Raw genomic sequence first — 57,671 nt, forward strand, 5'->3', positions numbered from 1 at the left:
GGCGGACCCCGAGTGGATGGCCGCGATCAGCGACCCGCGCGCTCGGACCCTGACCCCGTGCATCGCCTGCAACCAGGCCTGCCTCGACCACGTGTTCACCGGGGCCAAGGTCTCGTGCCTGATGAACCCCCGCGCCGGGCGGGAGACGGAGCCGGAGTACGCCGCGCCCGTCCCGGTGGCCCTCGGTCGCCGGCGCCGGATCGCCGTGGTCGGTGCCGGGCCGGCGGGCCTGACGGCCGCGGAGCGTGCGGCCCGGTTCGGGCACGAGGTCACCCTGTTCGACCGGCACGCCGAGCCCGGTGGGCAGTTCCGGCTCGCCCGCCGCATTCCCGGCAAGGAGGAGTTCGGTCCGGCGCTGGAGCACCTGGCGGCCCGCGCTGAGGCATCCGGGGTGACGCTCGTGACCGGGGAGGAGGTCTCCGCACAGGCACTCCTGACGGACGATGGGCGGCCGGGCTACGACGAGGTGCTCCTCACCACCGGCGTGCGGCCGCGGCCCGTCGATCTGCCCGGGGCGGGGGAGCCGGGCGCGCCCGCCGTCCACGCGTACGACGACGTGGTCCTGGGACACGTCGACGTCGGCCCGCGCGTCGCGGTGATCGGCGCCGGCGGCGTGGGCGTGGATGTCGCCGAGGCCCTGGCAGCCGGCACCGAACGGCCGGACGGGACACCCGAGACGCAGGCGCACTGGCGGGCCCGCTGGGGCGTGGCCCTGACCTCGGAGACGCCGGGCCAGCTCGCGAAGCCGGCCGCGGCCCGCCCCGGACGCGAGGTCCATCTGCTCCAGCGCAGCCCCGGACCCATCGGCGCCCGACTGCGCCCCACCACCGGCTGGGTGCACCGCGCCGAGCTGCGGCAGCACGGGGTCCAGCTGCACTCCGGTGTGACCTACGAGGGCGTCGGCCCCGACGGTCTGCGCGTGACCGCGCCGTCGCCGGAGGACCCCGAGGCCCGCGTGGCGCTGACCCTGGACGTGACGGACGTCGTCGTGTGCGCCGGGCAGGTGTCCGAGACGGATCTCGTCGAGGACCTCGTGGCCGCGGGCTACGCGCCGGAGGCGGTGCGCCTGATCGGCGGGGCGGCCGAAGCCCGCGAGCTCGACGCCTACCGGGCCATGGACCACGCCGTGCGGGCCGTGCAGGGCTGAGCCGCGCCGCCGGCCGGCGGGCCCTCGCGGGCGAGCGACGTCGGGGCTACGGTCGGGGCATGGCTCTCATCTACACCGCACGCCTGGACCCGGACAAGCCCGAATGGATCCGCCGCCGCCTGGTGGCGCACGGACTGCCCGAGGACGTGGCCGCCGAGAAGGTCGGCTCGTACCGGTTCGACGATCCCGCCGGTGAGATCGGCGTCGAGTCGATGGTCGTGCGCGTGGGGGACCGGCTCTATCAGACCGCGTTCGCCTACCGAGGCGAGGCACCCGCCGAAGGGGACGTCGTGGCCGAGACGGAGCACTCCGTCCTGGGACACCGCTGGGTCGTGGACGCCGCCACCGACCCGGACGCGCGCCGCATCCTCGCGGCCGCCGTGCGGGGCGAGATCCCGCAGGCCCGACTCGAGATGCACGACGAGTCCGGGACCTACCTCGAGACGCGCGCCCCGGATCTCACCCTCCGCGTGATCGGCGCCGATGCGACGGGGGAGCTCGAGGTGCCGGTCGAGCTGTCCGAGACGGACGAGGCGGACGTCGACGGCCCGCGATGCCTGGTCGCCGAGGGAGACGGTGTGCGGGCCGTCGTCGCGCGCCTGTCCTGAGGGGCGGTCCGCGCGGTCAGAGGCCGCGCGGACCCCAGGGCCGCAGCCGGCGATGGCTGGTGAGTGACATGTACAGCGCGATGCACCAGCCGAGGACGGTCCACCCCGTGAGCAGGTTCACCCAGAACACCGCCCACACGTTGGAACGGCCGCGGACGGCGGCAATGGCCCACGGAGCCAGGTAGCCCGCCGTGGCGATGGCCAGGACGACGGCGATCGTCGCGTGCAGGGGGCGGTCGCGCTGGTCGGTCATGATCGTCATGGGTCCAGGCTACGCGCGAGACCCGCCGCGCGGGCGTCCCTGTCCGCCGTTCTGCGTTGCGCCGATAATGTACATTATGTCAACTAGCCCGTTCTTCGCCTCCCCTTCGGAGGCCGCCTGCACGGCACGCGCCACATCGGGACCTGGCCCAGGAGGTCGCGCCGGCTGACGCCGGCGCCGCGTGCCGGGGATTCACTCCCCCGGGTCTGTGGACAGCCGGTCCAGCAACGGCAGGACGGCCGCCACCGCCGTCCGGCTCTCGTGCCAGAGCCCGTGTCGCAACCGGGAATGGACGGCCTGCTGACTGATCCCGAGCTCGGCCGCCGCCTCTCGCTGACTGGCGCCGGCTTCGACCAGCCGTCCCGCCGCGTGCTGATCAGCGGACCGGCGCCGTTCCACCGTGGCGACCAGCTGCAGGGTGGCCTCCGCACAGCGTAGATCGGCCTCTCGGCCGGCATCCGAGGCGCGGTCCGCGCGACCTCCGCCCGGCAGCACGAGTCGGCCCGGTGCCCGCCGGGCCCGCCGCCGCTCGGCCGTTGTCAGGTACGACAATAATGAGTCCTTGTCGAGGGCATCCTCGGGATCCAACAGCACCGCCCAGGACCCGGTCCGCACAGCCCACAACGCCAGGCCCACCGCAGCCGCCATGCTTTCGACGACGACGGCCAGCTCGCCGTCGTGCGACGCCGCATCGGCGACCGGGCCGGATTCGTCGAGAAGCCACGCCGCCGCGATCACAGCCGCGTCCGGGTGAGGATCATCGAGCAGCACCGCTGCCAGACGTCGGGCGTCGTCGGCCGTGGCAGCGGTCGGTCGGATGGGCACCAGATGCACGAACACCATACAGAGAGCCTACCTCTGACAACATTGGCATCTTGTCATAGGCCCCGTCCACCGAGTCACCTGTGGCTGGACGCGCCGCCTCGACCTTGCGGTGGGCCAGACTGGATGCATGACGTCCTCCCCCACCGCCCGTCGTGCCGTGCCCGCCGAGCACCGTGACCCGCGCGGCGCCCAGCCGGCACTTGCCGTCGACCTCCTCCTCACCCTCCTCTTCGTGGCTCTGGGCCAGGGGCAGCACGCGACAGAGCGCGGGCCGCTGGGGCTGCTGGTCACGGCGGCGCCGTTCCTGGCGGGCCTCCTCCTCATGACCGGGCTGACCGCCGGACACCGGACCTGGGCCCGCGTGTGGCCCCACGGCGTGATCGTGTGGCTGGGGACCGTCGCCGTCGGGATGGTCCTACGCGTGGCCTTCGGCCTCGGTGGCGCACCCGTGTCCTTCGTGCTCGTGGCGCTCGGGGTGCTGGGCGTCCTGCTCCTGGGCCGCCGGGCCGTGACCGCCTGGCTGGTGCGCCGCACCCGGAGGTGAGGGCCCGGCGCGCAGCTAGGATCATCCCGGACACCGGACCCACAGCATCGAGGAAATGAGGACCGCCCGTGGTCACCGCCATCGTCTTGATCAAGACCGACAAATCCAGCATCCCGGAGACCGCCGAGACCCTCGCCGCGCTCGAGGGGGTCGGGTCGGTCTACTCCGTGACCGGCGCGTGGGACCTGGTGGCGATGGTCAAGGTGCGCCGCTACGAGGACCTCGCCGACGTGATCGCCGACCACCTCTCCAAGGTCGACGGGATCCAGGACACCGAGACCATGCTGGCCTTCCGGACCTACTCGTCCGAGGACCTCGGCGAGGGATGGGCGCTCGGCTTCGACTCCTGAGCGTCCTCCCCACGACGGGCCCCACCTCGCTGGCGAGGGCCCGTCGTCGCACCATCAGGACCGGGAGAAGGCGACCCAGCGGTCCAGGACGTCACGCGCGGCGCCGGAGTCGATCGACTCGGCGGCCCGCGCCACGTTGGCCGCCAGCCGCTCCATCAGCGGCGCGTCCGCGTCACGGTCCCAGGCCGTCAGGCCCGCGGCCGCGTTGAGGAGGACGGCGTCGCGGATCGGACCCTTCTCCCCCGCCAGCAGAGCGCGGACGAGGGTCGCATTGTAGGCACCGTCCCGCCCGGCCAGGGCCTGAACGGGGGCCAGGTCGATGCCCAGCTCCCGGGGATCGAGCTCGTGGGTGCGCACACCGTCCCGGACCTCCATGACGGTCGACGGCCCCGACGTCGTGATCTTGTCCCGGCCGTCCGCCCCGCGGAAGACGAAGCCGCGCACCCCCCGGTCCGCGAGCACCTGCGCGAGCAGCGGGACCATGGCCTCACTCGAGCAGCCCAGGGCCTGGGCGGTGACCTGGGCCGGATTGCTCAGGGGGCCGAGGAAGTTGAACACGGTGGGCACGCCGAGCTGCTTGCGCACCGGGGCCACATACTTCATGGACGGGTGGTAGTTCTGGGCGAACAGGAACGTGATGCCCACGGCCTCGGCGCACTCCTCGGCCTTCCGGGTCGGCATGGACAAGTCCACGCCGAGGGCCTCGATCACGTCGGCCGCGCCGGCGGTGGACGAGGCGCCGCGGTTCCCGTGCTTGACGATCCGCGCGCCCGCACCGGCGGCCACGAGCGAGGACATCGTGGAGAGGTTCACGGTGCCCAGGCGGTCGCCACCCGTGCCCACGACGTCGAGGGTCTCCCCCGGCACGTGCACCGGGTTCGCCGCCTGGACCATCGCCTCGGTCAGGCCGCGCAGCTCCGGCACCGTCACCCCCTTGGCGGCCAGGGCGAGGAGGAATCCGCCCACCTGCCCCTCGGTGGCATCGCCGGCCATCATCTCCCCCATGGCCCACGCGGCGACGTCGTCGCTGAGGTCCTCACCGACGGTGAGGGCGCGGAAGACCTCCGGCCAGGAGGTCCCAAGGACTGCTGCGGTGTTCTCGGGGGTGCTCACGCACTGAGCCTAGCGGCCCGGCCGCACCCGGCACCGCGTCGTGTCATGCGCCGCCCGCCGTGAACCTGGACATCCCCTGGACGCCAGCCCCCGACTGACACTGAAACCCCCCGACGGTGCTGACGACCTGTCCTGCGACACGGTAGGTTCGATTTACCGCCCGGGCGGTGTTTGGGGCCATAATGGCTGGGTGACCACAGCTAACCCCACTCTCCATCAGCCCACCACGGGGCTCCCGAGCCGGCCGAACATGGTGCAGGTCGGGACCATGGTGTGGCTTGCCAGCGAGCTCATGTTCTTCGGTGGGCTCTTCGCCATGTACTTCACCCTTCGCTCCACGTCTCCGGAGCTCTGGGCCGAGCACACCGCGATCCTCAACGTCCCGCTCGCCGCGGTGAACACGACGATCCTGGTGCTCTCCTCCGTCACCGCCCAGTTCGGCGTCCTCGCCGCCGAGCGCCTTCAGCCCCGCCGCACCGGCGGCTTCCTGCAGTTCGGGAAGTGGGGCATGGTCGAGTGGTTCATCCTGACCTTCATCATGGGCTCGATCTTCGTGGCGGTGCAGTCCTACGAGTACGCGGTCCTCGTCTCCGAGGGTGTGACCGTCGCGGCGAACGCGTACGGCTCGGCGTTCTACATCACCACCGGCTTCCACGCCATCCACGTGACCGGTGGCCTGATCGCGTTCCTCTTCATCATCGGCCGCGCCTACATGGCCCGCCGCTTCGGCCACCACGAGGCCACGTCGGCGATCGTCGTGTCCTACTACTGGCACTTCGTGGACGTCGTCTGGATCGCCCTGTTCTTCATCGTCTACTTCCTGAAGTAAGACGACCCTCACTCACCGCACCGACGTCAGGTACGGGCCGGGGGCACGCAGCGGTCCGGCCCGTAAGAGAACGATAGGAAACCCCCGTGAAGGCACTTTCGCAGAACCGACGCCATCCCCTGATGGGGCTGGCGCTCCTCCTGCTGGGACTCCTGGTGACCGGCGGACTGTACTCCGTCGCGAGCACCGTGAACCAGGCACAGGCGGCCACGCAGGTCACCGCGGCCGCCTCGGCTGATGACATCACCGAGGGCGAGAAGCTCTTCAACGCCAACTGCGCCTCCTGCCACGGCATGGGCGCCGCGGGGGGCCCCTCCGGCCCGTCCCTGATCGGCGTCGGCGCCGCGTCCGTCGACTTCCAGGTCGGCACCGGCCGCATGCCCATGCAGATGAACGGCCCGCAGGCCCCGGCCAAGCCGAACCAGTTCAACGAGGAGCAGACCGCTCAGCTCGCCGCCTACGTCGCCTCCCTCGGCGCCGGCCCGGCCATCCCCGAGGACGAGTACCTGGATGTGAACCACGAGGACGTGGACATCACCCGTGGCGGCGACCTGTTCCGCATCAACTGCGCCATGTGCCACAACGCGGCTGCGGCCGGCGGTGCGCTCACCCGCGGCAAGTACGCCCCGTCTCTGCAGGGCGTGGACGAGAAGCACATCTACGAGGCCATGGAGACCGGCCCGCAGAACATGCCGGTGTTCTCCGACTCGAACATCAAGCCCGAGGACAAGCGCGACATCATCGCCTACCTCAAGACCATCGAGAACCAGGGCTCCCCCGGCGGCCTCACCCTCGGCTCGCTCGGCCCCGTCTCCGAGGGCCTGTTCATCTGGACCGCGGGCCTGGCGCTGATCATCGGCTTCATGGTCTGGCTCACCAGCCGATCCTCCTGATCCCATCGGCGCAGGCGCGCCGACCACCCGTCATCGACATTCATCACTCGAGTAAAGGAAACAGGACATATGGGCGAGAAAGGCTTTGAAGGGACCGAGCACCGCTCGGGTTCCCTCGAGCACGCCGGCGAGGACGCGCCCCGGTACGCGATCGACAACCCGGGCCTGCCTCCGCACCGTCCGCGCCTGGCCGATGAGGATCCGAAGGCCGCGAAGCGCGCCGAGCGTCAGGTCTCGGTCATGTTCCTCATCTCCATCGTGGGCACGGTGCTCTTCTTCATCGGCTACTTCGGTGTGGGGCAGATCGGCAACGGTGAGGCGTTCAGCAAGATCTACCTGCAGAACCTGCTGCTCGGCCTGGGCACCGCCCTCGCCATGTTCGGCATCGGCATCGGCGTGGTGCACTGGGCCAAGACCCTGATGCCGGACCACGAGACCGTGGAGGACCGTCACGAGATCCGCTCGGAGGACGACCGCGTGGCCGCCACCGGGATGATCTCCGAGATCCTGGACGAGTCGCAGATCAAGCGCCGCCCCCTGCTGCGCAACACCCTGATCGGCGCCGCCCTGCTGGCCCCCCTGCCGTTCATCGCCGTGTTCCGCGATCTGGACGACTCGGACAATTTCTCGGACCAGGAGGCTCACAACTTCGGCCCTGAGCGTCTGCGCCACACCATGTGGGCCGAGGGCGTGCGCCTCGTGCGCGACCCCACCGGCTCCCCCATCAAGGCCTCGGACGTCACGCTCGGCTCGGCCGTGCACGTCATCCCCGACGGCCTGAACGATCTGGGCCCCGACAAGCTCAACCAGAAGGCCAAGGCCGTCGTCCTGCTCATGCGCCTGGACCCCGCCAAGGTGAAGATCACCCCGGGTCGCGAGGACTGGAACGTGGACGGCATCTTCGCCTACTCCAAGGTCTGCACGCACGTGGGCTGCCCGATCGCCCTGTACGAGCAGCACACCCACCACCTGCTCTGCCCCTGCCACCAGTCGACCTTCGACCTGACGCAGGAGTGCAAGGTCATCTTCGGCCCGGCCAGCCACGCGCTGCCGCAGCTGCCGATCACCGTGGACGACGAGGGCTTCCTCGTGGCCCAGAGCGATTTCCATGAGCCCGTCGGGCCTGTCTACTGGGAGCGTGGCTGACACCTATGAGCACCACCGTGAATGAGTTCCAGCCGGCGACCTCGACCGGCCGCATCGCGAACTTCGTCGACACCCGCACGGGGATGTCGCCGATCGTGAAGTTCTTCGCCCGCAAGATCTTCCCGGACCACTGGACGTTCATGTTCGGCGAGGTCGCCCTGTACAGCTTCGTCATCCTGCTGCTGTCCGGCGCGTTCCTCACGTTCTTCTTCGACCCCTCCATGTCGGAGGTCGTCTACAACGGGGCCTATGCCCCGCTGCGCGGCATCGAGATGTCCGCGGCCTACGCCTCCACCCTCGACATCTCGTTCGACGTGCGCGGCGGTCTGTTCATGCGGCAGCTGCACCACTGGGCGGCGCTGATGTTCGTGGCGGCCATGTCCGTCCACATGCTGCGCGTGTTCTTCACCGGCGCGTTCCGTCGCCCGCGTGAGCTGAACTGGGTGGTCGGATGCTTCCTGCTGATGGCCGGCTGGGCCGCCGGCTTCACCGGCTACTCCCTGCCCGACGAGGTGCTCTCCGGCAACGGCCTGCGCATCATCGACGGCATCCTGAAGTCGCTGCCGATCGTGGGCACCTACCTCTCCGCCTTCTTCTTCGGCGGCGAGTTCCCCGGCCACTCGATCATCGGCCGCCTGTACGCTCTGCACATCATGGTCGTGCCGGCCGCCATCCTGCTGCTGATCGGCATCCACCTGTTCATGGTGGTCGTGCACAAGCACACTCAGTACCCGGGCCCGGGCCGCACCGAGAACAACGTGGTCGGCTACCCGGTCGGCCCGGTGTACGCGGCCAAGGCCGGCGGCTTCTTCTTCATCGTGTTCGGTGTGCTCGCGCTCATCGCCTCCACGGTGACGATCAACGCCAACTGGAACTACGGTCCGTACGATCCCTCCCCCGTGCAGGCCGGCACTCAGCCCGACTGGTACATCGGCGTGTTCGACGGCGCCCTGCGCCTGATGCCGGGCATGATCGGCGACTACTCCTTCCTGTGGAACGTCCCGATGCCGTGGGGTTCCTCGGTGTCGCTGCCCATGGGTGTGCTGGTGCCGCTGATCCCGGTCGGCGTCCTGCTCATCGGCATGGTCACCTGGCCCTGGATCGAGCGGTGGATCACCAAGGACGACACCGAGCACCACCTGCTCGACCGTCCGCGCAACGCTCCGGCGCGCACGGGGATCGGCGTGGCCGCCGTCGTCTGGTACTGCGTCATGTGGGCGGCCGCGTCCTCGGACCTCATCGCCACCCACTTCCGCCTCTCCCTGAACGACGTGCTGTACGTGCTGCGCGCGCTGTTCTTCCTCGGCCCGGTGATCGCCTTCATCGTCACCCGCCGCATCTGCCTCTCCCTGCAGCGCAAGGACGGTGAGCTCGTGCTCCACGGCCACGAGGCCGGTGTCATCGAGATGTCCCCCGAGGGCGGCTTCCACGAGCGGCACCGTCAGCTCACCGACTACGAGCTGTACCGCCTGGTGTCCTTCGAGGATCGTCGCCCGGTGCCGGCCATCCCCGGCCGCAACGGCAAGGTGGGCATGCTGGAGAAGGCCCGTGCCGGCCTGAACCGCATGTTCTACCAGGAACGCGTCGCCCCGGTCTCCCGCGAGGAGCTGGTGGAGGCCCGCACCCACGGGCAGCATGGCCACGAGGACGGCGGCCACCACGAGCTGGGCGCCGACCCGAGCTCGCACAACCCGAAGATCGACGGCTGACCGCGGATCCTCTCGGACGCAGAAGGCCCCGCACACCGCTCGGTGTGCGGGGCCTTCCGCTGTCCGGACTCCCGCCCCTTCGCGTCCTCTGTGTCTGGACACTTTCGTCCGGGAAACGGGAGCCTCCGGCGGTGCTTTCGTTCGGGATACGGGAGGCTGCGGGTTCTCAGCCTGCGACCGGGCCACGCCGAACCGGCCGTTCTCCTCCCCTGGAAGCGTCGTCCGGCGCATCTGGACGCCAGACCCACGCGCCGTCGTCGGGGTCCCGGCGCCACCCCTGCACGGGTGCATGCGCGGGTCGGACGACGTCGGTCAGCCACAGCGTCGTGCCCGGGTTCCACCCGGCGAGCACGGTCGCGACGCCCGAGGCGACGGGCAGGCAGCGCGCGGCGGAGGCGAGGCAGCCGAGTGCCGTCAGGTGGAGCGCATCCCACTCCTGGGCTCCACGTTTCCGATCCGGGTGCAACCATCGACCCGCCCTCCCGGTCCCCTGCCACTCGGTCCCCGGTCACCCGGTGCCAGTCGTGCCGCCTGGAGGCGCTCACGTCCAGAGGGACGCTACGCCACAGCCGGGCCCGGTCACCCGGGCTGGTCACCTTGTACGTACGTCCGACATCGTTCCACGGGGTCACGGCGGCCGTCCCCGCCCCGGAGTCGTCTCCGATGAGATCCAACCCCGCAGGCACCTGCGAGACGCTTGCGACGATGGCCACCGGGATCGACCACCAGATCCCGTACCGGTTCGCCGTGGGGTCTGCGGGATTCCTGCCGCTGCGCGGGCTTCCTCCCGCCGCTCCACCCGCGCCCCGGCCTCGAGGACGCCTCGGGAGTGCCCGGGCAGCGAACTCCGGCCTTCTCGCTCCCAGCCGTCGATCACCCACCGGGAGTCTGCCCGCGGACGAGCCCCCTGGCGGGCCGGCCCTGAGCCCAGCACGTACTCCGCCTCCGTCTCCAGGACCGCTCGGATGCTCGGGTGCGCTGCCAGCACGTCCTCTCCGTCGGGCTCCTCTGCCAGTACCTCGCGGCCGCCACCGTGCCGACCAGGGCCGCGTGATCGCGTCGTTCCTCGGCCGGGTCCATGTGAGGTCGAGGCCGGCGAGGGCCTGCACGAGCTGACCAACGGAGACCGCTGGACGAGACTCGGCGCCGGGCCGCCCACTGGTGACGGTGAAGAGGCTGCGGGACGTGCCCCGCGACCCGGGTCACGATCATGTCGGAGCCAGGACGCGAGCCCTGTGGCTCGCGGGCTGAGGATCATCCCCCGTTCCAGGCCGAGGCGGCGTCCGCGCGGGCCGGCCACCCGCTCGTGCCCATGCGACGTCGTCGGCCGATCCACACCGGGAGGACGGTGTGATCGAGATCTGCGCCCGGTCCACGCCCCCGCCACCGTCCAGACCCCCGTGCCGTCGTCGTCGGCCTCCTGGGAGCTCTCCCCGGCCTCGGCGGATTCGGGCCGCTCGATACTCGCTTCCCATCCAGAGGGGCCTGGCGAGGCTCCCGTTTCCCGGACGAAAGCGTTCGGGAAGGCTCCCGTTTCCCGCACGAAAGCGCCGGGGCTCAGCGTCCGGGGGCACGACGACGGCGGGCCGGCCCTCCGAAGAGGACCGGCCCGCCGTCGTCGTCAGCGCCGGTGGCGCTGCGTGATCGACCCGAGGTCAGTGGGCGTACTTGCCCCGAGAGAACTCGTAGACCCACCCGAAGGTGAAGTAGGCGGCGGCGACGATGCCGATGATGAAGACCCACCAGCCGACGGCCAGGCCGGTCACGATGATCGCGCAGCCCAGGCCGAGGCCCAGGGGCCACCAGCTCCAGGGAGCGAAGGTGCCGTAGGTGCCGGCGTACTCGACGATCTGACCGTCCTCGTCATCTGCAGGGCCGACGCCGTATTTGTGCTCGGCGGCCCGCAGGTACCAGGCGATCATCCAGGACATCCCGCCCACGGCGTAGATGGCCGGGATGCCTGCCCACTCGGTCCACTCGACCCAGAACCCGTAGAGGGTGGCGGCTGCGATGAAGAACAGGCCGATGATCCAGAAGATGTTGGCTGCGACCTTCACTGGGCGACCTTCTCTCCGAAGGCCTCAGACGTGTTCTGAGGCGAGTGCGGGAAGAGCTCCGGGTGGTGCAGATCCAGCGCCGGACGCTCGGAGCGGATGCGCGGCAGGGAGTGGAAGTTGTGCCGCGGCGGCGGGCACGAAGTGGTCCACTCGAGCGAGGCGCCGAAGCCCCACGGGTCGTCCACGGTGACCTTCTTGCCATAGCGCGAGGTGATGTAGACGTTCCAGAAGAACGGGATCAGCGACGCGCCGAGAACGAAGGAGAACACCGAGGAGAACGCGTTCATCGCCTGGAAGCTGTCCTCCACCATGTAGTCCGCGTAGCGACGGGGCATGCCGATGACACCGAGCCAGTGCTGGATCAGGAACGTGCCGTGGAAGCCCACGAACAGCATCCAGAACTGGATCTTGCCGAGACGCTCGTTCAGCATCTTGCCGGTGAACTTCGGCCACCAGAAGAAGAAGCCGGCGAACATCGCGAACACCACGGTGCCGAAGACGACGTAGTGGAAGTGCGCCACGACGAAGTACGTGTCGGACACCTGGAAGTCCAGGGGCGGCGACGCCAGGATGACGCCGGTCAGGCCACCGAACAGGAAGGTGACCATGAAGCCGAGCGTCCACAGCATCGGGGTCTCGAAGGTGATCGAACCGCGCCACATGGTGCCGATCCAGTTCACGAACTTCACGCCGGTCGGGACCGCGATGAGCATGGTCATCACGGAGAAGAACGGCAGGAGCACGGCGCCGGTCACGTACATGTGGTGCGCCCACACCGTCACGGAGAGCGCGGCGATCGCCGTCGTCGCGAACACGATGGACTTGTAGCCGAAGATCGGCTTGCGGGAGAACACCGGGATGATCTCCGACACGACGCCGAAGAACGGCAGGGCGATGATGTACACCTCGGGGTGGCCGAAGAACCAGAAGAGGTGCTGCCACAGGATGGCGCCGCCGTTCTCCGGGTTGAAGATGTGGCCGCCGAAGCGACGGTCCAGGCCCAGCGCGAAGAGCGCGGAGGCAAACGGCGGGAACGCCACCATGATCAGGATGCCGGTGATGAGCGTGTTCCAGGTGAAGATCGGCATGCGCCACATCGTCATGCCAGGAGCACGCATCGTCAGGATCGTGGTGATGAAGTTGACGCCGCCCATGATCGTGCCGAAGCCCTGGAGGACCAGACCGAACACCCAGAGGTCACCGCCGACGCCCGGCGAGTACGTGGTGTTGGAGAGCGGGGCGTAGGCGAACCAGCCGAACGAGGCCGCACCCTGCGGGGTGAGGAAGCCGGCGGTCGCGATGAGCGAGCCGAACAGAAAGAACCAGAACGCCAGGGCGTTCAGACGCGGGAAGGACACGTCCGGAGCGCCGATCTGCAGCGGCACCAGCACGTTGGCGAAGCCCACGAAGAGCGGGGTCGCGAACATGAGCAGCATGAGCGTGCCGTGCATGGTGAACAGCTGGTTGTACTGCTCCTTCGTCTGCAGGATCTGCATGCCGGGCTCGAAGAGCTCCGCGCGGATCATGAGGGCCATGACGCCGCCGATGCAGAAGAAGATGAAGGACGTGATCAGGTACATGTACCCGAGCACCTTGTGGTCGGTCGTCGTCAGCCAGCTGACGACGATCTTGCCCAGCGAACGGGGCACCACACGAGGCTGCGCCTGTGAGCGCACCTCATCCGTTGCGTACTCGTAAGTGGTCATCAGTGGCTACCTCCACCGCGGGGGGTCTGGAGATCGCGCTCCATCGTCCCGGCGCCGTCAGGGTTGTTGTTGGGGTTGCGGCTGTACTCTTCGCCCACCTGACCCGGCTCCATCTCCTCGAGGCGGTCCACGAACTCGGCCTCGTCCACGACCTCGACGTTGAAGAGCATCTCGGAGTGGTACTCGCCGCACAGCTCGGCGCACTTGCCGTCGTAGCTGCCCAGCTCCTGGGGGGTCAGGTAGAGGTGGTTGGTCTTGCCGGGGATCATGTCGCGCTTCTGGAGGAACTGCGGGATCCAGAAGGAGTGCGCCACGTCGCGGGACTTCAGCTCGAAGTGCACCGGCACGTCGTTCGGCAGGTACAGGACCGGAAGGGTGTCACGCACGCCCTCGGTGCCGTCCAGCTGGGCCTGGATGCCGGAGTAGTGGGCCTCGATGACCTCGCCGTTCTCCTGCTCGTAGGAGTAGTTGAAGTCCCAGGACCACTGCTTGCCGTACACGGTGACGGTCAGCGGCGAGTCGTCCACGGGGCGGTCGACCTCGGTCTGGACGCGGTCGGTGAAGCCCCAGAGGGTGAAGACCATCAGAATCGGGATGGCCGTGAACATGGTCTCGAGCGGCACGTTGTAGGCCGTCTGCTTCGGGAAGCCCTGGTCGTTCTTGCGGCGGCGGTAGGCCACCATGCACCAGATCATGGCGCCCCAGGCGAGCAGGCCCACGACCAGGGCCGCGATCCAGGAGTTCACCCACAGGTCGGTGAGCTGGGCGTTGTGGTTGGTGGTGTCCCGGGTGCCGGGGTACCAGCCGCGCTGGACCTCTGCCGAACAGCCGGTCAGCACCAGGAGCGCCGTGGTGCCCACGGCACCGGCGGTCCAGCGGCGGCGAGTCCGACGTCCGGCGTCATTCTGTGCTCTCACAGACGGCCTTCCTCTTCATCTCGTGTGCGAGGGGCGTCCCCGCTCCCCCGGCGATTCGGCGACTTCTCGCAGCGTCCTCGCAGGGAGCACGGGTATGCCCTGATGATTCAGAGCCAGTCTAAGCCGAAACGCGCGGATTCTCCGCACCGTGACACGTGCCGATCGTGTCTGGGAGTCGGGTCCGAGCCTCCTGGGTGCGACGCCCGGGCACGACGACGGCGGGCCGGCCGAGGCCGACCCGCCGGTTCGCGGTCCGAGGCGCTCCGGGCGCCCGCAGATCAGTGGAAGGAGTCGCCGCAGGCGCACGAGCCGCCCGCGTTGGGGTTGTCGATCGTGAAGCCCTGCTTCGAGATGGTGTCCTCGAAGTCGATGGTCGCGCCCATGAGATAGGGCACGCTCATCTTGTCGACGATCACCTCGACCCCGTCGTAGTCACGGACGGTGTCGCCGTCGAGGACGCGCTCGTCGAAGTAGAGCTGGTAGATCAGGCCAGAGCAGCCGCCCGGCTGCACGGCGACGCGCAGCCGCAGGTCCGTGCGACCCTCCTGCTCGAGCAGCGAGCGCACCTTGCCGGCCGCCACGTCGGTCAACTCGACCTCGTGCGGGGGCAGGCCCTCGGCGTCCTGGGTTGCGCCGATCTCGACGCCGGTCTCCTCTGCGGACAGAGCCATCGTGACCTCCTCAGATCATGGGGCGCGGACGGGGCCGTCACGCGCGTGTGGTCTCCCGGGCAACACTAGCCGCCCACGGGGCATTCCCGGCCCGCCGCACCGACGGGCCGGGCGGCGCTCACGCGGAGAGCCGCGCGAGCCAGAGCGCCTCGGCCACGACGGCCCGCTTGAAGTCGTCGATGTGCAGCGACTCGTTGGCCGAGTGCGCCCGCGTGTCCGGGTCCTCCACGCCCGTGATGAGGAGGGTGGCCTCCGGGAAGACCCTGGCGAGGTCCGCGGTGAACGGGATGGAGCCGCCCATGCCGATCGCCCGGGGCTCGACGCCCCAGGCGTCCTCCAGGGCGGCCATCATCGCGGCCGCGGCGGGGGCCGAGGTGTCCGTCGTGAACGGCTGACCGAACTCCCCCTCGGTGACCGTGATCTCCGCGCCGAGCACCGCCGCGGACTGCGCCTCCAGGTGGGTGCGCAGCGCCTCGAAGGCCTCCGCGGGCTCCATGCCGGGGCCCAGGCGCAGCGAGAACTTCGCGCGCGCCGCGGGCTGGATCGTGTTCGAGGACTCCGCGACCGAGGGCGCGTCGATCCCGATGATGCTCAGCGCAGGAGCGTTCCACAGCCGGTCCGCGACCGGGCCGCGGCCGGCCAGGGTCACCCCGTCCAGCACGCCCGCGTCCGCACGGAAGACGTCCTCAGGGTAGTCCAGGCCCGCGGTCTGCCGCGGCTCGAGGCCGGGCACGGCGACCGCGCCGTCCGCGTCGTGGAGCGTGGCGATCAGCCGCGAGAGCAGGACGACGGCGTCCAGGACCGGCCCGCCGAACATGCCGGAGTGCACGGCGTGGTCGAGCACCCGGACGGTCACCGTGCCGTCCACCAGCCCGCGCAGGGAGGTGGTCAGCGCGGGCTCCCCCACGGCCCAGTTGGACGAGTCCGCGACCACGATCGCGTCGGCGTCGAGGCGCGCCCGGTGCTTCTCCAGGAAGGTGCGGAAGGTGGGCGAGCCGGCCTCCTCCTCGCCCTCGATGAAGACGCGGACGCCGACGCCGGCGTCGGGCAGGACGTCCCGCAGGGCGGCGAAAGCGGCGAGGTGGACCATGATGCCGGCCTTGTCGTCGGCGGCGCCGCGGCCGTACAGCCGCCCGCCGCGCTCGGTGGCCACGAGCGGCGGGGTGTCCCAGAGGTCCTCGTCCCCGATCGGCTGCACATCATGGTGGGCATACAACAAGACGGTGGGCTTGTCGGAGGCGCCGGGCTTCTCGCCGATCACCGCCGGCCCGCCAGGCCGGTCGTCGTCGCGGGTCTCGGTCACGATCTCCACATCCTGCAGGCCCGCCTCGCGCAGCAGGCCCGCGACGGCCTCCGCGGACCGCTCGAGCTGGGCGCGGTCCGCGGAGTCCCAGGCGATGCCCGGGATCGCCACGAGGTCGGTGAGGGTCTGGAGGGTCGTCGGGAAACGGGCCTCGACGGCCTCACGGACGGCGGAGACGAGGGCCGCGTCCTGCGGCGCACGGGAGGTGATGTCAGTCATGACGGCCAGCGTAGACGGCGGCCGGGCCGAGGGCCGCGCCTCCGGCCAGGCCGGACGCGCCCCACCACTAGACTGGACGGGTGTTCAAGCGAGACAAGATCCCCGAGACCGCGCCCGCCCCCTCGACTCACGGCTCCTCGGCCGCTCCCGCCGAGGGCGCCGCCGTGGCCGAGGCCGGGCCGCGCGACCGCTCGCAGGGCAAGAAGGGCCCGACTCCACGGCGCCGCGACCAGGAGGCCGCGCGCCGTCGCACCCTGGTCCCCGAAGATCGCAAGGCGGCCCGCAGGGCCGAGCGTCAGGCGATGGCCCAGGAGCGGATGCGCCAGCGCGCCGCGCTGGAGACCGGGGACGAGCGCGGCCTCCCGGCACGCGACAAGGGACCGCAGAAGCGCTGGGTCCGTGACTACGTGGACGCGCGCACCGGCATCGGCGAGTGGCTCATGCCCGTCGTCTTCGCCTACGTCCTGCTCATGTTCATCCCCGGCCGCGAGGCGCAGCTGATCCTGATGATCAGCCTGTACGTCCTCGTGGCCCTCGTGCTCATCGAGAGCTTCCTGGTCAGCCGGCACATCAAGAAGGGCCTGACGGAGCGCTTCGGCACGCCGGAGCCCGGGACCGGCTTCTACGGCATCATGCGGGCCCTGCAGTTCCGCCGCCTGCGTCTGCCCAAGCCCCAGGTCAAGCGGGGCGAGTACCCCGCCTGACACGACACCGCGCCACGGCCCGGACCCCGGTGGGTCCGGGCCGTCGCGGCCCCGGCGAGCAGACCGTCAGCCCCGCAGGGACCGCGCCAGCCCGGCGGTGATCCGGCCGGCCCAGAACGGCCCCTCGTAGAGGAACGCGGTGTAACCCTGGACGAGGTCCGCGCCCGCGTCGAGCCGGGCCTGGACGTCGTCGGCGTCCGTCACCCCGCCCACGCTGACGACGGCGGTGCCCGTCGGCAGCGCCGTCCGCAGGACCTCCAGCACCCGCATCGACCGCTCCTGGAGCGGGGCGCCGGACAGGCCGCCCGCGCCCAGGGCGTCCACGTCGGCACGCGGGGTGCGCAGGCCCTCCCGGGAGACGGTCGTGTTGGTCGCGATGACGCCGTCGAGCCCGAGGCGCTCGGCGAGCGCCCCGACGGCGCGCACGTCGTCGTCCGCCAGGTCCGGGGCGATCTTCACGGTCAGCGGCACGCGACGGTCCGGGACCGCACGGTCGGCCTCCTCGCGCACCGCCGTGAGGATCGGCTCCAGCGCGTCGATCTCCTGCAGCTGGCGCAGCCCCGGCGTGTTCGGCGAGGACACGTTGACCGTCAGGTAGTCGGCGTGGGGCGCGAGCAGGCGGGTCGAGGCCCGGTAGTCGTCCGCCGCGTCCTCGAGGGGGACCACCTTGGTCTTGCCGATGTTCACGCCCAGGACCGGCCGGGCCGGGCCGAAGCGGCGCTCCAGTGTCTGCCGGGTCCGCGCCAGGCGGGGGGCGACGGCCGCCGCGCCGTCGTTGTTGAAGCCCATGCGGTTGACCAGCGCCCGGTCGTCCACGAGACGGAACAGTCGCGGTTGCGGGTTGCCGGGCTGCGGCTGCGCCGTGATCGTGCCGACCTCGATGTGGCCGAACCCGAGGTCGGCCAGGGCGGCGGTCCCCCGGCCGTCCTTGTCGAACCCCGCGGCCAGGCCGAAGGGCGTCGGGAACCGCAGGCCCATGACCGTGCGCGCGAGCAGCGGGTCCGGGCGGAAGGCGGCGCGCAGGGCGGCGGACGCCCCGGTGCGCTCGACCAGCCGGATCGCGTCGAAGCCCCGATGGTGCGCCTGCTCCGCGTCCATGCCGCCGAACACGGCACGGAAGAAGGGCGGGTACAGGCGAGGCGCGCGGGAGGTCAGGAGGCCGTCGACGGCGGACTTGGGATCAGGCAGCTGCATGCCCCCATCCTCGCACGGGCCTCCCGCCCGTCCGGGGTCCTCCTAGAGTGGTCGGATGGCCCGTGACCCGATCCAGCCGCCGCCCCCGGACCCCTCCGCCCCGCACGGCGCACCCGCCGGCGGACCGACGGAGGAGGACACCCGCCCGTTCCTCGACGATCCGCCGGGCCTGGGCTGGGTCCCGGACGGGCTGCCGGGCTTCGAACGATGCACGCTCGGCCTCGACACCGATGAACAAGGACAGAACCTTGTCACAGTGGTGCGTCCGCGCACCGACGCCGCCCGTGACCCGGCCCGGCGGCCCATCCTCTCGGTGCACGGCTGGAGCGACTACTTCTACAACGCCCCGCTCGCCCACGCGTTCGAGGCCGCCGGCTACGCCTTCCACGCCGTCGACCTCCGCCACTACGGCCGCTCGCTGCGCACGGGACAGACGCCCGGCTGGACGGACGACCTGGCCCGCTACGACGCGGACCTCGAGGCCGCGTTCGAGACCATCGCCCAGGACCACCCGTTGCCGCCCATCCTCATGGGACACTCCACCGGCGGGCTGATCGCCGCGCTGTGGGCGGACCGGAATCCCGGCCGCCTCGCCGCGCTCGTGCTCAACAGCCCGTGGCTGGAGATGCAGGGCAGCGCGGGGGTGCGCCTGCTGGCGAAGTCCATCGTGGGGCCCGTCTCCGCCATGAAGCCCTACGCCATGCTCACGCTGCCGCGCATCGACCACTACTGGCGCACCCTCTCGGACCAGGCCGAGGGCGAATGGGACCTGCACCCGCTCTGGCGTCCCCCGCACGCGTTCGAGGTGCCGGCCGCCTGGCTGAGCGCGGTCCTCTCGGGGCACCGGGCCGTGGCCGGGCGGCTCGACGTCACCGTGCCGATCCTCGTGCTCGTCTCCGCGCGCGGGCATCGGGGCACGTCCTACGCCGAGGCGATGCTGACCTCGGACATCGTCCTGGACCCCGACGCCATGGCCCGCCGCTCCCTGCGGCTCGGCGACCGGGTGACCGTCCACCGGCTCCCCGACGCGCTGCACGACGTGTTCGCCTCCCCCGCGTCGGTGCGCGAGGCGGCCGGTGCCGCGACGCTCACGTGGCTGGGGGCCTACGCGCCGCCGTCGGCGTCCGAGGCCGAGTCCGGCGCGCCGGACGACGGCGCCGGCTGAGGGGTGTCCACGGCGCCGCCGTAGCGGCGGTCCCGTCGGGCGTAGGTCTCGACGGCGGCCCACAGGGTCCGCCGGTCGACGTCCGGCCACAGCACGTCCAGGAACAGCAGCTCCGCGTAGGCGGACTGCCACAGCAGGTAGTTGGACAGGCGCTGCTCCCCCGAGGTCCGCAGGAACAGGTCCACGTCCGGGACGACGTCGACGTCCTGACCCGTGCGGAAGCCGCGGTCGAGGTAGCGGGTGATGACGTCCTCGCTGATCTCCCCCGGCCGCATCCGGCCGGCCCGGACCTCCTCGGCGATGGCCTGGACGCCGTCCAGGATCTCGGCGCGGCTGCCGTAGTTCACGCACATGTGCAGGGTGGTGCCGGTGTTGTGGCGCGTGAGCTCCTCGGCCTCCTGCAGCTCCCGGATCACGGGGGTCCAGAGGCGCGGGGCCCGCCCGTTCCACCGGATCCGCACGTTCCACGAGTGCAGGGTGTCCCGCTGCCGGCGCAGCACGTCCCGGGAGAAGCCCATGAGGAAGCGGACCTCCTCCGCCGAGCGCCGCCAGTTCTCCGTGGAGAACGCATACGCGGACACGTGGCCGATCCCCAGCTCCACCGCCCCGGCGACGACGTCCAGCAGCGCCGCCTCGCCGGCCCGATGGCCCTCGGTGCGGGGCAGGCCGCGCTGGTTGGCCCACCGTCCGTTGCCGTCCATCACGATCGCCACGTGCCGGGGCACGAAACGCGGATCGATCCGCGGGGCGACCGCACCCGAGGGGTGCGGCGGTGGGGGCTGCGGGGCTCGGTCGGCGCTCATGGTCTCCTCTCGACGCGCGGGGCGGGGAGGCCGAGGTCCTGGTCCAGGACGGACAGGGACACCAGGCGCCGCTCGGCGTGGAACTGCAGGTACGCCGCCACGATACCGGCCGCCTCGCGGCGGGCGGGGGCCCCGGAGGCGTCCGCGGTGGCCCAGTCCCCCGCCGCGAGGGCCGAGAGCAGGTCGAGGGTCTCCGGGGCCGGGTGAGCGGCACCGGGCGGCCTGCACTCGGGGCAGACGGCCCCGCCGAGGCCCACGTGCAGTGCCGTGTGCGGGCCGGGGGCGCCGCAGCGGGCGCACCGGTCGAAGGTCGGGGCCCAGCCGGCCTGGGCGAGCGCGCGCAGCAGGAACGAGTGCAGGATCAGGCGCGGGTCGTGCGCGCCGCGGGCCAGCGCGGCCAGCGCGCCGTGGAACAGGCGGTACTGGGCGCGCCGGCCGTCGTCGTCGACCGCGGGGACCCGCTCGACGGCCTCGGCGAGGGCGCCGGCGACGGTGTAGGCGTCGTAGTCAGCGGCCAGCATCGTTGCGTACGGGTGCAGCAGCTGCGCCTGGCTCACGGTGTGCAGCTCCCCCCGGCCGCGTGCGAGCTGGAGCGTGGAGTGCATGAACGGCTCCACCACCGAGCCCAGCCGGGAGGAGGTCTTGCGCACCCCCTTGGCCACGGCCCGGACCAGGCCGTGCTCGGGGGTGAGCGCCTCGATGATGCGATCGGCCTCCCCCAGACGGTGGGTGCGCAGCACGATGGCCTCGGTGCGGAACGAGTTCGCCGCGTAGCCGCCGTGCCGCGCACCCCGCCGGGAGGAGCCGGAGCCGCTCACGCGCGCAGGGCGCGGTTCACCGCGGACACCACGGCCTTCAGCGAGGCGGTGGTGGTGTTGTGGTCCAGGCCGACGCCCCAGAGGACACGGTCGCCCACGGCCGCCTCCACGTAGGCGGCGGCCATGGCCGCGCCGCCCTCGGACAGTGCGTGCTCGGAGTAGTCGAGCACGCGGACGTCCACGCCCTCCTCGCCGAGGATGCGCAGGAACGCGTCGATCGGGCCGTTGCCCTGCGCCGTGCGGGTCTGCGTGACGCCGTCGACCTCGAGCTCGGCCTCCATCCGGAACGCGCCGTCCTCACCGGAGGCCGAGGAGACCGAGCGGAGCCGGTAGCGGCCCCACTGCGCCTCCGCCGCGTCGGCGGGCAGGTACTCGTCCTGGAACACGCGCCACAGGTCGGCGCCGGAGACCTCGCCGCCCTGGGAGTCGGCCAGATCCTGGATGACGTGGGAGAACTCGATCTGCGCGCGGCGCGGCAGGTCCAGATTGTGCTCGGACTTGAGCAGGTAGGCGACGCCGCCCTTGCCGGACTGCGAGTTCACCCGGATGACGGCCTCATAGGAGCGGCCGATGTCCTTCGGGTCGATGGGCAGGTACGGCACGGCCCACGGGATGCCGTCCACGTCCGTGCCGGCCGCCTTCGCGTCGACCTCCATCGCCTCGAAGCCCTTCTTGATGGCGTCCTGGTGTGAGCCGGAGAAGGCCGTGAAGACGAGGTCGCCGCCCCAGGGCGAGCGCTCGGGCACGGCCAGCTGGTTGCAGTACTCGACCGTGCGCTTGATGTGGTCCATGTCGGAGAAGTCGATCATGGGGTCGATGCCCTGCGAGTACAGGTTCATGCCCAGCGTCACCAGGTCGACGTTGCCGGTGCGCTCGCCGTTGCCGAACAGGCACCCCTCGATGCGGTCCGCCCCGGCCAGGTAGCCCAGCTCGGCGGCGGCCACGCCCGTGCCGCGGTCGTTGTGCGGGTGCAGGGAGAGGATGAGCGAGTCGCGGTGCTCCAGGTTGCGGTGCATCCACTCGATCGAGTCGGCGTACACGTTCGGGGTGGACATCTCCACCGTCGCCGGCAGGTTCAGGATCATCTTGCGGTCGGTGGAGGCCTCCAGGACCGTGGCCACCTCGTCCGAGATGCGCCGGGCGAACTCGAGCTCGGTGCCCGTGTAGGACTCGGGCGAGTACTCGTAGGTGATCTGCGTGCCCCTCAGCTGCTCCTCGAACTTCTTCACCAGGCGCGCGCCGGAGGTCGCGATGTCCACGATCCCGTCCTCGTCCTGCCGGAACACCACGCGGCGCTGCAGCACCGACGTCGAATTGTACAGGTGCACGATGGCCCGGTCGGCGCCCTCGAGCGCCTCGAAGGTGCGCTCGATCAGGTGCTCACGGGACTGGGTGAGGACCTGGATGGTGACGTCGTCCGGGATGTGGTCGCCCTCGATGAGCTGACGGACGAAGTCGTAGTCGGTCTGCGAGGCGGACGGGAAGCCGACCTCGATCTCCTTGAAGCCCATGCCGACGAGCAGCTGGAACATGCGCAGCTTGCGCTCGGGGCCCATGGGGTCGATCAGGGCCTGGTTGCCGTCGCGCAGGTCCACGGCGCACCACAGCGGCGCCTTCTCGATGACCTTGTCCGGCCAGGTGCGGTCCGGCAGGGCGACCTCGATCTGGTCCTGGAACGGGACGTACTTGTGGAACTTCATCCCCGACGACTTCTGCAGGTGAGCGCTCATGCGTGTTCTCCCTCGACGTGCGCGCGGCGGGCGCGCGAAAGGTGGGTGGTCGGTGGCCGGACCGGGAGGTCAGGGGCTCCGCACGGGGTGTCCGGTCCGGTGGGAGGCGTCCTGCCTCCGCATGCGCTCAGGCGGCGTGGATCACGGCCTGGCACGGGGACCCCGTGCGGCCGGGAAGTAGCAGGCGGGCCGTGGCCGGCGCTGTCGTCGCGAGGCGGAGGGACATGCCCCGACCCTAGCACCGAGGTGGGCCGGGCCACAGGAGGCCGTCCCCGTGTGACGCACGACGACGGCGGCCCGCTCCGGCGCGTGCGCGCCCGGGTCGGGCCTCCGGCTCAGAAGCCGAGTCGGCCGAGCTGTTTGGGGTCGCGCTGCCACTCCTTGGCGACCTTGACCCGCAGGTCCAGGTGCACCTTGGTGCCGAGCATGCGCTCGATGCCCGCCCGCGCCTGCGCGCCGATCTCACGCAGCCGGGAGCCGCCCTTGCCGATGATGATGCCCTTCTGGCTGTCCCGCTCGACGAAGACGTTCGCCCACACGTCCATGAGGGGCCGATCCGCGGGGCGGTCCTCGCGCAGGGACATCTCCTCGACCACCACGGCCACCGAGTGCGGCAGCTCGTCGCGCACTCCCTCCAGGGCCGCCTCCCGGATGAGCTCGGCGACCATGACCGCCTCCGGCTCGTCCGTGAGCTCGCCGTCGAGGTACAGGGACGGCCCGGCCGGCAGCAGGCCCGCGAAGACGCCCAGGACGTCGTCGACCTGGCGGCCGGCCACCGCCGAGACCGGCACGACGGCCGCGAAGCCCTCCCCGCCGTTCTCCGGCCCGAGGACCTCGTCGCCCAGCGCGGTCACGGCCACGAGCTGCGCCATGAGCTGCTCCGGGCCCACCTTGTCCGTCTTCGTCACCACGGCGACCACCGGGGTGCGGTGCAGGTACGAGAGCTGCTGGGCGATGAACCGGTCGCCGGGACCGATCGCCTCGTCGGCCGGCAGGCACATGCCCACGGCGTCGACCTCGTTGAGCGTCTCCGCCACGAGGTCGTTGAGGCGCTCGCCGAGCAGGGTGCGGGGCCGGTGCAGGCCCGGGGTGTCCACGAGCACGAGCTGGAAGTCCTCGCGGTGGACGATCCCGCGGATGGTGTGGCGCGTGGTCTGCGGCTTGGAGGAGGTGATCGCCACCTTCTCCCCCACCAGCGCGTTGGTGAGCGTGGACTTGCCGGCGTTCGGCCGGCCCACGAGCGAGACGAAGCCGGAACGGAAGCCGTCCGCGGCGCGGGCCGGATCGACGAGATCGGTCATGGGGTCATCCTTGTCAGGCGGGGCGTGGGGTGGGGCGGCCGGCTCAGGCCACGGGGTCGGCGGGTGCGGCGCCGTGGGCCTGCTCCTCGCGCCGGCGCAGCCGCACCGGGCGGTCGGGGGTCTCGGAGACGCGCAGGCGCGCGACCCGGTTGCGGCGGGGCTCGAGGGTGTCCGCGACGAGCTCGATCCCCTGGACCACGACGCGCGAGCCCTGGATCGGGACGCGGCCGAGCTCCTTGGCGAGGAGGCCGCCGACCGTGTCGACGTCGTCGTCCTCGTCCTCCTCCGGCAGCTCGAACTCCTCCCGGAAGTCGTGGATGCCCATGCGCGCGTCGACGGAGTAGACGCCGGGCGCGACGAACTCCACCTCGGGGCGGTCCGGCTGGTCGTCCTCGTCGTAGATCTCCCCGACGATCTCCTCGATGAGGTCCTCGAGGGTCACGAGCCCCGCAGTGCCGCCGTACTCGTCCACCACCACGGCCACGTGGGTGGACTCGCGCTGCAGCTCCTGCAGGAGGGTGGCCACGGACTTCGACTCGGGGACGAAGCGGACGTCGCGCATGACCTCGGTGACGGGGGTGTCGGTCGCAGCGCCGTCGTGGTGCAGGGCGCGGGTGACGTCCTTGAGGTGCAGCATGCCCCGGATGTCGTCGGCGTCCTCGCCGATCACCGGGATGCGGGAGTTGCCGGAGCGCAGGAACAGGGCCATGGCCTGCCCGAGCGTGTGGTCGGCGTCGATCGTGACGACGTCGGTGCGCGGCACCATGACGGAGCGGACGATGGTGTCGTTCATGGAGAACACCGACTGGATCAGCTCCGCCTCGGAGTCGGCGAGCACGTCCGCGTCGTGGGCGCGGGCGACGAACTCGCGCAGGTGGCGCTCCTGGAAGTCGTCCTCGTCCTCCGGCTCGACCTCGCGACGGCGCCGGTCCCGGTCCAGGCGGGCGGCGAGCGGGCCCAGGGCCCGGCGGAGCACCCACACGAGGCCGCCCAGGCGGCGGGCGACGGCGGCCTCGTTGCGGGAGCCGATCGGCCGCGGGCTCCAGACGCCCAGCAGGGCGGCCACGCCCACGAGCACGACCGCGGCGATCGCCACGGCGAGCCACGTGTCGTCCACCACCGCGTCGGCGGCCGCGGTCAGGCAGACGGCCGACAGGGCCTCGGCCACGAAGCGCCAGACCCGCAGGGCGCCGAGGTGGCTCTCCCGCTCGCGGGCGATCTCCAGGACCTTGGAGCCGGGCCGCTCGCGGACGATGTCCTCCGCGTCCCGCCGGGAGAGGTAGGAGAACGCGGACTCGGCCAGGGACAGCGTCCAGGTCAGGCCGAGGAAGACCAGGAAGAGGGCGAAGAGGACGGCGGGTGTCAGCATGGGCGGTGCCGTCAATCCTCGACGGTGGGGGCCGGGGCGGGCCGGCCGAGGACCTCGGAGACGAGCCGATCCTGGAGCGTGAACATCTCCTCGCGCTCGGCGTCCTCGACGTGGTCGTACCCGAGCAGGTGGAGCATGCCGTGGGTGAGCAGCAGGAGCAGCTCATCGTCACGGGAGTGCCCGCCGCGCGCCGCCTGCTCGGCGGCGACCTCGGGGCAGAGCACGACGTCGCCCAGCACGCCCTCGGCCGGCGCCTCGGGCGAGCCGGGGGTCAGCTCGTCCATGGGCAGGCTCATCACGTCGGTGGGCCCGGGCAGGTCCATCCACTCCTCGTGCAGCTCGGCCATGCGTGCGGCGTCCACGACGGTCACGGCCGTCTCGGCGCGCTCGTGGACGTGCAGGCGCGCGTACACGTGCCGGGCCATGCGCAGCAGCGCGTCCTCGGGGACCTCGATCCCCGACTCGTTCAGGATCTCAACGGCCACGGCGGGCCCCTCCTCGCTTCTGGGACCGCTCCGCGGGGCCGCGGGCGGCGTCGTAGGCGTCCACGATGGCGCTCACCAGCGAGTGCCGGACCACGTCCGAGGAGTCGAAGCGGACCATCTCCAGTCCCTCGATCCCCTCGAGCACCTCGACGGCTTGGGCCAGGCCGGACTGGGTGCCGCGCGGCAGGTCCACCTGCGAGGTGTCGCCCGTGACGACCATGCGCGCACCGAAGCCGAGGCGGGTCAGGAACATCTTCATCTGCTCGCCGGTGGTGTTCTGGGCCTCGTCGAGGATCACGAACGCGTCGTTCAGGGTGCGGCCGCGCATGTACGCCAGCGGGGCGACCTCGATGGTCCCGGCCTCCATCAGCCGCGGGATCGACTCGGGCTCGATCATGTCGTGCAGCGCGTCGTACAGGGGGCGCAGGTACGGGTCGATCTTCTCGGAGAGCCCGCCGGGCAGGAAGCCGAGCCGTTCGCCGGCCTCGACGGCCGGGCGGGTGAGGATGATCCGGTTGACCTCCTTGGCCTGCAGCGCCTGCACCGCCTTGGCCATCGCCAGGTAGGTCTTGCCGGTGCCGGCCGGGCCGATGCCGAAGACGACGGTGGAGCGGTCGATCGCCTCCACGTAGTCCTGCTGGTGCAGGGTCTTCGCGCGGATGCGGCGGCCCCGGCCCGAGAGGATCGAGTCCAGGTGCAGCTGACCCGCGCCGCGCCCGGTGGCGGCGTCGCGGACGTGGTGGACCACCTGGCCCATCACCTCGGGGGTGACGGCCTGGTCGCGGCGGGCGATCGAGCGCAGGTCCTCGACGACGCGCCGCACCGTGGCCACCTCGGCCACCGGCCCGGCCAGGTCCAGCCGCTGGTCGCGGACCGTGACGTCCACGGTGGGGAACACGCCGCCGAGGATCCGCAGCAGGGCGTCCTGCGGTCCGAGCGTGCGGACCATGAGGTCGGCGGACTCGAACGCCACCCCCTCGTGCGCGGTGGCGGGCGGGGTCGGGGTCGTGGGGGGCACGGTCACGATGGGGCGGATCACCTCGGGGTCGCGGGGGCGGGACATCCCGACCAGTCTAGGCGTCGGCGCGCCGTCCTGCCGGGGCTCACCAGCGGCCGAGCCGGTGCTGGAGCACGGCGAGGGCGGCGGGGCCGGCCGTGGAGGCGCGCAGCACGTGCGGGCCGAGCCGCACCGGCACGGCCCCCGCGGCCACGCAGGCCTCGAGCTCGGCCGGGCCGATCCCGCCCTCGGGGCCCACGACGACGGCGATCTCGACGGCCGCGGAGAGTCGCTCCGCCGGCACCGCGGACACCCCGTGCTCCGCGTCCTCGTGCAGCACGAGGACGAGCCGGCCGCCGTCGTCGTCCCAGGCCAGCCCGGCGACCGCCGTCCCGGAGACGTGGTCCCGGACCGCGGGCACCCGGGCGCGACGCGCCTGCTTGGCGGCCGCGCGGGCCGTGTCCGCCCACTTCTGGCGGGCCTTGGCGGCCTTGGGGCCCTTCCAGCGGACGATCGAGCGCTCCGCCTCCCAGGGCACCACGGCGTCCACGCCGAGCTCGACGGCGGCCTGGACCGCCATGAGGTCCCGGTCGCCCTTGGCGAGGGCCTGGACGAGCACGAGCGCCGGGGTGGGCGCCGGCTCCTCCGCCACCGCGTCCAGCCGCACGGACACCGCGTCCGGGGCGGCCGCGAGCACGGTGCCGTGGCCGAGCGTGCCCGACCCGTCGGCCAGGAGCACGGCCTCCCCGGGGGCCAGGCGCATGGCCGCGGCGGCGTGCCGGGCCTCGGCGCCGTCGAAGACGACCTCCGCGCCCGCGCTCGCGCCGGCCAGGGCGCCCGGCTCGAGGTGGAACAGGGGGGCGGTCACAGGTTCCTCAGGTTCTCCCGCAGCCGGGCGAACATGCCCTTGGCCTGGGGTGCGCCGTGCACGACCTCCTCGCCGCGCACCTCGGCCAGGCGCTCCAGGAGCTGGCGCTGCTCGTCGTCCAGGTCGGTGGGCGTGGTGACCACCACGTCCACCTTGAGGTCGCCACGGCCCTGCCCGCGCAGGCGACCGACGCCCAGGCCGTGGAGGACCTCGACGTGGCCGGACTGCACGCCCGGGTCCAGGCTGAGGGACTGCTTGCCGTCCAGGGTGTCCAGCGTGACGGTGGTGCCCAGGGCCGCGGCGGCCATGGGGACGGTCACGGTGGTGGCCAGGTGGTCGCCCTCGCGGCGGAAGGTCTCGTCCGGGCGGACCGCGATCTCCACGTAGAGGTCGCCGTTCGGGCCGCCGCCCGGGCCGGCCTCGCCGCGGCCGGCGAGGTGGATGCGGGTGCCGTCGTCCACGCCCGCGGGGATGCGCAGGGTCAGCGGCGTCCGGGTGCGGACGCGGCCCTGCCCGTCGCACTCGTGGCAGGGCGTCGGGATGACGGTGCCGAACCCCTGGCAGGCGGGGCAGGCCTCGGTGGCCATGACGGTGCCCAGCAGCGACCGCACGGGGCGCTGGATCATGCCGTGGCCATGGCAGGTCTGGCAGGTCTCCGGCTGGGTGCCGGGCTCGCAGCACGAGCCCTCGCACCGATCGCAGCGCACGGCCGTGTCCAGCTCGATCGTCTGCTCGCCGCCGAAGACGGCGTCGCGCAGGTCGATCCGCGCGGTCACCAGGGCGTCCTGGCCGCGGCGGGCGCGGCTGGCGGGGCCGCCGCGGCCGCCCTGGCCGGCGGCGTTCATGAAGGTCTCGAAGATGTCGGCGAAGCCCCCGAAGCCGCCCGCCCCGCCGAAGCCGCCCGGGAAGCCGGCCTGGCCGTTCTCGTTGCCCGTCGTGTCGTAGGCCCGGCGCCGGCCCTCGTCCGAGAGCACCTCGTAGGCGTGGGAGATGCGCTTGAACTGCTCGGCCGCCTCCGGGTCGGGGTTGACGTCCGGGTGGTGGGTGCGCGCGAGCTTGCGGTAGGCGCGGCGGATCTCCTCGGTGCTGGCGTCACGGCTGACGCCGAGCGTCTCGTAGTGGTCGGTCACGGTGGGGATTCCTCTCGGGGAGAGCGGGACGTGGGGCGATGCGGGACGGGGCCCGCCAGGACGCGTGGAGGCGCGTCAGGTGGTCAGGATGCGGGAGAGATAGCGGGCGATCGCCCGGACGGCGGCCATGGTGCCCGGGTAGTCCATCCGGGTCGGACCGATGACGCCGACCTTCGCCACGGCGCCGGGGCCGTAGGCGGCCGCGACCACCGAGGTGTCCGCGAGCGATCCGGCGTTCTCGGAGCCGATCCGCACGGACACCCCGTGGGCGTCCTGCTCCATCTCCGTGAGCAGGCGCAGCAGCACCACCTGCTCCTCAAGCGCCTCCAGGATCGGCCCGATGGACGCGCCGAAGTCCCCCGGGGAGCGGGCCAGGTTGGCGGTGCCGGCCAGGACGATGCGGTCCTGCCGGCCGGCCTCGAGCAGGTCGTGGACGGCCGCGGCCACGAGGGCGGCGGACTGCCGGTGCTCCGGGCGGACCCGGGTGACGACGTCGTCCACCACGGTGGCCGCCTGCACCGGACCGAGCCCCAGCAGGGCGTCCAGCAGGAGGCCGCGGAGCACGGACAGCTCCGCCTCGTCGACCGGACGGTCCAGCACGGCGTGCCGCTGGTCCACCCGCCCCGTGGACAGGATGAGGACCACGAGCACGCGCGTGGGCGCGAGGGAGACCAGTTCGAGGTGGCGGATCGTGGAGCCGTCCTCGTGGGGGAACTGCGCGACGGCGACCTGCTGGGTCAGCTGGGCCAGGAGGCGCACCGTGGACTCCATCATGTGCTCGGTGTCCGTCTCCGGGTCCAGCAGGGTCCGCACGGCCCGGCGCTCGGCCGGGGACAGCGGCTTCACCTCGGAGAGGCGGTCGACGAACACGCGGTAGCCCTTGTCCGTGGGGACGCGCCCGGCGGAGGTGTGCGGGGCCACGATGAGACCCTCCTCCTCGAGCGCAGCCATGTCGTTGCGCACGGTCGCGGAGGACACGCCCAGGGCGTGCCGTTCCACGAGCGCCTTGGAGCCCACGGGCTCGCGCAGCGCCACGTAGTCCTCCACGATCGCCTGGAGCACCTGCAGGCGGCGGGGCTGCTCCGACATCTCGGTCCTCCTCTGGTCCGTCGGGATCCGGGGCGACCCCGGAGGTGCCCCTGGCTGGCACTCCGGCGGGTCAAGTGCCAATGCTACCGTCCGACCCGGGGGACGACCCGACCGGCCCGCACGGCTTCGCTCACGGTGATCGCCCGCCCCCGTTGCTACCGTGCTCTCCCATGGACTGGAGCAGCTGGGGCCCCGCGGGCCACGACGACCTGACGCGCCGCCCCGCCCGGACCGTCCCCGATGTGCCCGCCACCCCCGGCACGGTGGTCGAGGACGTGGCCTCCGGGTTCACCGGGGCCGTGATCGGCATCGAGCGCTCCGGCGGCGTGCACGTGGTGGTCCTGGAGGACCGCCGCGGCGTGCGCCGCGGCTTCCCCCTCGGCGGCGGCTTCTGGATCGACGGCGAGCCCGTGACCCTGGTCCCCCCGACCGCCGCGGCCCCGGCGGCGCCGGCCCGCACCGCCTCCGGCTCGCGACGGGTCGAGGGGGCGCGGGCCCGCACTGCCCGCGCCTCTCGCATCTGGGTGGAGGGCGTGCACGACGCCGAGCTGGTGGAGAAGGTGTGGGGCGAGGACCTGCGCCTCGAGGGCATCGTCGTGGAGCCCCTGCACGGCGTGGACGACCTCGCCGGGGCGATCCGTGCGTTCGCCCCCGGTCCGCGGCGCCGGCTCGGGATCCTCGTGGACCATCTCGTCACCGGGTCCAAGGAGGAGCGCCTCGCGGCCGAGGCCATGCGGGTGCCGGGCGCCGCGGGCAACGTGCTCATCCTCGGTCACCCCTACGTGGACGTCTGGCAGGTCATCAAGCCCTCCGTCCTCGGCATCCCCGCGTGGCCCGTCGTGCCGAAGGGGCAGGACTGGAAGACGGGGATCCTGCGGGGACTGGGCTGGCCGCACGGGAGCAAGGAGGCCACGGGGCTGGGGTGGAAGCGGCTGCTCTCCCACGTCACCACGTACGCGGACCTCGAGCCGTCCCTGCTGGGCCGCGTGGAGGAGCTCATCGACTTCCTCACCGCCGCACCCGAGCACTGATCTCGGCGCGGCCCCCGCCCGCCCGCGCTATGCTGGCCCATGCCCTGCGCCCGGTCCCCGGCGCGCGGGTCCCGCGATCCAGGAGGAGCCCCTCGTGAACACCCGCGCGCAGCCCGACGCCGGCCGCACCGGCCACGGCCCGCCCGCCTGGCTCGTCTCGGCCGGCGGCCGCGGCGCCCCGCTCACGGCGAAGCAGGACCGTGACCGCGCGGCGCTGGCCCATCTCAGTCTGGCGTTCGGCGTGCTCGGCCCGCTGGTCGTGTGGCTGCTCTATCGCGACCGCGGCCCGTTCACCTCGCAGGAGTCGCGGGAGGCCCTGAACTTCTCCGGGCCGCCCACGCTCATCACGCTCCTGTTCTTCTTCCTGTCCCTGTTGCCGGTGGTCGGCCCGATCTTCGCGATCCTCGGCGCGCTCACGTGGGCCGCCATGGCGGTCTACGGCGTGATGGGCGCCTCGCACGTGTCCAAGGGCCGTCCGTTCCGGTACCCGTTCAACCTGCGCATCCTGCGCTGACCCGGGGTCGGCCGGTCAGAAGCCGGCCAGCGCCCGGACGATCGCGTCGTTGCGCAGCCGCCCCTCGAGCGTCGGGATGATGCGCCCGTCGACGGCGGCGCGCCCGTCCAGCAGGCCCGCGGCGATGAGTTCGGCGATCGCCCCGCGGATCCGCGCGGCCTCCCCCGGCGTCTCCGAGACGAGCTCCGCGGTCGGGAGCCCGCCCACCGTGCGCACCGCGAGCATGATGCGCTCGAGGCGCCGCGCGTCGGCGTCGGGCCGCTCGCGGCCCACGGCGGGGGTGACCCCCGTGGCCAGCCGCTGCGCGTAGGCGGCGGGGTGCTTGGCGTTCCAGAACCGGACGCCGGCGAGGTGCGAGTGCGCGCCCGGGCCGATCCCCCACCAGTCCTGGTCCTCCCAGTACGCCACGTTGTGCCGCGCGCGGTGGACCCCGGACCCCCGCGGATCCCGCGCCCAGTTGGACACCTCGTACCAGCGGTAGCCGGCGGCGCTGAGCAGCTCCTCGGCGAGCAGGTACTTGTCCGCCTGGTCGTCGGGGTCCACGTCCGCCACCTCGCCGCGGGCCACCTGGGCCCCGAGCTTGGTGCCCTCCTCCACGATCAGCGAGTACGCGCTCACGTGGTCCGGGGCCAGGACGACGGCGGCCTCGAGCGTGGCCCGCCAGTCGGCGAGGGACTCCCCCGCGGTCCCGTAGATCAGGTCCAGGGACACCTCCAGGCCGGCCTCGCGGGCCGCGGCGACGGCGGCGGGGACGGACTCGGGCCGATGGGTGCGCTCGAGCGTGGCGAGCACGTGCGGCACCGCGGACTGCATGCCCAGGGAGAGGCGGGTGAAGCCGCCGGCCGCGAGCTGGCGGGCGTACTCCGGGGTGATCGTGTCTGGGTTGGCCTCGGTGGTCACCTCCGCGCCGGGCGCGATCCCGAACCGGTCCACCGCCGCCTGGAGGATGCGCACGAGGTCCGCGGCCGGCAGGAGCGTGGGCGTGCCGCCGCCGAAGAACACCGTGTGCAGCGGGCGGGCGGGCACGTCCGAGGACGCGAGCACGTCCGCGGCGAAGTCCAGCTCCGCGACCGCCGACTCCCAGTAGTCGCCGCGACCCGCGCCGGGGCCGAAGTCGACGGCCGTGTACGTGTTGAAGTCGCAGTAGCCGCAGCGCACCGTGCAGAACGGCACGTGGACGTACAGGCTGAAGGTGCGCGCCGCGCCGTCGCGGGCGGCCGCGCGCACCCGCCGCCCGACGTCGGCCGGCAGCCGGCCGTCGTCGGGGACGGGCTCGCCGAGGGGCAGGGCGGGCACTTACTTCTTCGCCGCCTGGTCGGCGCCGGCGCCGTCAGAGGACAGGGCGGCGATGAAGGCCTCCTGCGGGACCTCCACCCGGCCGACCATCTTCATGCGCTTCTTGCCCTCCTTCTGCTTCTCGAGCAGCTTGCGCTTGCGGGAGATGTCGCCGCCGTAGCACTTGGAGAGCACGTCCTTGCGGATCGCGCGGATGTTCTCGCGGGCGATGATGCGCGAGCCGATGGCGGCCTGGATCGGCACCTCGTACTGCTGGCGCGGGATCAGCTCCTTGAGCTTGCCCGTCATCATCACGCCGTACGCGTAGGCGTTGTCCCTGTGGGTGATCGAGGAGAACGCGTCCACCTGTTCGCCCTGGAGCAGGATGTCCACCTTGACGAGGTCGGCGACCTGGTCGCCGTCGGCCTTCCAGTCCAGCGAGGCGTACCCCTTGGTGCGGGACTTGAGCTGGTCGAAGAAGTCGAACACGATCTCGGCCAGCGGGATCCAGTAGCGGATCTCCACGCGTTCCTCGGAGAGGTAGTCCATGCCCTTGAGATTGCCGCGCTTGGCCTGGCACAGCTCCATGACGGCGCCGATGAACTCGGCCGGCACGATGATCGTGGCCGAGGCCATGGGCTCGCGCACCTCGAGGATCTTGCCCTCGGGGAACTCGGAGGGGTTGGTCACGGTGACGACCTCACGGTCCTCCCGGGTGACCTCGTAGACCACGTTGGGCGCGGTGGAGATGAGGTCGAGGTCGAACTCGCGCTCGAGGCGCTCGCGCACGATCTCCAGATGCAGCAGACCGAGGAAGCCGACGCGGAAGCCGAAGCCCAGCGCGACCGAGGTCTCCGGCTCGTAGACGAGCGCGGCGTCGTTGAGCTTGAGCTTGTCCAGGGCGTCACGCAGCACGGGATAGTCCGAGCCGTCGATGGGGTACAGACCCGAGAACACCATGGGCTTGGGGTCCTCGTAGCCACCCAGGGACTGCTCCGCCGGGTGGGCGTGGTTGGTGACCGTGTCGCCCACCTTGGACTGACGCACGTCCTTCACGCCGGTGATGAGGTAGCCCACCTCGCCCGCGGCCAGGCCCTTGGTGGGCACGGGCTCCGGGGAGGAGACGCCGATCTCGAGGAGCTCGTAGGTGGTGCCCGTGGACATCATGCGGACCTTCTCCCGTGGGGAGAGCCGGCCGTCCACGACGCGCACGTACGTGACGACGCCCCGGTAGGTGTCGTACACGGAGTCGAAGATCATCGCGCGGGCCGGGGCGTCCGCGTCCCCCTCCGGGCCGGGGATGGCGCGGACCACGCGGTCCAGCAGCTCCTCGACGCCGACGCCCGTCTTGCCGGAGACGCGCAGCACGTCCTCGGGCTCGCAGCCGATCAGGGAGGCCAGCTCGGCCGCGTAGCGGTCCGGATCCGCGGCGGGCAGGTCGATCTTGTTGAGCACGGGGATGATCTCCAGCTCGTGCTCCATGGCGAGGTAGAGGTTCGCCAGGGTCTGGGCCTCGATGCCCTGGGCGGCGTCCACCAGCAGGATCGCGCCCTCGCACGCGGCCAGCGAGCGGGAGACCTCATAGGTGAAGTCCACGTGCCCGGGGGTGTCGATCATGTTCAGGGCGTAGTCCACCCCGTCCACGGACCAGGGCATGCGCACGGCCTGGGACTTGATGGTGATGCCGCGCTCACGCTCGATGTCCATGCGGTCCAGGTACTGGGCCTTCATGTCGCGGGGCTGCACGACGCCGGTGGCCTGCAGCATGCGGTCCGCCAGCGTGGACTTGCCGTGGTCGATGTGGGCGATGATGCAGAAGTTGCGGATCACCGAGGGGTCGGTGGCAGCGGGCACCGGGGGGTTCGACGCCAGGGGCGACACGGGCACTTCCTCTACGGGTGACGGGGACGGGGCTCTGACCGCCTAGTCTGTCATGTCCCGCCGCCGACCCGACCCGGACGCCGGGCCCGCGCGTCCACTAGATTCACGCCCATGGCCTTCGACCTGCATCGCGCCCTGTCCCTCGGCCGCCGGACGGCACGCCTGATCGGCGCCCTCCGCGACGACGCCCGGCCGCGTCGAGCCGCCTCCGAGGCCGGTCGACGGGCCGGCGACCGGAGCGGCCCGTCGCCCTTCCCGGGCCCGCCCGGGCCTCCCGGGCCCGCGTGGGACCCCACGGAGCCCACCGACTCGTGGCCGATGCCCGGGCCCGGGCAGGAGCGCCGGCCCGGGCGACAGGACGCCGGCCGCCACGCGTCCCTGCCGGACTTCACCGGGACCGTCCGCGTCGAGTACGCGCCCGTGCCCGGGCCGACGGCCGGGCCGGGCGAGGTCGTGTGGACCTGGGTGCCGTACGAGGAGATGGACGGCCGGGGCAAGGACCGCCCCGTGCTCCTGATCGGCCGGGACGGGGCGCACCTGCTCGGGCTCATGCTGACCAGCCGGGACCGGAACAACGCCCTGGCCCGGGACGAGGACTACGTGGACGTGGGCGCGGGCGCCTGGGACCGGTCCGGCCGCGCCTCGGAGGCGAAGCTGGACCGGGTGGTCCGCGTGGATCCGGCCGCGGTGCGCCGGGAGGGCGGCGTCCTGGACCGGGCGGCCTTCGACCGGGTCACGGCCGCGCTGGCCCGCGCCCGGCGGCGGGGGCGCTGAGTCCGCCGCGCGGATCGCAGGGTCTGGGTGGTAGGATCGTCCGCATTGTGTCCGCCGGTCGACGGGCACCCCCGGAACGGGTCATCATCGGTGTTCCCCACGCCGCTCAGTCCACGGATCCGGGCACCCTCCACGACCCCCTGTTCATGCGGCGCCCGGACCCTCGTCCGCGCCGCCGACGACGAAGGACCCGATTTGGCTAACATCAAGTCCCAGAAGAAGCGCATCCTCACCAACGAGAAGGCGCGCCAGCGCAACGTCGCGGTGAAGTCCGAGCTGAAGACCGCCATCCGCGCCGTGGACAAGGCCGTCGCCGCCGGCGAGCCCGAGGCCGCCGCCGCCGCGCTGCGCACCGCCTCCCGCAAGCTGGACAAGGCCGCCTCGAAGGGCGTCATCCACAAGAACCAGGCCGCGAACCGCAAGTCCGGCATCGCCGCCCGCGTGAAGGCCCTCCTCGGCTGATCCACGCCCCCCGGCTGTGACCGCGGCCCCCGCCCCGAGCGATCGGTGCGGGGGCCGCGTCGTGTCCGGGCTGCCCCCGAGGGATGCCGTCCGGCGGCGCCGTCAGCGGCTGACGGCGGTGGCCACGCGGATGACCGCGCGCTCGACGGCGAACTCCGGGTTGCGGGAGGCGCCCTTGGCCTCGGCATCGGCCTGGGCGATCCACTCCACGGCCTGCGCGATGCCGGCCGCCGTCCAGTGCCGCGCCGCCTGCTGGATGTAGCGCACCTGGAACGGGGCCACCCCGAGCAGGGACGGCAGCTCGGCGGCGGGCCGGCGGGCGTCGATCATCCGCGCCACCTGCCGCGCCTTGAGCGCGAGTGCCGCGGTGATCATCACCGGGTGGACGCCGGTGGCCATCGCGTGCCGCACGAGGGAGACGGCCCTCGCCGCCTGCCCCTCGAGCGCCGCGTCGGCCACCGCGAAGCTCGTGGCCTCCACGCGGCCGCTGTAGTACGTGTCCACGGTCTCGACGCTGACGACGCCCTCGGTGTCGTCGACGAGCTGGGCGCACGCGGCCGCGAGCTCCGTGAGCGAGGCGCCGGTGGCGCGGATGAGCGCGCGGGCCGCCTCCTCGTCGATGCGCCGACGCCGGTCGCGGAACTCGGCCTGCACGAAGGCCAGCCGCTCCTCGTCCTTCTTCAGCGGCACGCATTCGACCACCGTGCCGGCCTTCGCGACGGCATCCAGCAGCCTCTTGCCGCGGGTGCCGCCGGTGTGACGCAGCACGAGCGTGACGTCGTCCGCGCCGGGGCCCTGCTGGACGAGGCGCAGGGCGTCCTCGAGGAACGCATCGTTCATGGCCTCGAGGCCCTCGACCGTGATGAGGGTGGGCTCGGCGAAGAGGGACGGGCTGGCCGCGGTGGCCAGCTGGCCGGGCTGGTACTCCCCCGCGCGGAGCCGGTGGATCTCCAGCTGACCGTGACGCTCGCGCAGAGCCTGGGTCACGCGGTCCGTCACCCAGCGGGCGGCATGGTCCTCGGGCCCCTTGAGGAGCATGAGCGGGGCGGGCTCGGCCCTCCGCCAGGCCAGCGGGTCGGTGCGGCCGGCTCGGCCGGAACGGGGGCTGCGGGCGGCGGACATGCGTCCCATCCTAAGGTCCGGTGCGGACGCTCGAGGGCGGGCGGACGGTGTGGACCGCGATCTCGGGCGCGCCGTCGGGGTCGGGGCCGTCCGCGGCCGTGAGGGCCAGCGTGCCGTGCAGGTCCGTGCGGGCCACCGGCCCGAGGCGGCCGAGCGCGTCCACCGTGGCCCGGTGGGGGTGGCCGTACGGGTTGTCGGCGCCCACGGAGACCACGTGCAGGCGGGCGCCGGCCGCGCGCGGCACGGCCGTCCCACCGTTGCGGGCCCCGTGGTGGGCGACCTTGAGCACGTCCACGCGCGGCGGTGCGGCGGCATCGGACCGGCGCCCCGCGACCCACGCCGCGGAGGCGTCCTCCTCCATGTCGCCGGTGACCAGCGTCGTGACCGGACCGGCCCCGCTCTCGACGGTGACCAGCACCTGGGCGGAGGCGTCGTTCTCCTCGGGGGCCCGCGCGTCGGCGAGCAGCACGTGCCACCGCACCGGCCCGGCCGTGCCCGTCGCGCCGGTGCGGAGCCGTGCCGCGTCGGCGAGCGGGTCGACGCCGTCCGCCTCGCCTCCGCGCCCTTCCCGGCCCTGCGCCGGTGCGTCCCGGGTCGCGTAGTGCACCGCCCCGCGGGAGGCGCGGTCGACCACGCCGGCCAGTCCCCCGGCGTGGTCGGCGTGCAGGTGGGTGAGCAGCACGGCGTCCACCCGGTCTACGTCGAGGTCGTCGAGGCAGCGACGTGCGAGCCCCGGCTCGGGCCCGACGTCGACGACGACCCCCGCGCGCGGGCCGGACCGGAACACGGCCATGTCCCCCTGGCCGACGTCGCAGAACGCCACCGCCCAGTCCGGCGGGGCCGAGCCCGAGGACCGCGGCACGAGGACCGCCCCGACCGCCCCCGTGGTGGCCGCGGCCAGGGCGGCGGCGAGCACGACCAGGGCGGGGAGGCGCTCGCGGGTCCGCGGCGCGCTGCGGCCGACACGCCGGACAGGGGCGGTCCGGCGTCGTTCGAGCAGGAGCACGGCGGCGAACCCGAGGAGCGTCGCGGCCACCAGCAGGACGCCCAGCCCGGCGCCGAGGGCTCCGGCCGGCCACGGACGCAGCGCCCCGGGCAGGGAGGCGCTGGTGTGGGCGACCCACCCGATCCAGGCCGCGGGCCACTGGATCACGGCCACGAGGGCGGCCGCGATCCCCGGCGCGGGCAGGGCGAGGGCCGCGGCGAGGGTGCCCAGGACGGTCACGGGCGGCACGGCCGGGGCGGCCAGCAGATTGGCCGGCACCGCGTAGGCCGACACCTCACCGGTCATGGCCAGGATGATCGGCTGGCAGGCCAGGTGGGCGGCCACGGTCACCGCGAGCGACGCCGAGAGCCACCGCGCTACGACGTCGGGCAGCATCCGGCCGAGCCCGGCGTGCAGCGCACGGTCGAGGGGCGCGCCGGCCAGGACGATGCCCGCGGTCGCGGCCAGGGAGAGGTGGAAGGCCGGTTCCACGGCGAGGGCCGGCACCGCGACGAGCAGGGCCGTGCCGCCCACCGTCAGGAGTCCGAACGCCTGCCGCGCGCGGCCGAAGAACACCGCGAGCGCTCCGAGGGCGCCCATCACGGCCGCCCGGAGCACGGACGGCTCCGGCCCCACGACGACCACGAACACCCCGAGGACCGCCAGCCCGGCGCTGAGGACCACCGCCCGGTGCACCCGCGCGCTGCGCAGGGTGATCGCGACCGCGCCGAGGATCATGGCCACGTTGGCCCCGGACACGGCAGACAGGTGCGACAGGCCCGAGGCCTTCATGGCGTCGTCGAGGGCGGCCCCCTGGGCGGAGCGGTCGCCCAGCACCAGCCCCGGGATGAGTTCCGGCGCAGCGCCGACCGTGCCCTCCGCAGACTGACGGAACGCGGCGCGCAGCGCCTCCCGCCGCGGGGGGCCCGGGTCACCGCCGGTGGCCCCGCCTGCCGTCTGCGTCCCGCCGGGGCAGGGTCCCGGCTGCGGGGCGGCCGCGGCGGCCAGGAACACGGTGGAGCCGGACCTCGACGGCCGGGCCACCACGCACACCCGCGATCCCGGCCCGCCGCCGGGGGCCGCCGTCCCGTCCAACGGCGCGGCGATCGTCGCGGGCGGTGCGCCCCCGCCCGTGAGTCGGGCCGTCACGGCCGCCTCGGGGGCCCGCGGCGGATGACCGAACGTCTCGACCCGCACGGGCACGCTCCAGCGTGGGCCGAAGGTCGCCTCGCTCCGGGTGGCGGGCCCGTCCAGGGTCAGCTCGAGCCGCAGCGGTGAGCCGGCGTGCACCGCGCCGGTCCAGCCGCTGGCGCTGGCCGCGGCGGCGGGCCCGGCCGAGTGCTGCAGCATCAGGGCCGCGGCCACGCCGGCCAGCGTCGTCGCGGTGGCCACGCCCCGTATCCGACCGGTCGAGCGGGCGGCGCCCAGGACAGTGGTCGCGGCGACGGCCAGCCCGGTGAGGGCCGCCGCCGAGCGGGCCGGGGCGTCCCAGGCGACGCCGAGGATCCCGAGGGTCAGGCAGACGAGCAGGGCGGGCACCCACCGGGCCTCGAGCGGGCCGGGCACCTCGCGGTGGCGGGCGCGGCGGTCCACGGGATCGCTGGGCGGGCCCGGGGCCGGGCTCACCACGAGACGTGGTCACGCAGCCGGTCGAGCGTGGCCGGGCCGATGCCGGGCACCGCGTCCAGGTCCTGCAGGCCGGTGAACGGGCCGACCGTCTCGCGGTGGGCGATGATCTTCTCCGCCGTGGCGGGGCCGACGCCGGGCAGGGTCTGCAGCTCCGTGGCGTCGGCGGTGTTCAGGTCCACGGTGTCGCCGGACTCGGCGCCGCCCGGCTCGCCTCCGCCACCGGCCCTGCCCGTGGTCGGCGTGGGCTGCGCCTGCGCGGCCCCGGCCACCCGGTCCAGGGCGTCCTGCGGTGTGCGGGCGGAGGGGACGAGGACCTGTTGGCCGTCGTCCAACGGGGCCGCGAGGTTGATGCGCTCCGCCCGGGCGTGCCGGGTCGGGCCGCCGGCGGCGCCCACGGCGTCGGCCACCCGGGAGCCCGGCGCGAGGCTGACCACTCCCGGCCGGGCGACCTCGCCCACCACGTGCACCCGCAGCGGGCCGGACCCGGCGGGGCCGGACGCCTCCCCCGACGGCCCCGCCTCGGACGTCCGCGCGTCGGTGCCCGCCGCCGACGGGGCGGTGGAGGGCGCGTCGGTCTGCGGGATGCCTGCACCGGCCGCGGCCGCCGGGATGGCCGCGGGCGGCGCCGGGGTGGTCAGCCAGGCCACCGCCCACCAGGCCGTGGCGGCGACGAGCAGCACGGTGACGGCCAGCAGGGCCGGCCGCCACCGCAGCACCGGGCCCCGAGGTGGGGTGCGCTCCCACCGGGACGCGGCGTGCGGGCCGGCTGTGTCGACGTCGGGGGCGGCCGCGGGCGCGGGGTCCGGGGCGAAGGCGGGCGGATCGTCGCAGAGGCGGTGGCTGGGGCTCATGCGGGCAGTCTGCGGCCCCGTCGCCGAGTCGGGCGCGTCCCGCACCCGACCTGGGGATGACCTCCGCGGTCCAGGGTGGTGTGCAGGAACGGACGCGCCCGTCTCCTCGGCGCTCCCGCACGGGCGGCCTCAGTCCCCCGAGCCCCCCGTGGGCGATTCCAGCGGGCAGATCACCACACCCAGGGCGCCCAGGCCCAGGTGCGCGGCGAGCACGGCGGGCAGCTCGACGACGGGCACGGGGGTGGTGGAGACCGGCTGGAGCCGCTCCGCGAGCTGCACGGCCGTCTCGGGGTCGCCGTACTCGTGCACGGCGATCCGCACCGGGTCCTCGCCGGCCCGCTCGGTCGCGAGCTCCACGAGCCGGTCGACGGCCCGGGCCGCGGACCGCGGGCGGTCGACCAGGCCGATCGCGCCGTCGTCGACGGCCATGACGGGGCGCACCTGCAGCAGCGTGCCCAGCAGCGAGGCCAGCCCGCTGATCCGCCCGCCCCGGCGCAGCTGCTCGAGGCTGGGCACCGTGAACAGCACGTGGCTGGAGTCCACGGTGGCCTCGAGCCGCTCGCGGATGCGGGCCACGGGCATGCCCACCCCCGCGTCCACGGCGGCGTCCACCACGGCCATGCCCAGCGCGAAGCCCACGGTGCGCGAGTCCACCACGGTCACCGGGCGCTCGGCCTCCGCGGCGGCCAGGCGCGCGGCCTCCACGGTGCCGGAGAGCTCGCCGGACAGGTGGACGGAGAGGATGCGTGCGTAGCCGGCGCGGGCCAGCTCGGCGTAGGCCGTCCGGAACGCGCCCGGCGAGGGCCGTGAGGTGCGCACCGGGGTGCCGGCGGCCAGGGCCAGCGGCAGCTCCAGCGCGAGCTCGTCCGTGCCCTCCGTGTGGATCTGCTCGCCCACCATGACGGGCAGCGCCACCTGGCGGATCCCCGCGGCCAGACCGTGTCCGAGGACGGCGCCGGGCAGGGCCGCGGCCGAGTCCGTGACGACGGCCGTGCGGTCCCGGCGGGGCGGGCGCAGCCCGTAGCGTGCCCGCCCGGCCAGCTGGGAGCGGCGGGAGCGCAGGCGGACGAGCGCATCGTCGCGCCACTGCTCGATGCTCGCCACGGCCTGCCTCCTCTCCCCCGGCCCGGTCGGGGACGGTCTCACGCGGTCAGCGGATCACCAGGTTCACGAGCTTGGGCTCGCGCACGATCACCTTGACGATCTCGGCGTCCCCGATGAAGTTCCGCACCTTCTGCGACGCGCGGGCGCGCGCCTCGAGATCCTCGGCGGTGATGTCCGCGGGCACCTCGAGGGTGTCGCGGACCTTGCCCTTGACCTGGACGACCGCCGTGACGGTGTCCTCGACCAGCAGCGCCTCGTCCACCGCGGGCCAGCCGGCGCGGACCACGGAGGGCTCGTGGCCGAGCAGCACCCACATGTCCTCGGCCGTGTACGGCGCCACGAGCGAGAGCAGCACGGCCACGGCCTCGGCGGCCTCGCGGACGGCGGGGTCGGCCGCGCCGGCGCCGGCGTCGATCTCCTTGCGGGCCGCGTTGACCAGCTCCATCGTCTTGGCGACGACCACGTTGAACTTGCCGTCGTCCAGCAGCTGCTGGGCCTCGTGCACGGTCCGGTGGGTCACCCGGCGCAGGGTCACGGCCCCGCCCGCCGGGTCCGTGCCGGCCGGGGCGCCCGTCGCGCGGACGTCGCGGGCCAGGCGCCACGCGCGGGCCAGGAACTTGCCGGCGGCGCCCGGGGCGACGTCGGCCCAGTCCACGTCGTCCTCGGGCGGCGAGGCGAACACCATGGTCAGGCGCACGGCGTCGACGCCGAACTCGTCCAGCTGGTCGCCCAGGTCCACGCCGTTGCCCAGCGACTTGGACATGGCCTTGCCGCCGTTGAGCACCTGGCCCTGGTTGAGCAGGGCGCGGAACGGCTCGGTGAAGGGCACCAGGCCGAGGTCGTGCAGGGCCTTGGTGAAGAAGCGGGCGTACAGCAGGTGCAGGATCGCGTGCTCCACGCCGCCCACGTACTGGTCCACGGGCAGCCAGCGGCGCAGGGCGTCGGGGTCGAAAACGCGGGCGTCGTCGTTCGGGGACGCGTAGCGGAGCATGTACCAGGACGAGTCCACGAACGTGTCCATGGTGTCGGTGTCCCGTCGCGCGGGGCCGCCGCACTGCGGGCAGTCCACCTCGACCCACGACGTCGCCGCGGCCAGGGGCGACTGGCCCTTGGGGGCGAGCTGCTCGCCCTTGAGGTCGGTCGGCAGGGTGACCGGCAGCTGGTCCTCCGGCACGAGCACCTCGCCGCAGTCCGGGCAGTGGACCACGGGGATCGGGGTGCCCCAGAAGCGCTGACGGGAGAGCAGCCAGTCGCGCAGGCGGTACGTGGTGGTGCCCCGGCCGGTGCCGCGCTCCTGCACGATCTCGATGGCCCGCGCGATGGCCGCGGTCTTGTCCAGGCCGTCGAGCTCCCCGGAGTTCACCAGGATGCCCTCGCCGGTCGTCGCGACGCCGGAGACGGCCGGGTCCTCCTCGCCGGTGTCCAGCACGGCGCGCACGGGCAGCCCCATGGCGCGGGCGAAGTCGAGGTCGCGCTGGTCGTGGGCCGGCACGGCCATGATGGCGCCCGTGCCGTAGTCGGCCAGCACGTAGTCCGAGGCCCAGATCGGCAGGCGCTCACCGGTCAGCGGGTTCACGGCGTGGCGGCCCAGGAACACGCCGCTCTTCGGGCGGTCCGTGGCCTGGCGGTCGATGTCCGAGACCTTCTTCAGGTCCTCCCGGTACGCCTCGAGTTCGGCCCGCACGTCGTCGCCGGCGAGCTCGGCGGCCAGCGGCGCGTCGGCGGCGACCACCATGAAGGTCGCGCCGTGCAGCGTGTCCGGCCGGGTGGTGAAGACCGTGACGACGGGGCCGTCCTCGACCTGGAAGTCGACGTGGGCGCCCTCGGAGCGGCCGATCCAGTTGCGCTGCATGGCGAGCACGCGCTCGGGCCAGTGGCCGGTGAGCTGGTCCATGTCGTCCAGCAGCGCGTCCGCGTACTCGGTGATGCGGAAGTACCACTGGTTCAGGGTCCGCTTGGTGACCTCGGTTCCGCAGCGCTCGCAGCGGCCGTCCACGACCTGCTCGTTGGCGAGCACCGTCTGGTCCTGGGGGCACCAGTTGACCGGGGAGTCCTTCCGGTACGCCAGGCCCTTGCGGTACAGCTGCTGGAACAGCCACTGGGTCCACCGGTAGTACTCGGGGTCCGAGGTGTGCAGCTCACGGGACCAGTCCACGGCGATGCCGTACCGCTGGAAGGAGCGCTTCTGCGTCTCGATGTTCGCGTAGGTCCACTCGGCCGGGTGGGCGTCGCGCTTGATGGCGGCGTTCTCGGCCGGCAGGCCGAAGGAGTCCCAGCCGATGGGGTGCAGCACGTCGAAGCCGCGCTGCATCCAGTGGCGCGCGACGACGTCGCCCATCGCGAACGCCTCGGCGTGCCCCATGTGCAGGTCGCCCGACGGGTACGGGAACATGTCGACCACGGTGCGGGTCTCGGAGCCGTCCTCGCGCGGGGCGAACGTCCCGGCCTGCTCCCAGTACCCGGCCCAGCGGGCCTCCACGTCACGGAACGAGTACTCCGCGTCGGCGGGGATGCTGGGGGTGGCCGGCACGGCGCTGTCGGGGGTCTGGCTCACGGCGGTTCGAGTCCTCACGCAGTCGGGATGGGGCGCCGGCCCTCGGGCGGCGCGGACGGGGCCGGCGGCACGGCCGGCCACCCCATCCTACGGCGACGGCGCCCCGGCCCGGCCGCAGGGCCGCTCCGAGACGCCGTGCCCGGCCGGGCACGCGGTTTCAGGCGGAGTGGCTGCCGCCTGCCGGACGCTCGGGCCCGGCGTCGGGACCGGGGCGCGCCCCTCCGGAGGTGAGCGCGTCGTCCTCCTCGAGCACCTGGGCGACCTCGTCCTCGAGGGCCTCCGTCACCGCGTCCGGGGCCGCCACGGAGTCCCCGACCGCCTCCTGCAGCTGCACTGCGTGCTGGGCCGTGAAGGTCTTCTCCGGATGCTCACGCAGGCGGAGCAGCGCGAGCAGGCGCAGACGCAGCCCCGACTCGGCGGAGATCTGCCGGCGGTGGGTGAGCCACCAGACGAGGAGCACGAGCGCGAGCACGATCCCCAGGTGGCCCAGCGCCGGGTAGACGACGTTCATCAGGTCGCCGAAGCCGACGAAGCTCACCGCGAAGGCCAGCAGCGTGACGCCGGCGAACACGGGCCGGTAGCGGCCCGGGCGGTCGGCCGTGAGGCGGCGTCCCAGCGCGTAGAACATGCCGATCGCGGTGTTGAAGATCATCAGGTAGATCACCACGACCATCGCCCAGCCCAGCCAGGGCGCGATCGAGGCGAACAGCCGCAGCATGGGGACGTCGGCGCGGCCGATCTCGGCGTAGCCGAGGTAGAGCAGCGTGGAGGCCATCAGGAGCAGGGCGGTGTACATCAGGCCACCGGTGAGGCCGCCGAGGAACGCCTCCCGGGGGTGGGTGATGGACCCGCCGATCACGAGGCACATGGACACGGCCATCACGACGACGAGGCCGAAGTAGTTGACCGAGGACAGCCACCACGGGTCCACCGGCGTGGTGGCCTGGACGGCGAGGGACTCGTGGGCGGTGAAGCCGCCGTCGCGGGTGACCAGGACGTGGACGAACCCGGCCACGACCGCGACGACCACCAGGGGCGTGATCAGGGAGATGATCGCGGAGACCTTCTCCACGTCCAGCATGCCCGTCACGAGCACGAGCAGGGTCATCAGGGTGGAGCCCGCCCACGTCGGCCAGCCGAACTGCTGGGCGAGCGTCGAGCCCGCCCCGGCGAGCATGACGACGCCGATCGCGAAGAGCGTCACCGTCACCACGACGTCCAGGATCCGGGCCATCACGGGGTGCGAGACGCTGCGGAAGACGACCTTGTGGTCGGCCGCGAGGAACACGCTGCCCAGCTGGAGGATGACGGCGCCGCCGGCGGTGACGAGCAGGCCGGCCAGTCCCGCGCCCACGACGCCGATCCAGCCGAAGCCCACGAAGTACTGGATGACTTCGGCGCCGGTGGCGAAGCCGGCGCCGACGAGCAGGCCGACGAAGGCGAGGGCGATCTTCAGGGATCTGAGCGCGACGGGGTGCTGCACGCATGGGCCTTTCGTGGGGGACGGGGTGCGCCCGTGCGGGCCCCGGGACCGAGGACGGGCCGGAGTACGGTAGGCACGCGCGCGCCATCGTGGCCAGGACCAGGCGTCGCCGGGTTCCGGGCAGCGTGGCCTCAGGCCCACCCCAAGGCCGCCCTCCCGCTGGCACGCCGCGGTCGCGATCAGGCCGAGCATCTCGGCGGACCCCGTCCCCGCGTCCAGCGGAGACGAGGCGCCACGGCGTCGGCGGTCGAAGGCCTGGCTAGGGTGGGGACGTGCCTGTCCCGACGCCGTCCGCCGCCCCGGGCCCGCCCGTCCGCCTGCGCGATCTGCTGCGCCCGCCCGCGGCGCCCGCCGATCCCCGCGCGCTCACGGGCCACCCGGCCCGGACGCCCCGCCGGCGCACCCTGGCCGTTCCGGACCCCGTCAGCGGGACCCCGTCGTCCGTGGCCGTGTGGGAGTACGCCCCCGTTCCGGAGGCCGCACCGGGTTCGCCCGGCGCACCCGAGGGAGACACGGCCGCTGCCCCGCTGGTGTTCGTGCACGGCTTCCGCGGGGACCACCACGGCCTCGCCCTGCTGGCCGACGCGCTCCCGGAGCATCCGATCCACTCGATCGAGCTGCCCGGCTTCGGGGCCTCGGAGCCCTTCCCTCACGCGGAGCACACCGTCGCCCATCACGCGGACGCGGTGGCCGCCGTCGTCACCGCCCTGGGTCTGCCGGCCGCCCCCGTGCTGGTCGCACACTCCTACGGGACGACCGTGGCGGCCGAGCTGGTCGCCCGGGACCCGTCCCGGTGGGGACGGCTGGCCCTGCTCAACCCCATCGCCGAACCCGCGCTGCACGCGTCCGCGTCCGTGTCGAGTCGGGTGCTGGCGGCCGTCGCCGAGGGGTACTACGAGGTCGCCGCCCGCCTGCCCGAGCGCCCGGCGCGGCTGCTGCTGGGCGCGCCGCCGGTCGTGTGGGTGACCACGCTCGCCATGACCCGCACCAGGGACAGGGATGTCCTCGCGTACACCCATGACCAGCACCGGCGCCACTTCTCGGACTTCGCCTCCGCACGCATGCTCTCCGAGGCGTACCGCGCCTCGAGCACGGGCTCCGTGGCCGACGTCGCCGCCCGCCTCAGCCTGCCGGTGCTGCTGGTCGCGGGGCGGGAGGATCCGCTGGGCTCGGTGCCGGCACAGGAGGCGCTCGCCGCGGCGATCGACGACGCGGGCGGCACGGCGGAGCTGCACGTCCTCGACGGCGTCGGGCATCTGCTGCACTACGAGCGGCCGGCCGCCTGTGCGGCGTTGATCCGCGACTGGCTCCGCCGCGCCGGCCGCTGACGGGCCCCTCAGAGCACCCCGGCCGGGTCGAGCCGCACCCGCACCGGGGCGGTCTCCCGCCGAGCGCTCGCTGCGGACCGGGCGGCGCGCAGGGCGCCGACGGTGGCCTCGGCCGCCGCGTAGGGGAAGATCAGCAGGGCGCGGGAGCGGGTCTCGTCGGCGGGGTCCGGCACCGGCCCAATCCAGGGCAGCCGCGCCGGGCCGCCATCGAGCGGGGCCGAGTGCGGATCCTCGTGGACGTCCTCGTCCGGCCGTTCCCGGCGGGCGGCCTCCACGAGCTCGAGGTACTCCGCGACGGCGGCGGCCTCCCCCGTGACCTCTGCGAGGCGGCCGGCGGGAGGCAGGTGCAGCTCGCGCCGCTCGGCGACCTGGCGCGCGGCGAAGCCGTCGGGGTCCCGTCGGACGAGCGCGTTCACCGCCTCCCCCGCGTCCGCGGTGACCACCACGACGCCCCCGTCGGAGGCGGGGCGGACCAGGCAGGCGGCCGCGAGCCAGCGGGCGAGCACGCGGCCCGGCACGTCGAGGCCCTCGCGCTGGAGCTGGCTGTCCCCGTCGAGCAGCAGGGCGGCCGCGTAGCCGTCGGGCGTCGCCGGCTCGGCCCCCACGGTCGCCACCACCAGGGAGGGCCCGGGCGGCACCGAGCCGAGCATGTGCTGCGCCGAGGAGGCGTGCACGGGCACGCGCGGGAACGCCCGGCCCAGCTCCTCGGCCGTGCGGTCCACGCCGCGGGCGCCGGCCCGCAGCGTCGTGCCGCCGCACTCGGTGCACCGGAAGCCGCGCTCCCGGGTGCCGCACCACCGGCAGGCCACCTCCCCGTGCCGGGCGGCCCGCGCGTCGCGGAAGCCCAGCGGCCCCGCGCAGACGCGGCAGCGGGCGGGCGTGCGGCACCGTTCGCACACGAGGGCTGGGATGAAGCCGGCCCGGGCCACCTGCACGAGCACCGGGCCCGGCCGTGGCCCGAGCAGCGCGGCGCGGGCGGCGGCCCAGGCGGCCTGCGGCAGCCGCGCCCGCTGCGCGAACGGGTCGCGCGCCGTCTCCCAGGCGTCGGCGGTGGAGACGACCCGTGGCCCGAGCTCGCGCTGGGTCGCGCGGGAGGGGCCCAGGTGCAGCAGCCAGCCCGACTCGACGAGCCGTTGCACCGGGACGGACCGGGAGGGCCCGGCGAAGAGCAGCGCCGCGCCGGTCGCGCGGGCCCGCTCCAACACGACCTCTCGGGCGTGGAAGTAGGGCGCGCGGGGTTCTGCCCACGCGTCGTCGCCGTCGTCCCAGAGCACCACCAGCCTCAGGTCGCGCACGGGCGACCACACGGCGGCCCGGGTGCCGGCCACGATGCGCCGGGTGCCGCGCAGCGCGGCCAGGTGGGCGCGGTACCGGGGCGTGTTGCCGTCCTCGGAGCCGATCCGCGCGTAGGCGTCCTCCCCCACGTGCTCGTCGAGGGCGGCGCAGAGCCGGTCGAGGTCGCGGTGGTCGGGCACCAGCAGCAGGACGCCGCCGTCCGAGGCGGCCACCGTGCGCGCCAGAGCGGCCAGCGCGCCCGCCTCGTCCCATTCGAACAGGCGCGAGGGCACGACGGCGGCCGCCCGCGCGGCGTCCCCGGCCAGCACGGCGGACACGAACGCGGTGCCCCCCTCGAGGGACTCCCACACCGTGGGCACGAGGCCCTCCTCCGCCGCGGGAGGCTCCGGGCGCTCGGCGTCCGTGCCGGTCAGCGTCACAGGGTGGTCCGCGGCGGTTTCCGCGTCCTCCGCCAGGGCGGCCTTCTCGACCTGCGCAACGCGCGGGGGCACCGCGGCCCGCAGCACGTCCGTGACGACGCCGGCCTGGCGGCGGGCCACCGCGCGAGCCGTCGCCAGGACCTCCTCCGTCAGCGGCGGGATGGCGGTGAGCACGCCGGTGAGCTCGGTGAGCTGGGCGCCGGTGGCCGGCTCCTGCTCCCGCGAGACGAGCCAGCCCGTCATGGCCCGTCCGCCGAAGCGGACGGACACGCGGGAGCCGGGGACCGCCCGGTCGTCCAGGGCCACGGGCACGAGATAGTCGAACTCGCGGTCCAGGTGCGGCACGGGCGAGTCCAGCAGGACGCGGGCGATCGGCCGCTCCGGCCACCCCTCGGCCCGCTCCGGCAGTCGGGGCGCGTCCTCCGGCTCCGGGAGGGCGAACAGCGTGTCCGTGATGCCCGCCTCCGGATCAGAGGCCGGCGGCAGCGCGCAGCTGCTCGACGCGGTCCGTGCGCTCCCACGTGAAGTCGGCGTCGTCCCGGCCGAAGTGGCCGTTCGCGGCGGTCCGTCGGTAGATGGGCCGCAGGAGGTTCAGCTCCTTCACGATGGCGGCCGGACGCAGGTCGAACACCGCGTTCACGGCCTCGATGATCTTCTCCTCCGGCACCGTGGCCGTCCCGAAGGTGTCCACGTACAGGCCCACGGGCCGGGCCGAGCCGATCGCGTAGGCCACCTGGAACTCGGCGCGCGAGGCGAGGCCGGCGGCCACCACGTTCTTCGCGACCCAGCGGAGCATGTAGGCGGCGGAGCGGTCCACCTTGGACGGGTCCTTGCCGGAGAAGGCGCCGCCGCCGTGCCGGGCCATGCCGCCGTAGGTGTCCACGATGATCTTGCGACCGGTGAGGCCGGCGTCGCCCACGGGGCCGCCGATGACGAACTTGCCGCCCGGGTTGATGATGATCCGCATGCCGGAGGTGTCGAGGCCGGAGCGCTCGATGACGGGCCGGATCACGTGCTCCTCCACGTCCGCCCGCAGCTGCTCCTGCGTGACCCACTCGTGATGCTGCGTGGAGACCACCACGGCCTCGACCGTGGTGGGCACGTGGCCGGGCGCGTAGCCGATGGTGACCTGCGTCTTGCCGTCCGGCAGCAGGTACGGCATGGGCGTGTTCTCCGCCCGGCGCACCGCGGTGAGCCGCTCGGAGAGCCGGTGCGCGAGGTAGATGGGCATGGGCATGTACGCCGGGGTCTCGTCCGTGGCGTAGCCGAACATGATGCCCTGGTCCCCCGCGCCCTGCTCGTCCACCTCGTCCGCCGAGCCGTACTCGCGGGCCTCGAGGGACCGGGAGACGCCGGCGAAGATGTCCGAGGACTGCTGGCCGATGGAGATGTTCACGCCGCACTGGGCGCCGTCGAAGCCGTTGGCCGAGGAGTCGTAGCCGATGTCCAGGATGGTCTCGCGCACGATCTTGGGGATCTCCACGTACGCCGAGGTGTTCACCTCGCCGGCCACCTGCACCAGGCCGGTGGTGGTCAGGGTCTCCACGGCCACCTTCGCCGACGGGTCGGCGGCGAGGATCGCGTCCAGGATGGCGTCGGAGATCTGGTCGCAGATCTTGTCGGGGTGGCCCGCCGTGACGGACTCGGAGGTGAAGAGGCGGAGCTCTCCGCCGCCCACCCCCGAATACGGGTCGGCGTGGCGGGCGGGGCTCAGCGAGGCGGCATCGGTCATGCCGCACAGTCTAGGTCAGCGGCCCGACGCGCCGGCGGGGTCGCGACCGGCGAGGTCATCCACGATCGCCTGCACGACGGCGGCCGCCGCCTGGTCCTTGGAGCCCACGGTCTCCACGGCGGGGCGGCCGTCGGCGAACAGGATGGTCACGGCGGTCTCGTCCCGGCCGAACACCTTGTCCGTGCCGACCTCGTTGACCACGAGCATCTCGCAGCCCTTGCGCGCCAGTTTGGCCCGGCCGTACTCGAGCACGGAGGACGTCGCGTCGCCGGTCTCCGCGGCGAAGCCGACGATGAGCGGGGCCATGGGCCCGCCCTCGGAGCGGGTCCGCACGGCCGTGGCGAGCACGTCCGGGGTGCGCTCGAGCACGATGACGGGCGCGCCGCCGTCGTCGCCCTTCTTCATCTTGGCGTCGGAGACCTCGGCCGGTCGGAAGTCCGCAACGGCCGCCGCCATCACGAGGACGTCGGCGTCGGCGGCCTCCGCCAGCACGGCCTCGAGCAGGTCCTGCGTGGACTCCACGGGCACGACGCGCTCGACGCCCTCGGGCGTCGGGACGGACATGGACCCGGCGACGAACCGCACGGTGGCGCCGGCCTCGAGGGCGGCGCGCGCCAGGGCGGCCCCCTGCTTGCCGGAGGAGCGGTTCCCCAGGTAGCGGACCGGGTCCAGCGCCTCGCGGGTGCCCCCGGCCGTGATCACCACGGTGCGACCGGCCAGCGGGCCGGGTGTCGGCTCGGCGTCGGACCCGGAGGCCCGGGGACGGCGCGGGGCGCCCGCGGCCGCGGCGGCCTGCGCACGCTCCCAGATCTCGGCGGGCTCGGGCAGCCGCCCGGCGCCGGAGTCGGCCCCGGTGAGCCGGCCCACGGCGGGGTCCACGACCGTGACGCCGCGCTCGCGCAGGAGGGCGACGTTGGCGACCGTGGCGGGGTGGTGCCACATCTCGGTGTGCATGGCGGGGGCCAGGACGACGGGGCACGTGGCGGTGAGCAGCACGTTGCCCAGCAGGTCGGGCGCCATCCCCGCGGCGGTGCGCGCGAGCAGATCGGCGGTGGCCGGCGCGACCACCACGAGGTCCGCACGCCGGCCGAGCCGGACGTGGTTCACCTCGTCGACCGCCTCGAACGTGTCCGTGCGGACCGGGCGACCGGAGAGGGCCTCCCACGTCGCCGCGCCCACGAACTCGAGGGCGTTGGCGGTGGGCACCACGGTCACGCCGTGGCCGGCCTCGGTCATCAGGCGCAGCAGCAGCGCCGCCTTGTAGGCCGCGATGCCGCCGCCGACCCCGAGGACGATCTCCATGACGGGCTCAGGCCTCCGGGGCGTCCTCGGAGGTGCCCTCCTCGGCGCGCACCGTCTCGGCGGCCTCCTCGATGGCGGCGGGATCGCCCATCGGCTGGTGGGCGTCGGCCGACTCGAGGGTGGCGAACGGGTCGTCCTCGCCCGGCAGGGAGAAGTCGCCGAAGTCCTCGGCGGCCAGGTCGGCCTCCGGGGTGGCCTCGACGGCCTCGCGGGACACGAGCAGGTCGGCCTCGATCTCGCGCAGGGCGATGGACAGCGGCTTCTCGTTCAGCTGGGTGTCCACGAGCGGGCCGACGTACTCGAACAGCCCCTCGTGCAGCTGCGAGTAGTAGGCGTTGATCTGCCGGGCCCGCTTGGCGGCGAAGAGCACCAGGGCGTACTTCGAGTCGACCCGCTCCAGCAGGGAGTCGATGGGCGGGTTGACGATGCCTTCGTACTGTTCGGTCACGGGGTCTCCAAAGTCTTCATCTCACTGTCACGTCGGCGCCGGGTGCGGCGTCGGTGCGGCCGGTCCTCAGGCCTCGGTCGGACGGCGCTCGGGGTCCAGCCCCATGAGTCTCACCAGTTCCTCGGCGGCCCGCTCCACGCGGTCGTTCACGACGACGGCGTCGAACTCGGGTTCCGCGGCGAGTTCCAGTCTAGCCGTTTCGAGCCGGCGGCGCTGTTCCTCCGGGCTCTCGGTGCCGCGGCCGAGCAGCCGGGACACGAGTTCCTCCCAGCTCGGCGGCGCCAGGAACACGAAGGTGGCCTCCGGCAGCGCACGGCGGACCTGGCGCGCTCCCTGCAGGTCGATCTCCAGCAGGACGTGGCGGCCCTGCGCCACGGCCTCCATCACGCGGTCGCGCCGCGTGCCGTAGCGGTGGACGCCGTGCACGACGGCCCATTCCAGCATCTCGTCCGCCTCGACGAGGGAGTCGAACTCCTCCGGCGTCGTGAAGTAGTAGTGCACCCCGTCCTCCTCGCCCGGGCGCGCCGGGCGGGTGGTGGCGGAGACGGACAGCCAGGCCTCGGGGTAGTGCTCGCGGACATAGGCCGACACGGTGCCCTTGCCGACGGCGGTGGGGCCGGCCAGGACGGTGACGCCCGGGCCCGGGGGGCGTTCCTGGACGACGGTGCGGGCCACCGGGACGGCGGGGGCGGGTCCGGGGTCGAACGTGTCGGTCACGCATCCTCCTGGTGGGACGGGCCTCGCAGACCCGTCACCCGGGCCGGCGCCGACCCGCCGGGATGTGGGGGTCACCGGCCAATATAGGCGATCAGCGCCTCGCGCTGACGACGGCCCAGGCCGCCCAGCCGACGCCGCGGCGAGATGCCGCACCCCGCCATCGCCTCCCGGGCCCGGACCTCGCCCACGCCCGGCAGGGCCAGCAGCAGGTCCACGGTCCGCAGACGGGCGACGGCGTCGTCGGCGTCCGCGCGCGCGAAAATGTCGGCCAGGCCGACCTCACCGGCGGCGAAGGCCGCCTTGAGCTCCGCCCGCGCCTGGCGGGCCTGGAGGGCCTTCCTCCGGGCCTCCGCCCTCTCCTGCACACTGAGCTGCCGCAACGCCATGGGTCTGACCTCGATGCCTCTCGTTCCCCACCGGCCCCGTCGTGACCCTTCCATGGTCAAGGACGACGAGCACAGCCGATCGAAAGGGAAGATACCATCCCGTCCACACGGCACGGGCGCGCCGGGAGGACGCGGGCGTCACCGCAGGGCGGCGCGATTCTCCTCGATCGTGTCCACCAGCGAGGCCACCGACGGGCCCGCGCTCAGGATGCCGCGGGACGAGGTCGCCAAGACCTGCGGCCAGGCCGTCCCGAAGTCGGCCCGCATGCCCCGGGCCGTGGCGCCCTGGGCACCGAACCCGGGCGCCAGCAGGGGCCCGCCGAGGGCCGGCAGGTCCAGGCCGAGGCGGTCCGCCTCGGCGGCCACCGTGGCGCCCAAGACGAGTCCCACCGGCCCCCACGCGTCGTCGCCGCGCAGGGCCGCGTTCTCGGCGGCCGCCGCCGCGGCGATGCGCCGGGCGACCGATCCCTCGGCCGACCCCTCGCCCACGTGCTGGACCTCGCGGCCCTCCGGATTGGAGGTCAGCGCGAGGACGAACACGCCGCGGCCGGCCTCGTGGGCGGCGCGGATGGTCGGCACGAGGGTGCCGAAACCCAGGTACGGGCTGAGCGTCACCGCATCCGCGGCCAGGGGCGAGGCGTCGGCGATCCACGCGGCGGCGTAGCCGTCCATGGTGGAGCCGATGTCACCGCGCTTGGCGTCCGCGATCGTGAGCACCCCGGCGTCCCGGGCGGCCGCGAGCAGCCGCTCCAGGGCCGCCAGGCCGGCCGATCCGTGGCGCTCGTACAGCGCCACCTGGGGCTTGATCGCCGCCACGCGGGGCCCCTCGGGACCCACCGCCGCCTCGAGGGCGGTTAGGGAGAACGCCTCGAGGCCCGCCGGGGTGTCGCTCAGGCCCCACTGCCGCAGCAGGCCCGGATGGGGGTCCACGCCGAGGCACAGCGGACCGGCCGTCTCCATGGCGTGGGCCAGCCGCCGCCCGAAGGGGGCGCGGGGCCCCGCGCCGCCCGTCGCCGTCGTGGTCACGCCGCGGCCTCCGGACCGGCGACAGCCTGCTGCAGGCGCGCGTCGTGCTCCTGCAGTGAGGTGACGGACCACTCGTAGGACCGCATGGCCTCGATGGCCTGCAGGCACGCCCCGAATTCGGCCGTGGTCGTGATCACCGGCACGCCGAGCGACGTCGCGGCCGCGCGGATCTCGTAGCCGTCCGTGCGGGCGTCGCCGCCGGAGGGCGTGTTCAGCACGAGGTCGACGGTGCCGGCGTGCAGCTGCTCCAGCACGGTGCCCGCGCCGTCCTCGTGCCCGGCGTCGGCGATCTTCGCCACGACCTCCGCGGGGATGCCGTTGCGCCGCAGCACCTCGGCGGTGCCGCCGGTGGAGACCACCTGGAAGCCGAGGTCGACGAGGCGCTTGGCCTGGCCCACGAGGGTGCGCTTGTCCCGGTTGGCGACCGACACGAACACGCGCCCCGAGGTGGGCAGCGGGCCGCCGGCGGCGGACTGGGACTTGGCGAACGCGGTGTCGAAGTGCTTGTCGATGCCCATGACCTCGCCCGTCGAGCGCATCTCCGGGCCCAGCAGCGAGTCGACCACGCGGCCCTCCGCGGTGCGGAAGCGGGTGAACGGCAGCACCGCCTCCTTGACCGCCACGGGCGCGCCGATCGGCAGGGTGCCGCCGTCGTACGCCGTGGGCAGCATGCCCGCCGCGCGCAGGTCGGCGATGCTCTCGCCGACGCCGATCCGCGCGGCCGCCTTGGCCAGCTGGACGCCCGTGGCCTTCGAGACGAACGGCACGGTCCGCGAGGCGCGCGGGTTCGCCTCGATCACGTACAGCACGTCCGAGGCGAGCGCGAACTGGATGTTGATCAGGCCGCGCACGCCGACGCCGGCCGCTATCCGCTCGGTGGCGCGGTGCACGCGCTCGAGCACGTCCGGGCCCAGGGTGACGGGAGGCAGCACGCACGCGGAGTCACCCGAGTGGATGCCCGCCTCCTCGATGTGCTCCATGACGCCGCCGAGGTACAGCTCGGTGCCGTCGTAGAGGGCGTCGACGTCGATCTCGATCGCGTCCTCGAGGAAGCGGTCCACGAGCATCGGCTGGTCGGGGGTGATCTCCGTGGCGTGCTCCACGTAGTGGGCCAGTGCTTCCTCGGAGTACACGATCTCCATGCCGCGGCCGCCGAGCACGTAGGAGGGGCGCACGAGCACGGGGTAGCCGATCTCGTCCGCCACGCGCTTGGCGTCGTCGAAGGAGACCGCCGTGCCGTTCTTCGGCGCCACCAGGCCCGCGCGCTCGAGCACGAGCGCGAACTCGCCGCGGTGCTCGGCCAGGTCGATGGCCGCGGGCGAGGTGCCCAGGATCGGCACGCCGGCGTCGGCGAGCTGCTGGGCCAGCTTGAGCGGGGTCTGGCCGCCGAGCTGCACGAAGACGCCGCGCACGCCGCCGGAGGCCTCCTCTGCCGCGATGACCTCCAGGACGTCCTCGAGCGTGAGCGGCTCGAAGTAGAGGCGATCGGAGATGTCGTAGTCCGTGGATACCGTCTCCGGGTTGCAGTTGACCATCACGGTCTCGTAGCCAGCCTCGCGCAGCGCCATGGTGGCGTGCACGCACGAGTAGTCGAACTCGATGCCCTGGCCGATCCGGTTCGGGCCCGAGCCGAGGATGATCACCGACTCGCCCTCGTGCGGGGCGACCTCGGTCTCGAGGTCGTAGCTGGAGTACCGGTACGGGGTGAAGGCCTCGAACTCGGCGGCACAGGTGTCCACGGTCTTGTAGACGGGGCGCACGCCCAGGGCGTGACGCACGCCGCGCACGACCGCGGCGTCCATGTGCCGCAGCGAGCCGATCTGGGCGTCGGAGAACCCGTGCCGCTTGGCGCGGCGCAGCAGGGCCTCGTCGAGGACCTCGGCGTCGCGGATCTCGTCCGCGACCTCGTTGATGAGCACGAACTGGTCCAGGAACCACGGGTCGATCGCGGTGGCCTCGAAGGCCTCCTCGATCGTGGCGCCGGCGTAGAGCGCCTGCTGGGTCTGGGAGAGCCGGTCGGTGGTGGCCGTGCTCGCCGCCGCGAGCAGGGCCTGCGGGTCGGCGTCCTGCGGGAACGCGAGCTCCGAGCCCTTCTGCTCGAGCGAGCGCAGGGCCTTCTGCAGGGCCTCCGTGAAGTTGCGGCCGATGGCCATGGCCTCGCCGACCGACTTCATGGTGGTGGTCAGCGTGGGATCCGCCGCCGGGAACTTCTCGAACGCGAAGCGCGGGACCTTCACGACCACGTAGTCCAGGACCGGCTCGAAGGACGCCGGGGTCTTCTGGGTGATGTCGTTGGGGATCTCGTCCATCGTGTAGCCCAGGGCCAGCTTGGTGGCGATCTTGGCGATCGCGAAGCCGGTGGCCTTCGAGGCCAGCGCCGAGGAGCGGGAGACGCGCGGGTTCATCTCGATGACGACGACGCGCCCGTCCACGGGGTTCACCGCGAACTGGATGTTGCAGCCGCCGGTGTCCACGCCGACCTCGCGGATGACGTTGATCGAGATGTCCCGCAGCTTCTGGTACTCGCGGTCCGTCAGCGTCATGGCCGGGGCCACGGTGATGGAGTCGCCGGTGTGCACGCCCACGGGGTCCACGTTCTCGATGGAGCAGACGACGACGACGTTGTCGTTCTTGTCCCGCATCATCTCCAGCTCGTACTCCTTCCAGCCGAGGATGGACTCCTCGAGCAGGACCTCGGAGGTCGGGCTGTACTGCAGGCCGGCGCCGCAGATGCGGTACAGGTCGGCCTCGTCGTAGGCCATGCCGGAGCCGAGGCCGCCCATCGTGAACGAGGGGCGCACCACCACGGGGTACTTCAGGTCCTCGACGGCGGCCAGGGCCTCCTCCATCGTGTGCACGATGTGGGACCGGGCGGACTCGCCGCCGGCACGCTCCACGACGCCCTTGAACAGCTCGCGGTTCTCGCCGAGCTCGATGGCCTCGATGTTCGCGCCGATCAGCTCGACGCCGAAGCGCTCGAGCACCCCGTCCTTGTCGAGGGCGATGGCGGTGTTCAGCGCCGTCTGGCCGCCCAGGGTGGGCAGCAGGGCGTCCGGGCGCTCCTTCTCGATGATCTTGGCGACCACGGCCGGGGTGATGGGCTCGACGTAGGTGGCGTCGGCCAGCTCCGGGTCGGTCATGATCGTGGCCGGGTTGGAGTTGACGAGGACGACGCGGACGCCCTCCTCCTTGAGGACGCGGATGGCCTGGGTGCCGGAGTAGTCGAACTCGGCGGCCTGGCCGATCACGATGGGGCCGGAGCCGATGACCAGGACGGACTTCAGGTCGGTGCGCTTGGGCATGGATCAGGCTCCTTCGGTGGCGGGGGTGGTGGCGGCGCGGTGCTCGGTGAGCAGCTGCACGAAGCGGTCGAACAGGTCGAGGGTGTCGTTGGGGCCGG

The 57,671-nt window shown here is 73.2% G+C and carries 51 protein-coding genes (2 of these 51 only partly in view); 15 read left to right on the forward strand and 36 right to left on the reverse strand.

What is annotated here, in order from left to right; genetic code table 11:
• Positions 1-1,147 carry the 3' portion of an NADPH-dependent 2,4-dienoyl-CoA reductase gene (locus ACFI33_RS00255; RefSeq protein ID WP_020624803.1) on the forward strand. It extends 959 nt beyond the left edge of the window, so the window shows 1,147 of its 2,106 coding nt (coding positions 960-2,106); the start codon falls outside the window, past its left edge; the stop codon is at positions 1,145-1,147.
• Positions 1,148-1,206: 59 nt separating this feature from the next.
• Entirely contained in the window at positions 1,207-1,755 is a 549-nt protein-coding gene (locus tag ACFI33_RS00260) for a maltokinase N-terminal cap-like domain-containing protein (RefSeq protein ID WP_020624802.1), read from the forward strand.
• Between the two features lie 16 nt (positions 1,756-1,771).
• On the opposite strand, the gene ACFI33_RS00265 is transcribed toward ACFI33_RS00260, so the two are convergent.
• Both ACFI33_RS00265 and ACFI33_RS00270 read right to left on the reverse strand, forming a co-directional pair.
• Positions 1,772-2,017: a superinfection immunity protein gene (locus ACFI33_RS00265; protein WP_020624801.1), complete on the reverse strand. Its 246-nt coding sequence runs from the start codon at positions 2,015-2,017 to the stop codon at positions 1,772-1,774.
• A gap of 192 nt (positions 2,018-2,209) precedes the next feature.
• A complete protein-coding gene (locus ACFI33_RS00270) occupies positions 2,210-2,860 on the reverse strand; it encodes a hypothetical protein (protein WP_087114303.1) in 651 nt (216 codons plus the stop codon).
• Between the two features lie 109 nt (positions 2,861-2,969).
• Between ACFI33_RS00270 and ACFI33_RS00275 the strand changes: the two genes are divergently transcribed.
• Together ACFI33_RS00275 and ACFI33_RS00280 are read left to right on the forward strand one after the other, a co-directional pair.
• Positions 2,970-3,386: a DUF3054 domain-containing protein gene (locus tag ACFI33_RS00275; protein WP_129866945.1), complete on the forward strand. Its 417-nt coding sequence runs from the start codon at positions 2,970-2,972 to the stop codon at positions 3,384-3,386.
• 68 nt (positions 3,387-3,454) lie between these two features.
• Entirely contained in the window at positions 3,455-3,736 is a 282-nt protein-coding gene (locus ACFI33_RS00280) for an Lrp/AsnC family transcriptional regulator (protein WP_002854527.1), read from the forward strand.
• A gap of 54 nt (positions 3,737-3,790) precedes the next feature.
• On the opposite strand, the gene trpD is transcribed toward ACFI33_RS00280, so the two are convergent.
• Positions 3,791-4,849, reverse strand: a complete 1,059-nt coding sequence (trpD, locus tag ACFI33_RS00285; RefSeq protein WP_087114304.1) for an anthranilate phosphoribosyltransferase — start codon at positions 4,847-4,849, stop codon at positions 3,791-3,793.
• A 190-nt stretch (positions 4,850-5,039) separates the two neighbouring features.
• Here trpD and ctaE point away from each other — a divergent pair, with 190 nt between their 5' ends.
• The 4 genes from ctaE (at position 5,040) to qcrB (ending at position 9,426) form a co-directional block, all read left to right on the forward strand.
• Complete coding sequence (ctaE, locus tag ACFI33_RS00290) at positions 5,040-5,678, forward strand: aa3-type cytochrome oxidase subunit III (protein ID WP_428842618.1); 639 nt, start codon at positions 5,040-5,042, stop codon at positions 5,676-5,678.
• 86 nt (positions 5,679-5,764) lie between these two features.
• The gene (gene qcrC / locus ACFI33_RS00295) at positions 5,765-6,571 is read left to right on the forward strand and encodes a cytochrome bc1 complex diheme cytochrome c subunit (RefSeq protein WP_069941589.1); all 807 of its coding nucleotides are present in this window, start codon (positions 5,765-5,767) and stop codon (positions 6,569-6,571) included.
• Between the two features lie 69 nt (positions 6,572-6,640).
• A complete protein-coding gene (qcrA, locus tag ACFI33_RS00300; RefSeq protein ID WP_002854534.1) occupies positions 6,641-7,717 on the forward strand; it encodes a cytochrome bc1 complex Rieske iron-sulfur subunit in 1,077 nt (358 codons plus the stop codon).
• Positions 7,718-7,722: 5 nt separating this feature from the next.
• The gene (qcrB, locus tag ACFI33_RS00305; protein ID WP_336574965.1) at positions 7,723-9,426 is read left to right on the forward strand and encodes a cytochrome bc1 complex cytochrome b subunit; all 1,704 of its coding nucleotides are present in this window, start codon (positions 7,723-7,725) and stop codon (positions 9,424-9,426) included.
• A gap of 1,655 nt (positions 9,427-11,081) precedes the next feature.
• Here the strand turns inward: qcrB and ACFI33_RS00310 are convergent.
• From ACFI33_RS00310 to ACFI33_RS00330, 5 genes are all read right to left on the reverse strand, one after another.
• Positions 11,082-11,483, reverse strand: coding sequence for a cytochrome c oxidase subunit 4 (locus ACFI33_RS00310; protein WP_002854636.1), 402 nt, complete (start codon positions 11,481-11,483; stop codon positions 11,082-11,084).
• Positions 11,480-13,189, reverse strand: coding sequence for an aa3-type cytochrome oxidase subunit I (gene ctaD / locus ACFI33_RS00315; RefSeq protein ID WP_101962534.1), 1,710 nt, complete (start codon positions 13,187-13,189; stop codon positions 11,480-11,482). Before ctaD ends, ACFI33_RS00310 begins: the two co-directional genes overlap by 4 nt.
• A complete protein-coding gene (ctaC, locus tag ACFI33_RS00320; RefSeq protein ID WP_041103759.1) occupies positions 13,189-14,106 on the reverse strand; it encodes an aa3-type cytochrome oxidase subunit II in 918 nt (305 codons plus the stop codon). Before ctaC ends, ctaD begins: the two co-directional genes overlap by 1 nt.
• Positions 14,107-14,384: 278 nt before the next feature.
• The gene (erpA, locus tag ACFI33_RS00325; protein WP_002854644.1) at positions 14,385-14,777 is read right to left on the reverse strand and encodes an iron-sulfur cluster insertion protein ErpA; all 393 of its coding nucleotides are present in this window, start codon (positions 14,775-14,777) and stop codon (positions 14,385-14,387) included.
• A 118-nt stretch (positions 14,778-14,895) separates the two neighbouring features.
• Positions 14,896-16,299: a dipeptidase gene (locus tag ACFI33_RS00330; protein WP_170748147.1), complete on the reverse strand. Its 1,404-nt coding sequence runs from the start codon at positions 16,297-16,299 to the stop codon at positions 14,896-14,898.
• An 80-nt stretch (positions 16,300-16,379) separates the two neighbouring features.
• Here ACFI33_RS00330 and ACFI33_RS00335 point away from each other — a divergent pair, with 80 nt between their 5' ends.
• Positions 16,380-17,003: a DUF3043 domain-containing protein gene (locus tag ACFI33_RS00335; RefSeq protein ID WP_170748146.1), complete on the forward strand. Its 624-nt coding sequence runs from the start codon at positions 16,380-16,382 to the stop codon at positions 17,001-17,003.
• A 66-nt stretch (positions 17,004-17,069) separates the two neighbouring features.
• On the opposite strand, the gene ACFI33_RS00340 is transcribed toward ACFI33_RS00335, so the two are convergent.
• The gene (locus tag ACFI33_RS00340) at positions 17,070-18,197 is read right to left on the reverse strand and encodes a quinone-dependent dihydroorotate dehydrogenase (RefSeq protein ID WP_152743875.1); all 1,128 of its coding nucleotides are present in this window, start codon (positions 18,195-18,197) and stop codon (positions 17,070-17,072) included.
• A gap of 55 nt (positions 18,198-18,252) precedes the next feature.
• Here ACFI33_RS00340 and ACFI33_RS00345 point away from each other — a divergent pair, with 55 nt between their 5' ends.
• Positions 18,253-19,362 (forward strand): alpha/beta hydrolase, encoded by a 1,110-nt coding sequence (locus ACFI33_RS00345; RefSeq protein WP_073116435.1) that lies wholly within the window; start codon positions 18,253-18,255, stop codon positions 19,360-19,362.
• Here ACFI33_RS00345 and ACFI33_RS00350 read toward each other — a convergent pair.
• From ACFI33_RS00350 to hrcA, 10 genes are all read right to left on the reverse strand, one after another.
• Positions 19,302-20,165: an isoprenyl transferase gene (locus ACFI33_RS00350; protein ID WP_049161858.1), complete on the reverse strand. Its 864-nt coding sequence runs from the start codon at positions 20,163-20,165 to the stop codon at positions 19,302-19,304. The two genes, ACFI33_RS00345 and ACFI33_RS00350, sit on opposite strands and share 61 nt — an antisense overlap.
• Positions 20,162-20,983 (reverse strand): DNA repair protein RecO, encoded by an 822-nt coding sequence (recO, locus tag ACFI33_RS00355; protein WP_069941924.1) that lies wholly within the window; start codon positions 20,981-20,983, stop codon positions 20,162-20,164. The genes ACFI33_RS00350 and recO overlap by 4 nt, the downstream gene beginning before the upstream one ends.
• Positions 20,980-22,713 (reverse strand): 2-isopropylmalate synthase, encoded by a 1,734-nt coding sequence (leuA, locus tag ACFI33_RS00360; protein WP_144919203.1) that lies wholly within the window; start codon positions 22,711-22,713, stop codon positions 20,980-20,982. Before leuA ends, recO begins: the two co-directional genes overlap by 4 nt.
• Before the next feature lie 335 nt (positions 22,714-23,048).
• On the reverse strand, positions 23,049-24,014 hold the full coding sequence (gene era, locus ACFI33_RS00365) for a GTPase Era (RefSeq protein WP_144919204.1): 966 nt from the start codon (positions 24,012-24,014) through the stop codon (positions 23,049-23,051).
• 43 nt (positions 24,015-24,057) lie between these two features.
• Entirely contained in the window at positions 24,058-25,383 is a 1,326-nt protein-coding gene (locus ACFI33_RS00370; protein ID WP_061867296.1) for a hemolysin family protein, read from the reverse strand.
• A gap of 11 nt (positions 25,384-25,394) precedes the next feature.
• Entirely contained in the window at positions 25,395-25,868 is a 474-nt protein-coding gene (gene ybeY, locus ACFI33_RS00375; RefSeq protein ID WP_010078622.1) for an rRNA maturation RNase YbeY, read from the reverse strand.
• On the reverse strand, positions 25,858-26,931 hold the full coding sequence (locus tag ACFI33_RS00380) for a PhoH family protein (RefSeq protein WP_036336560.1): 1,074 nt from the start codon (positions 26,929-26,931) through the stop codon (positions 25,858-25,860). The genes ybeY and ACFI33_RS00380 overlap by 11 nt, the downstream gene beginning before the upstream one ends.
• Before the next feature lie 40 nt (positions 26,932-26,971).
• A complete protein-coding gene (locus ACFI33_RS00385) occupies positions 26,972-27,733 on the reverse strand; it encodes a 16S rRNA (uracil(1498)-N(3))-methyltransferase (RefSeq protein ID WP_041103735.1) in 762 nt (253 codons plus the stop codon).
• A complete protein-coding gene (gene dnaJ, locus ACFI33_RS00390; protein WP_036317203.1) occupies positions 27,730-28,863 on the reverse strand; it encodes a molecular chaperone DnaJ in 1,134 nt (377 codons plus the stop codon). Before dnaJ ends, ACFI33_RS00385 begins: the two co-directional genes overlap by 4 nt.
• A 75-nt stretch (positions 28,864-28,938) precedes the next feature.
• Positions 28,939-29,952, reverse strand: coding sequence for a heat-inducible transcriptional repressor HrcA (gene hrcA / locus ACFI33_RS00395; RefSeq protein WP_036317200.1), 1,014 nt, complete (start codon positions 29,950-29,952; stop codon positions 28,939-28,941).
• A 170-nt stretch (positions 29,953-30,122) separates the two neighbouring features.
• Between hrcA and ACFI33_RS00400 the strand changes: the two genes are divergently transcribed.
• Both ACFI33_RS00400 and ACFI33_RS00405 read left to right on the forward strand, forming a co-directional pair.
• Positions 30,123-30,983 carry a DUF3097 family protein gene (locus ACFI33_RS00400; RefSeq protein WP_010078617.1) on the forward strand — a complete coding sequence of 287 codons (861 nt, stop codon included), beginning with the start codon at positions 30,123-30,125 and terminating at the stop codon, positions 30,981-30,983.
• A 94-nt stretch (positions 30,984-31,077) separates the two neighbouring features.
• A complete protein-coding gene (locus ACFI33_RS00405) occupies positions 31,078-31,497 on the forward strand; it encodes a DUF4870 domain-containing protein (RefSeq protein ID WP_002854682.1) in 420 nt (139 codons plus the stop codon).
• Between the two features lie 15 nt (positions 31,498-31,512).
• Here ACFI33_RS00405 and hemW read toward each other — a convergent pair whose 3' ends face one another.
• Both hemW and lepA read right to left on the reverse strand, forming a co-directional pair.
• Positions 31,513-32,793, reverse strand: coding sequence for a radical SAM family heme chaperone HemW (gene hemW / locus ACFI33_RS00410; RefSeq protein WP_462623639.1), 1,281 nt, complete (start codon positions 32,791-32,793; stop codon positions 31,513-31,515).
• A complete protein-coding gene (gene lepA / locus ACFI33_RS00415) occupies positions 32,794-34,653 on the reverse strand; it encodes a translation elongation factor 4 (RefSeq protein ID WP_010078615.1) in 1,860 nt (619 codons plus the stop codon).
• A gap of 111 nt (positions 34,654-34,764) precedes the next feature.
• On the opposite strand from lepA, the gene ACFI33_RS00420 reads away from it, so the two are divergent.
• Positions 34,765-35,427, forward strand: a complete 663-nt coding sequence (locus tag ACFI33_RS00420) for a type II toxin-antitoxin system PemK/MazF family toxin (RefSeq protein WP_101966031.1) — start codon at positions 34,765-34,767, stop codon at positions 35,425-35,427.
• A 195-nt stretch (positions 35,428-35,622) separates the two neighbouring features.
• Positions 35,623-35,889 carry a 30S ribosomal protein S20 gene (gene rpsT, locus ACFI33_RS00425; protein WP_036336578.1) on the forward strand — a complete coding sequence of 89 codons (267 nt, stop codon included), beginning with the start codon at positions 35,623-35,625 and terminating at the stop codon, positions 35,887-35,889.
• Between the two features lie 102 nt (positions 35,890-35,991).
• Here rpsT and holA read toward each other — a convergent pair whose 3' ends face one another.
• The 6 genes from holA to ACFI33_RS00455 all read right to left on the reverse strand — a co-directional run bounded on the left by holA (position 35,992) and on the right by ACFI33_RS00455 (position 45,617).
• Positions 35,992-37,011: a DNA polymerase III subunit delta gene (holA, locus tag ACFI33_RS00430; protein WP_036336580.1), complete on the reverse strand. Its 1,020-nt coding sequence runs from the start codon at positions 37,009-37,011 to the stop codon at positions 35,992-35,994.
• 10 nt (positions 37,012-37,021) lie between these two features.
• Entirely contained in the window at positions 37,022-39,622 is a 2,601-nt protein-coding gene (locus ACFI33_RS00435) for a ComEC/Rec2 family competence protein (RefSeq protein ID WP_462623640.1), read from the reverse strand.
• Complete coding sequence (locus tag ACFI33_RS00440) at positions 39,619-40,476, reverse strand: ComEA family DNA-binding protein (protein WP_036313756.1); 858 nt, start codon at positions 40,474-40,476, stop codon at positions 39,619-39,621. Before ACFI33_RS00440 ends, ACFI33_RS00435 begins: the two co-directional genes overlap by 4 nt.
• A 129-nt stretch (positions 40,477-40,605) precedes the next feature.
• Positions 40,606-41,580 carry a DegV family protein gene (locus tag ACFI33_RS00445; RefSeq protein ID WP_036313753.1) on the reverse strand — a complete coding sequence of 325 codons (975 nt, stop codon included), beginning with the start codon at positions 41,578-41,580 and terminating at the stop codon, positions 40,606-40,608.
• 46 nt (positions 41,581-41,626) lie between these two features.
• On the reverse strand, positions 41,627-44,134 hold the full coding sequence (gene leuS / locus ACFI33_RS00450) for a leucine--tRNA ligase (RefSeq protein ID WP_144826324.1): 2,508 nt from the start codon (positions 44,132-44,134) through the stop codon (positions 41,627-41,629).
• Positions 44,135-44,291: 157 nt separating this feature from the next.
• Positions 44,292-45,617 carry a YkvI family membrane protein gene (locus ACFI33_RS00455; RefSeq protein ID WP_036336588.1) on the reverse strand — a complete coding sequence of 442 codons (1,326 nt, stop codon included), beginning with the start codon at positions 45,615-45,617 and terminating at the stop codon, positions 44,292-44,294.
• Positions 45,618-45,889: 272 nt separating this feature from the next.
• Between ACFI33_RS00455 and ACFI33_RS00460 the strand changes: the two genes are divergently transcribed.
• Positions 45,890-46,945 carry an alpha/beta fold hydrolase gene (locus tag ACFI33_RS00460; RefSeq protein ID WP_251679510.1) on the forward strand — a complete coding sequence of 352 codons (1,056 nt, stop codon included), beginning with the start codon at positions 45,890-45,892 and terminating at the stop codon, positions 46,943-46,945.
• An 8-nt stretch (positions 46,946-46,953) separates the two neighbouring features.
• On the opposite strand, the gene ACFI33_RS00465 is transcribed toward ACFI33_RS00460, so the two are convergent.
• From ACFI33_RS00465 to carA, 9 genes are all read right to left on the reverse strand, one after another.
• Positions 46,954-49,116: a primosomal protein N' family DNA-binding protein gene (locus ACFI33_RS00465; protein WP_309225964.1), complete on the reverse strand. Its 2,163-nt coding sequence runs from the start codon at positions 49,114-49,116 to the stop codon at positions 46,954-46,956.
• 13 nt (positions 49,117-49,129) lie between these two features.
• The gene (gene metK, locus ACFI33_RS00470; RefSeq protein WP_010078605.1) at positions 49,130-50,392 is read right to left on the reverse strand and encodes a methionine adenosyltransferase; all 1,263 of its coding nucleotides are present in this window, start codon (positions 50,390-50,392) and stop codon (positions 49,130-49,132) included.
• 15 nt (positions 50,393-50,407) lie between these two features.
• On the reverse strand, positions 50,408-51,694 hold the full coding sequence (gene coaBC / locus ACFI33_RS00475; RefSeq protein ID WP_044659810.1) for a bifunctional phosphopantothenoylcysteine decarboxylase/phosphopantothenate--cysteine ligase CoaBC: 1,287 nt from the start codon (positions 51,692-51,694) through the stop codon (positions 50,408-50,410).
• A gap of 7 nt (positions 51,695-51,701) precedes the next feature.
• Complete coding sequence (rpoZ, locus tag ACFI33_RS00480) at positions 51,702-52,142, reverse strand: DNA-directed RNA polymerase subunit omega (protein ID WP_010078603.1); 441 nt, start codon at positions 52,140-52,142, stop codon at positions 51,702-51,704.
• A 66-nt stretch (positions 52,143-52,208) separates the two neighbouring features.
• On the reverse strand, positions 52,209-52,859 hold the full coding sequence (gmk, locus tag ACFI33_RS00485) for a guanylate kinase (RefSeq protein ID WP_078025473.1): 651 nt from the start codon (positions 52,857-52,859) through the stop codon (positions 52,209-52,211).
• A gap of 71 nt (positions 52,860-52,930) precedes the next feature.
• Positions 52,931-53,245, reverse strand: coding sequence for an integration host factor, actinobacterial type (mihF, locus tag ACFI33_RS00490; protein WP_010078601.1), 315 nt, complete (start codon positions 53,243-53,245; stop codon positions 52,931-52,933).
• Between the two features lie 138 nt (positions 53,246-53,383).
• A complete protein-coding gene (gene pyrF, locus ACFI33_RS00495) occupies positions 53,384-54,271 on the reverse strand; it encodes an orotidine-5'-phosphate decarboxylase (RefSeq protein ID WP_036336596.1) in 888 nt (295 codons plus the stop codon).
• Positions 54,268-57,573 carry a carbamoyl-phosphate synthase large subunit gene (gene carB / locus ACFI33_RS00500; protein ID WP_078025475.1) on the reverse strand — a complete coding sequence of 1,102 codons (3,306 nt, stop codon included), beginning with the start codon at positions 57,571-57,573 and terminating at the stop codon, positions 54,268-54,270. Before carB ends, pyrF begins: the two co-directional genes overlap by 4 nt.
• Before the next feature lie 3 nt (positions 57,574-57,576).
• Positions 57,577-57,671: the final stretch of a glutamine-hydrolyzing carbamoyl-phosphate synthase small subunit gene (gene carA / locus ACFI33_RS00505; RefSeq protein WP_036336598.1), read on the reverse strand. It continues 1,090 nt past the right edge of the window; only the last 95 of its 1,185 coding nucleotides appear in the window; the start codon falls outside the window, past its right edge; the stop codon is at positions 57,577-57,579.

The organism is Micrococcus sp. PSi08 (genome assembly GCF_054960655.1).

Coding starts and splice junctions, on each gene's coding strand:
- ACFI33_RS00260 (WP_020624802.1), top strand. CDS start 1,207: ATGGCTCTCATCTACACCGCACGCCTGGACCCGGACAAGCCCGAATGG.
- ACFI33_RS00265 (WP_020624801.1), bottom strand. CDS start 2,017: ATGACGATCATGACCGACCAGCGCGACCGCCCCCTGCACGCGACGATC.
- ACFI33_RS00270 (WP_087114303.1), bottom strand. CDS start 2,860: ATGGTGTTCGTGCATCTGGTGCCCATCCGACCGACCGCTGCCACGGCC.
- ACFI33_RS00275 (WP_129866945.1), top strand. CDS start 2,970: ATGACGTCCTCCCCCACCGCCCGTCGTGCCGTGCCCGCCGAGCACCGT.
- qcrA (WP_002854534.1), top strand. CDS start 6,641: ATGGGCGAGAAAGGCTTTGAAGGGACCGAGCACCGCTCGGGTTCCCTC.
- qcrB (WP_336574965.1), top strand. CDS start 7,723: ATGAGCACCACCGTGAATGAGTTCCAGCCGGCGACCTCGACCGGCCGC.
- ctaD (WP_101962534.1), bottom strand. CDS start 13,189: ATGACCACTTACGAGTACGCAACGGATGAGGTGCGCTCACAGGCGCAG.
- erpA (WP_002854644.1), bottom strand. CDS start 14,777: ATGGCTCTGTCCGCAGAGGAGACCGGCGTCGAGATCGGCGCAACCCAG.
- ACFI33_RS00330 (WP_170748147.1), bottom strand. CDS start 16,299: ATGACTGACATCACCTCCCGTGCGCCGCAGGACGCGGCCCTCGTCTCC.
- ACFI33_RS00340 (WP_152743875.1), bottom strand. CDS start 18,197: ATGCAGCTGCCTGATCCCAAGTCCGCCGTCGACGGCCTCCTGACCTCC.
- ACFI33_RS00345 (WP_073116435.1), top strand. CDS start 18,253: ATGGCCCGTGACCCGATCCAGCCGCCGCCCCCGGACCCCTCCGCCCCG.
- ACFI33_RS00350 (WP_049161858.1), bottom strand. CDS start 20,165: ATGAGCGCCGACCGAGCCCCGCAGCCCCCACCGCCGCACCCCTCGGGT.
- leuA (WP_144919203.1), bottom strand. CDS start 22,713: ATGAGCGCTCACCTGCAGAAGTCGTCGGGGATGAAGTTCCACAAGTAC.
- era (WP_144919204.1), bottom strand. CDS start 24,014: ATGACCGATCTCGTCGATCCGGCCCGCGCCGCGGACGGCTTCCGTTCC.
- ACFI33_RS00370 (WP_061867296.1), bottom strand. CDS start 25,383: ATGCTGACACCCGCCGTCCTCTTCGCCCTCTTCCTGGTCTTCCTCGGC.
- ACFI33_RS00380 (WP_036336560.1), bottom strand. CDS start 26,931: ATGTCCCGCCCCCGCGACCCCGAGGTGATCCGCCCCATCGTGACCGTG.
- hrcA (WP_036317200.1), bottom strand. CDS start 29,952: ATGTCGGAGCAGCCCCGCCGCCTGCAGGTGCTCCAGGCGATCGTGGAG.
- ACFI33_RS00400 (WP_010078617.1), top strand. CDS start 30,123: ATGGACTGGAGCAGCTGGGGCCCCGCGGGCCACGACGACCTGACGCGC.
- ACFI33_RS00420 (WP_101966031.1), top strand. CDS start 34,765: ATGGCCTTCGACCTGCATCGCGCCCTGTCCCTCGGCCGCCGGACGGCA.
- holA (WP_036336580.1), bottom strand. CDS start 37,011: ATGTCCGCCGCCCGCAGCCCCCGTTCCGGCCGAGCCGGCCGCACCGAC.
- ACFI33_RS00440 (WP_036313756.1), bottom strand. CDS start 40,476: ATGAGCCCCAGCCACCGCCTCTGCGACGATCCGCCCGCCTTCGCCCCG.
- metK (WP_010078605.1), bottom strand. CDS start 50,392: ATGACCGATGCCGCCTCGCTGAGCCCCGCCCGCCACGCCGACCCGTAT.
- coaBC (WP_044659810.1), bottom strand. CDS start 51,694: ATGGAGATCGTCCTCGGGGTCGGCGGCGGCATCGCGGCCTACAAGGCG.
- mihF (WP_010078601.1), bottom strand. CDS start 53,245: ATGGCGTTGCGGCAGCTCAGTGTGCAGGAGAGGGCGGAGGCCCGGAGG.
- carB (WP_078025475.1), bottom strand. CDS start 57,573: ATGCCCAAGCGCACCGACCTGAAGTCCGTCCTGGTCATCGGCTCCGGC.